The following is a 44,554-nucleotide window of genomic DNA, read 5'->3' as shown; positions in this document are numbered from 1 at the left end:
ACCTCGGCCGCCGGGGCGCCCGTCCCGCCGCCCCGGCCACCGCCGGCGGGACCAGCGCGAGGCCCACGAGCAGGCCCTCGGCCGGCACGAGGCCCGAGCCGAACCCCGAGCAGACCGTGCAGCCGCGCGCGTGCCGTGCGATGCGCTTGCGCCACAGCGGCGAGGGCGCCCCGTCCCAGCCGGTCAGGATGTCGTCCAGCAGGACGCACCGCGGCTGCGCGGCCAGCGCCCCCACCACCACGCGGGCGGTGTCCAGCTGCGCCTTCATCCGCTGCACGCGGACCGCGGTGTGCTCGGGCGAGAGGTTCATCGCGGTGGCCACCTCGGCGCGGGTCAGCTCGCCCGCCGCCTCCAGCCACCACAGCGAGAGCAGCGCCCGGTCGTCCTCGTCCACCCACCGGGTCGCCTCGGCGACCTGGCGGCGCTGCCCGGACAGCCCGAGCCGCAGGATCGTCACGTCCACGAAGTCCGCCGCCGGGTCGACCCGGTCCTGGTCGGGGGCCAGTGGCTCCACGGGGATCGCGGCGGACTGCCGGTCGCGCCAGTGCCCCCGTATCTCGTTCATCGCGATGGCCACCAGCCAGGAGCGGAAGCGCTCCGGATTCCGCAGGCCGGGCAGGGCGCGCAGCATGCGCAGGACCGTCTCCTGCACGACGTCGTCCACGTCCGCGTGGCCGTTCAGCGCGCGTCCGACGATGTTGTAGAGCAGCGGAAGACAGGACGCGACGAGTTGGTCCTTGGCGTCGGCGTCACCGGCCCGTGCCGCCTTGATCAACGCCCGTTCGCGGTCCTGGCCCATGCTGTGCTCACTCTTCCGGAGTCCTGTTCTGGCTTCACGCACACCTGGGAGATGCGGCCCGGCCGGAGACCATAACAAAAACCCGTCGATCACCTGTACGTAAAGAAGTCCGGCCCCACCACACAGGTGGCGGGGCCGGACGGAGTCACCGGGTCATCCGGTCACTGATCAGGGAGCGGTGCCCCAGGAGAGCGCACCGGCCGTGTACACGCCGACCTTCGAAGCGTCGGCGAACGAGGTGCCCGTGCCGTGGCTGTAGTCGTCCGCCTCGTTGAAGTTGGACCAGTCGCTCTTGTTCAGCCGCAGCTGCATCTCACCGGTGGAGGCGCCGGCCGCCAGGGTGCCGCTGCCGAAGGAGACCTCCAGGTAGTGGCTGGCCCCGGCCGTCGTACCGTCCGGCTTCACCGCCAGGCTCAGCTTCCCGCAGCCCAGGACCGCGTAGTCGCACGAGGTGCCGAAGGTGGAGGAGCCGGACTCGGGGGTGAACCAGTAGCGCAGCTTCACCGTGGACAGGTCCACCGCCGTGCTGCCGGTGTTGACCAGCTGGAGACCGAACCGGATCTGGTTGTCGGTCGCGGAGGAGTCGTTGTTCTTGTACTGCACCTTCAGGGAGCCCGTTCCGGTGCCACCGCCCGCCGAGGTGGTGACGGAGAGGGCCGAGGAGGCCGCCGAGACGTTACCGGCCGCGTCCTTCGCCTTGACGGTGTAGCTGTAGGCGGTCGAGGCCGACAGACCCGAGTCGGTGTACGAGGTGGTGGAGGTCGAACCCACCTTGGTGCTGCCCCGGTACACGTCGTAGCCGGTGACCGCCTTGTTGTCGCTCGACGCGGTCCAGGACAGCGAGACGCTGCTGCTGGTCTTCGCCGTGGACGTCAGACCCGTCGGCGCGGTCGGCGCCTGCGTGTCGTCATCGCCACCACCGGGGTTCTCGCCGCTGCCGTCGATCGGCGGGTAGGCGTTGCGCACCAGCTCCTGGAACTGCGCGGAGAACCAGTGACCCGCGACCGGCGCGTTCGGCAGGGCGCCGGACATGCTGTTGCCGTTGCGCCCGTTGCCCTCGTAGGTCGGGTCGCACATGCGGTCCCAGCCCTTGCCCTCGTCGTTCTCGACGGGCTCGCTGTTGCCGTCCGACTCCCCCGGGGGCTTCGCCCACACGTAGGCGTCGATCCCGGCCTCGGGGGCGGCGGTGGGCCGCTCACCGATGCCCGCACCGCTCTGGTTGCACCAGTTTCCGGCGTGGATGCGCCGGTCGACGCGGCCGCCGTTGACGTAGTCGTCCACGCTGGTCAGCGGGCCCGCGGAGGTGGGCCGGTCGTCGCCGCCCCAGCCGTTGCGCGCGGTGTCGATCAGCATGCCGATGTTGGAGTTGAAGCCCTGGCCGACCAGCTGGGTGCGCAGTGCCTGGGCGAACGTCAGCTCATCGGTGTAGTAGTTCCAGTCGATCCACTTGGACTGGCGCACCGTGGTGCCGTTCACCGTGTCGGTGATCTTGAAGTTCGGCTCCTTGAGAGCCGAGTAGTTCGCCGTGTTCACGATGAACCCGGCGACGTCGTTGACGGTGGCACCCTCGGAGGTGGCGGCCTTCTTGAACTCCAGGCCGGCCGGGGCCATGTTGCTGTCCCAGCCGAGCCAGCCGTGGTGGGCGGCGTCGATGTAGTTGTAGACGTTGGGAATGGCACCCAGGGTGTGCAGGGCGTAGCCGACACCCTTCTCGTAGTTGCCGTTCGCCTTCATCGTCGCGCAGTCCTCGGTCGAACCGGCGGTGCCGCCCGCGTTGGTGACGATGTTGGGAAGCGAGTCGGGCTCGATGATCGTGACAATGCGCAGGTTCGCGTACGCCGGGTCGGCGAGGATCTCGGCGATCGGGTCGATGTATTCGTTCTTGTAGCGGTCGAGCTCCGTGGGGCCGAGCTCGCCCTGGGAGGCCAGGGCCGCACAGTCACGACCCGGCAGGTCGTAGATGACGACCTGGAACAGGTCCGCACCCTGGGCGAGGGCGGTGCCCAGGTGGTCGCGCAGGCTCCGCTTCCCTTCCGTGCCCTCGATGGCCGCGATGCGGTCCATCCAGACGAAGGAGGGGGTGTCGGCGATGGCCGCGCCGCCCGGCTCGGCCTTGGCCAGGGCGGACCAGTCCGGGTTCACATATGCCTTGGCGCCCACGTAGGGGTTGTCGACCCGGGCCGCCGCCGCGTCGGCGGTGGTGGGGATCGCCACCGCCAGCGCCGCGCCCATGGCCAGGGCGGAGGCTGCGGCCAGCCTCCGGCGCAGACCTTGCTTGATGGTGCCTCTGGTACTCATTGCGGCTCCGTGCTCCTCTCGTACGCCCGCGGAGGCTCTCCGTGGACGGGTTCATGGGGGGTGTGCCCGATGGCGGGCTGAGCGGGGTGAGTGTGTGGCCCGCCATCGGGAGTGGTGGGGTGACCGGCGGGCCGGCCGGTCAGGGGGTGGCGCCCGAGGACAGGGCGCCGTTGACGGACACCCCGACCTTCGAGGCGTCGGGGAAGGCCGTGCCCGCGGCCAGGCTGTGGTCGTCCGTCTCGTCGAACGGCGACCAGCCGGACTTGCTGAGCCGGCACTGTTCGCTGTCCGAGTCCCACTCGTTCTGCTGGTAGAGGTATTCCCGGCCGCGCAGTTCGGTGGTGCCCCGGGGCGTGCAGTCGGTGACCGGCGACGCCGAGGCCGATGGCGTGCCGGTCAGCATCGACGCGGCGGCCAGGACCAGGGCGGCGGCCGTCCCGGCCAGCGCCGGCAGCGGGCGGACTGTCACGGCTCGACGCCCCAGGCGAGCGTGCCGGCCACGTAGGCGCCGACCTTGGAGGAGTCCGCGTAGGAGGTGTTGGTGGCGCGGCTGTAGTCGTCCGCCTCGTTGAAGTTGGACCAGTCGCTCTTGTTGAGCCGCAGCTGGATCTCACCGGTCGAGGCGCCCGCCGCCAGCGTGCCCGCGCCGCCGGTGAACCCGACCTCCAGATAGCGGTCGGCACCGGTCTTCGGGCTGGAGACGGCGACCACCGCGTGCGTGATGGTGGACGAGCCGAGCGCCGCGTAGTCGCAGTAGGTGCCGAAGGTGCTCGGTCCGCCGTCCGCGGTGAACCAGTACCGGACCTTCACCGTCGACAGGTCGACGGGCGCGCTGCCGGTGTTCACCACCTGCAGGCCCATCCGGATCTGGTTGTCCGTCGCGGAGGAGTCGGTGCTCTTGTACTGCACCTTCACCGCGCCGGTCCCGGTCGAACCACCGGTCTTCGTCTTGGCGAGGACCGCGTCCGACAGCGGCGAGGTGTTGCCGCCCGCGTCCCGTGCCGCCACCGCGTAGGTGAACTCGGTGTTCGCGGCGAGCCCGGAGTCGGTGAACGTCCGCCCGGTCGCGTTGCCCGCGAGCACCCCGTTCCGGTACACGTCGTAGCCGGTCACCGCGACGTTGTCGGTGGACGCGGACCAGGAGAGCGAGACGCTGTCACTCGTGGTCGCGGTCACCGTGAGCCCGCCCGGTGCGGTCGGCGGCTCGGTGTCGCCGCCCGGATCACCGCCGCCGCCCTCCACCAGCAGCTCCGCGTAGATCGCGAAGGCCAGGGCGAGCGCGGCCTGCGCCCAGAAGCGGTGGTACGTGAACACGGGCGCGTCCCCGCCGTCCAGGTACGCCTGCACCTTCGGCCAGTCCGGGTCGTCCTTGTACCAGCTGCGGATGCCGATGAACGTCGCACCGGACCGGATCGGGTCGCCGTTGGGCATGGTGCCCGTCCAGCCCGACGGGATGTACACCTCGTCGTCGAACCGGTTGTAGTCCAGCCGGGTCTCCGGCACCGAGATGCCCTTGTCGGTGGTGTTCAGCGCCATGGCGTCCAGCAGGGCCTTGGCGAGGGCCGCCGCGTCCTCGTCGCCCGACTTGGCGGCGTAGTAGGTGAGCGTCTTGACGTACGCGGCGCCCACGCCGACGTCGTTGGCGTAGTCCACCACGGAGACGTGCAGACCGGCGTTGTCACCGGGCGACGCGGCGTTCCAGGTGTCGGGCTGTCCCGTCCAGTTGAGGGTGGAGGGGAAGCGGTAACTGCCGTCGGCGCCGATGGTCGTCTCGCTCGACGCCCAGGCGACCCACTTCGAGAGCACGGCCTCGGCGGTCGCGTTGCCGGTCACGTAGTAATAGGCGGCGACGCGCTCCATGCCCCACGCCTGGAAGCCGAACCAGTTGTTGCTCGCCGGGTCGTGGTACACCGGCTGCCAGTCGTACGCCATCCCGTAGAAGGTGGGCGTGCCGGCCGGGGGCGCGCTGTAGCTGCCCTCCCAGCTGTTGGTGCAGCCGCCCGCGAGGGCGCCCTCGCTGGACTGGAGCCAGGTCAGGAACTCCAACTGCCGGGTCAGGCTCTTGGACCAGTCCGACTTGGCCGTCGCGGACTTCGGCGTCAGCGAGGGGACGTTGGACAGTGCCCACGCGGCGAGCGGGTTCTGGTAGCCCTGGTGCGAGGCGCTGTCACCGATGCGCCAGGCCCAGCCGCCGCCGGTGCCGGCGGACCCGCCCCACGCGTAGTACCAGGACAGCAGGTAGTGCTGGGAGTCCCTGCCGGAGGCGGCCGGGCAGGAGTTGGGGTCCGTGCAGTCGCCGATGCGCTTGAAGTACTTGTCGAACATGGCGTAGCGGAGGTAGTCGCCCATCTTGGCGGCCTTCGCCACCGAGGCCGCGACCTGGCTCTCCTTGCCCTGCTCCGAGGCCCAGCGGTACGCCCAGTAGGCCGCCTGCACCGCGCGGGCGTCGGCGTCCGGCGCGTTGGTGTACTTCCACTGCTTGGCGTAGCTGGAGTCCCCGACGAACAGGTCGAGATACCCGTTGGGGCCGCCGTACTTGAAGAGGTCGGTGGTCGGCTGCGGCACGGTCTCCCAGACCGACTCCTGCGCACCGCGCTGGTAGGTGTTGATGAAGGAGGCGCCTGCGCCCGGCCCGGACTCGCTGCCCGTCCCCGGCTTGTTGCCGTAGCCGTAGACGTTGTCGAGGTCCATCAGCCAGTGCATACCGTAGATGTCCATCGTCCCGTAGGACGAGGCGAGTTCGGCCGAGAGCGGGTCGCTGCCCACCGGCACCGAGCCGTTCATCGCGGAGGGGTAGCCGCTCGGCAGCGGGTGCTCGGCCGCGAAGGTCGCGGGTGCCGACGGCTTGTACGAGTCAGTGGTGGGCTGGTCCGCGTGCTGCGGGATGATGGTCTTCTCCGCGACCGCCCAGGCCGCGTTGAACGGCGCCCAGTCACCGGTCACCCTGCCGTACGCCGCCTCCAGCCACATCCAGAAGCTGACGGCCTCCGACGTCGTCTGGTGGCCGTGGTCCGGCGCCTCGACCATCAGGGTCTCGACCGAGTGGTACGGGAGACCGTCGGGGCTGAAGTAGCCGTTCGCGGCGTCCTTGATCTTGCCGTACTGGGTGAGGAACGCCTGCGTGTACGGGTCGTCGCCGGCGGCGGCCGAGCGGGCCCCGGTACCGGCCTGCGCCGAGGCGGGGGCGGCGATCGCGGTGCCCTGGGCGAGGCCGAGGGCCAGCACGCTGCCGCCGAGGGCGCTGCTGAACGTTCTACGTGATATCGACACAAATCCTCCAGTGGCGGGTGTCGTCGAGGGGGAGGGGAGGAGGGGAAGAGGTGGGGACGGGGTGCGGCGGATGCGCGGAAGGGTTCTACGGGTGGGGGTTGTGCGGGGAGGGCGGGGGCTGAGCGGGGCCCCGGCCCTGGATCAGGGCTCGATGCCCCAGACGAGTTCGCCGCCGACGTAGACGGTGACCTTCGAGGCGTCCGCGTACGAGGCGCCGGCGCCGTGGCTGTAGTCGTCGGACTCGTCGAAGTTCGACCAGTCCGTCTTGCTCAGGCGCAGCTGCATCTCGCCGGTCGACGCGCCGGGGGCGAGGGTGCCGCTCGCGAAGCCGACTTCGAGGTAGTGGTCGGCGCCGGCCTTCGGCGTGCTCGCGGCCACCACGCGGTGCGTGATCGAGGAGCAGCCGATCGGCGACCAGTCGCACCAACTGCCGTACGTGGAAGCGCCGTTGTCGCCGGAGAACCAGTAGCGCACGGTCACCGCGGGGAGGCTGACCGGGGCGCTGCCGGTGTTCACGAGTTGGAGGCCGGGCTTGATCTGGTTGTCGCCGGCGGAGCTGTCGTTGGCGCGGTACTGGGCCTTGAGCGTGCCGGGCGTACCGCCGTCGTCCCCGCCGCCGTCGCTCTCGTCGCCGAGTGCGGTGCGCACGGCGGCATAGGCGGGCTTGGGGGACAGGTTGTCGTCGTACAGATTGGCCGCGCCCTCGCCCGGGAAGGTGCTCGGCACCCAGGAGTACTTGTCCGTGTAGTCCCAGACCGTGATGCCGACACAGCGCTCGACGGCGAGGCAGGCGTCGACCACCTGCGCGTAGTACGAGGACTGGGTGGCGAGCTTGGTGGCGTCGGCCGGAAGCTGTATGCGCACGTCAAGCTCGGTGACGGCGACGTCCAGGCCCAGATCGGCGAACCGCTGCATGTTCGCCTGCATCTGGTACGGGAAGCCGTACTGGGTCGCCAGGTGCGCCTGCATCCCGACCCCGTCGAGCGGCACGCCCTCGGCGAGCAGATCGCTCACGAGGTCGTACATCGCGTCGCTCTTCGCGCCCTTGCCCTCGACGTTGTAGTCGTTGATGTAGAGCTTCGCGTCCGGGTCGGCGGCGTGCGCCGCGCGCAGGGCCTTGGCGATGAAGTCCTTGCCCATGGCGTTGTAGAACGGGCTGGTGCGGAAGGTCCCGTCCTCGTTGAACGGTTCGTTCACCACGTCCCAGGCGGCCACCTCGCCGCGGTAGTGGGTGGCCTCCGCGGTGATGTGGTCGGTCATGGCCGTCTCCACCTCGGCGAGGGGCAGTGAGCCCACCCAGCCGGGCAGCTGGCTGTGCCAGACCAGGGTGTGCCCGCGCACGGTCTGGCCGTGTTCCTGGGCGAAGTCGGTGATCACATCGCCCTTGGTGAAGTTGAACTGGCCGCGGGTGGGCTCGGTGGTGTCCCACTTCATCGAGTTGCCGGGGGTGATCTGCCCGAACTCGGAGCCGAGTTTCGCCGCGTAGGCCGCGTCGGGGAGCTCGGGGTTGTCGGTGGCGGAGCCGAAGTACTTGCCCTGGGCTGCGGCGAGGTCGTGCAGTGTGTCCTGCGACGCGGCCGACGCCGGCCCGCCCGCCAGGCCGGTGGCCAGGGCGAGGGCGCCGACCACGAGGGCCGGGAGCCCCGGGCGGCGGGGCCTACAGCGCTTCACCAAGCTCATGACAAACGCCTTCCTCTGCCAGGCAGCGTGGCACGTCACGGGGAGCGCGGCTGCGCCCCGTAACGCCCTTGCGGCTCAACGGCGTTGGGGGAGAGGGGGAGGGGGTGGAGTGTGCAAGTCTTGATTGTGGGAGCGCTCCCAAGGTGGCGTGGCGACAGGCACCTGTCAAGAGTTAAAGCGCAACTGGCTTACGACGGTGTGAACGCGGCCACACGTCGAACGGACGCCTCACGCGGCGGAGTTGACGGCCGGGTAACCGTGGGTCACCCCGCCCCGGGAGTCGCGCCGCCACGTCTGCGGAGACGTTCGCAATCGCATGCGCGGGCCGCGTGCGCGGCCGGGGATCGCTGCCCGATGTTCGCCTGCGTGGTCACCGAAGGTAACGCACACCGCTGTTGCGGTGACGGGTGTCACGCCGCACCCGGCGACGGCAAAGCGCCAGGGCAGCGCCGCGTCCCGTGGTCGGAGGGTGCATCCCGGAACGGCGCGTCCGGCCCCGACGGCGCGGGGCGCCCGCGCTGCGAAGCGGACGGTGAGTGACAGGAGAGGCGGCAGTGACCGGCAGACGCACACGTGTGTTTGCGGCGTTCGCAACGTCGCCACCGGAGGTGAGGTGTGGGTGCCGCGGCTCCCCCGCCGGGGCTTGCGGTTCGCCGGGTGCCCGGGCGTGGGTGCCGCGGCTCCCCCGCCGGGGCTTGCGGTTCGCCGGGTGCCCGGGCCCGTCGTGGAGCGCGGCGGCCCGGCAGGCGCGGTCACCGTATGCGCTGGTTCATCTGCGCGTAACCCCGCCTGGATCGCCGTACGCCGGGCCCGGGCAGCGCATGGGAGCGCTCCAGCACGTGCCGTCGGGGCCGGTCGCGCGCGGGCCGGGCGCGGGTACAGTCGGCGACCATGACGGACGACTGGCGGAAGGACCGGATCGGCTCCGCGCTCCGCGGCGGGAACCCCACGGTCCTCCGGAGACTGGAGGCGGGGTTCGCCGTGATCGGGGACGTTCAGTTCCTGCCGGGATACTCCGTGCTGCTGGTGGACGATCCCGCCGTACAGCGGTTGTCAGAGCTCTCCCACCCCCGGCGGCAGGCGTTCCTGGCCGGCATGGACGCCCTCGGCGAGGCCGTGGAACGCGCCTGCCGACGGCTGGACCCCGCCTTCCGGCGCGTCAACCTGGAGATCCTCGGAAACGCCGACCCGTTCCTGCACGCACACGTGTGGCCCCGGTACGACTGGGAGCCGCCGGAGCTGGTGGGCCGGCCGGTGTGGTTGTACCCGGCCGAGCGGTGGCGGGACGGGCGCCATGCGCTCGGCCCCCGGCACGCCGCCCTGCGTCGGGCCATCCGGGAAGAGCTGGACCGCGTCACGTCTCCCGCGTAGCCGCCATCCCGATCGTGATCAGGCCCAGGATCACCCAGCCGAACCAGAGCCAGCCATTGCTTCCCAGGGCCACCGTGTAGGCGGTCACCGCCACCAGGGCGCCGGCGGTCAGCATTCCCATCGTCCTCGTGGATCCGGACATGCGCGCACCCTCCTCGTCGGCCGCGCGGCCGTAAAGGCCATCGTCACCCGAAAGGCGGGTCCGCCGCTACTGTCCGCGCGCCTGCAACGAGGCGAGATACGCGTTGTACGCCTGGAGCTCCTGGTCCCCGTCGCGGTCCGCGGCCCGGTCCGAACGCTTCGCCGTGCGCTGTTCCGAGCGGTACCACTGGAACACCAGGGCCACCAGCACCACCACCGAGGGGATCTCGCTGAACGCCCACGCGATGCCGCCCGCCGCGCTCTGGTCGGACAGCGCCTCGATGCCGAGCGAGGACGGCGGGTCCTTGTACACCTCCACCATCGGCGTGGAGGCCATCATGAGGGCGATCCCGAAGAACGCGTGGAACGGCATCCCGGCGAACAGTTCCAGCATGCGCATCACATAGCCGGGGCGGTGCGGCCCCGGGTCGACGCCCATGATGGGCCAGAAGAAGAACAGGCCGACCGCCAGGAAGTGCACCATCATCACGAGGTGCCCCGTCGTGGAGCCCATCAGATAGTCGAAGAGCGGCGTGAAGTACAGGCCGTACAGGCTGGCGATGAACAGCGGGATCGTGAACGCGGGGTGCGTGACGATCTTCATGTACCGGCTGTGCAGGAGCATCAGCAGCAGCTCGCGCGGCCCCTTCGTGCCGCGCGGCGCGACCGGCAGCGCGCGCAGCGCGAGCGTCACGGGAGCACCCAGCAGGAGCAGGATCGGCGACAGCATGCTGATCACCATGTGCTGCACCATGTGCACGCTGAACATGACCATGCCGTAGTCGTTGAGCCGGGTGCACATCACCAGCGCGATCGTCAGGACACCGGTCACGAACACGACCGTGCGCCCCACCGGCCACGCGTCCCCGCGCCGCCGCAGCCGCAGCACCCCGTACCCGTACAGCAGCACCGCCAGGACGCAGCCGATCAGGAAGAACGGGTCCGCGGAGAAGTGGAGCCCGCGTCCCAGCGTGAACGGCGGCAGGTCCATGTTCATGCCGTGCCCGCTGTGATCCATCTGTTCACTCCCGATGGGAACGCCGGGACGTCCCCGTTTCGTGCTGGTTGTCCCGACCAGACTAGAACCGCCCCCGGCCGATCTTGCGGCCGGGGGCGGTCTCGTGCCGGGTGTCGCTCAGAGCACGCACTCCGCCTCGGCGTACCGGGCGGCCGGGACCGTCTTCAGGGTCTCCACCGCGTGCGCGAGCGGAACCAGGGTGATGTCGGTGCCGCGCAGCGCCGTCATCATGCCGAACTCGCCCCGGTGCGCCGCCTCCACCGCGTGCCAGCCGAACCGGGTCGCGAGGACGCGGTCGTACGCGGTCGGCGTGCCGCCGCGCTGGACGTGGCCGAGGATCACCGGGCGGGCCTCCTTGCCGAGGCGCTGCTCCAGCTCGACGGAGAGCTGGGTCGCCACGCCCGTGAAGCGCTCGTGGCCGTAGATGTCCTTGGCGCCCGACTGGAAGTCCATGGAGCCCTCGCGCGGCTTCGCGCCCTCCGCGACGACGACTATGGCGAACTTCTTGCCGGCCGAGAAGCGGCGGCCCACGACCTCGGTCAGCTCGTCGATGTCGAACGGACGCTCCGGGACGACGATGGCGTGCGCGCCGGCCGCCATGCCGGAGTGCAGGGCGATCCAGCCGGTGTGGCGGCCCATGACCTCCACGATCATCACGCGCTGGTGCGACTCGGCGGTGGTCTTCAGCCGGTCCAGCGCCTCCGTGGCGACGCCGACGGCGGTGTCGAAGCCGAAGGTGACGTCGGTCGACGCGATGTCGTTGTCGATGGTCTTCGGCACGCCGACGATCGGCAGCCCCGCCTCGGAGAGCAGGTTCGCCGCCTTGAGGGTGCCCTCGCCGCCGATCGGGATGATCGCGTCGAGCCCGAGGTCCCGCACATGGCCGCGCGCCGTCTCGACGCCCCCGCGCAGATGTGCCGGCTGCACCCGGGAGGAGCCGAGGATCGTGCCGCCACGGGCGAGGATGCCGCCCACGGCGTCCAGGTCGAGCTTGCGGTAGTCGCACTCCAGGAGGCCCCGCCACCCGTCGTGGAAGCCGATGACCTCGTCGCCGTGGTCGACCACAGCGCGGTGGACGACGGACCGGATGACGGCGTTGAGGCCGGGGCAGTCGCCGCCGGAGGTGAGCACACCAATTCGCATTGCCCGGGAAACCTTTGCAACGTGGGCCGACGACCGGACCACGTCGTCCGGTTGGATCCCCGCCACCCTACCGGCGCAGGGTGGCGGGACCGAACCGGGCGTCCGCCTGCTGGACGCCGCTCATCCGAGCCCTGCGCCACTCATCGGACAGCCAGTGAAATGCCTGGTCAGGCAGGCTGTGTGGCAGCCGCGATGCGCTCCGCGCGCAGCGCCTCGTACCACCGGTCGTCGGTCGGCGGGAGCGCGTTCACATCGAGGGCCAGCTTCAGCAGCAGGTCCGCGATCAGGGGGTTCCGCGCCATCACCGGACCGTGCATGTACGTGCCGAACACGGTGTCGTTGTACGCGCCCTCGGTGCCGTCCCCGGTGCCGTTGCCCCGCCCGAACCGCACCCGGGCGAACGGCCGCGCCGTCGGCCCGAGATGCGTCACGCCCTGGTGGTTCTCGAACCCGGTCAGCGGCGGAAGGCCCAGCTGCGGATCGATGTCCGCCAGCACGTCGCCGACGCACCGTGCGCCCTCGCCGCGCGTCGACACCACGTCCAGCAGCCCGAGACCCTGCTCGCGCTCACCGAGGTCGTTGATGAACTCGTGGCCGAGGATCTGGTAACCGGCGCAGACCGAGAAGATGATCGCGCCGTTGGACGCGGCCCGGGCGAGCCCGCCGTCCCGGCGCAGCCGCTCCGCCGCGAGCCGCTGCGGCCGGTCCTCGCCGCCGCCGATCAGATAGATGTCGCCCGACGTGGGCACCGGCTGGTCGCTGCGCACGTCGACGCGCGCCACGTCCAGGCCGCGCTGGCGGGCCCGGCGCTCCACCACCAGGGCGTTGCCCTGGTCGCCGTAGGTGCTCAGCAGGTCCGGGTACACCCACACCAGCCGCAGGCTGTTGTTGCTCATGCTTCGTCCTCTCCGGAGGGGCCCGGGGCCGGGGTCAGTTGCCGACACGGCGGCGCAGGTCCTGGAAGGCGGTGTAGTTGGCGATGACCTCGATGCGCCCGGGCGGAGCCTGCTGCACGGCCTCGTCCAGGTTCTCGCAGACCCGGAAGTCGAGCCCGGCCACCTCGAGGCGGACCGCGAGGTCCAGCTTGCGGTCGCCGAGCACGAAGATCGGGTGGCCCGCGAGCTGGGTGTAGTCGACGTCCCACAGCCACGAGGTGTCCGTGCCGTCCGCGCCGCGCGCGTTCACCGAAAGGATGACCGGGGTCGGCGGCGGGTCGATCAGCGAGAACGTCTCCAGCCAGCCCGCCGGGTTCTTCGCGAGCAGGAGCCGCAGCTCACGGCCGAGGAAGCTCACCACGTCGTAGCGGCCGGCGACGGCCTGCACCTGGTACATGCGCTCCAGGGCCACCTGCGGCGGCACCCCGAAGACGGCGGCGACGGCCGCCGAGCTCGTGGCGTTGGCCTTGTTGGCGCGGCCGGGAAGCTGGAGGTGGATCGGCCATGCCGAACCGTGCGGGTCGAGCACGTAGTCGCCGTGCAGCACCCAGCTCGGCGGCGGACGCCGGAAACCGCACTCACCGCAGAACCAGTCGTCGCCGGGGCGCTGCATGACCCCGCCGCAGGACGGGCAGGACCAGGCGTCGTCCTTCCACGCCTGGCCGGCCGCGACCCACACGACGTTGGGGGAGGAGGAGGCCGCCCAGACGATCAGCGGGTCGTCGGCGTTGGCGACGATCACGGACTTCGAGCCGGAAAGCCCCTCGCGCCACTTCTCGGCCAGCATCCGGGTCTCCGCGGCCCGGTCCAGCTGGTCGCGCGAGAGGTTGAGGAGCGCGATCACCTTGGGCGTCGTGTCGCGGGCCACCCCGGCGAGGTACTTCTCGTCGACCTCGATCACGCCGTACTGCGCGTCGGACCCGCCGGCCAGCGCCGACGTGATGCCCGCCGGCATGTTGGCGCCGAGCGCGTTCGACACGACCGGGCCCGCGGCGCGCAGCGCCTCGGCGATCAGCCGGGTGGTGGTCGTCTTGCCGTTCGTCGCCGAGACGAGGATCACGTCCAGATGCTGCGCCAGCCGCCCGAGCAGGTCGGGGTCGAGCTTGAGCGCCACCCGGCCGCCGATCACCGATCCGCTGCCCCGCCCGGCCGCCCGCGACACCGCCGCAGCGGCCTTGCCCGCCGTCACGGCCAGCTTGGCCCGCGGCGACAACGGCTCCGTGTTGCCTGCCATCGTCCTAGATCCTCCTTGCATCGGTCCGCCGCCCAGCCTATCGATGTCCGGCACTGTGACCGCACGGCGGCACCGTCCGGCACCGCACTTCCCGTGGAATGGAGGACGCGTGAGCGGGCCGTCGCGTTCTCCACGGGCCCGCCGGCGACGGAATCCGGGTGCGCGGGCGGCCGGGGGCGCGTTACCTTCGGCGTATGGACGTCAACGGCATCACCACCACCGCGACCGCGCGAGCGACCAGCTCGCCGGTTGCCGCCGTCTGACTTTCCCTTCCCCCGGCGACCGGAAACGGTCCGTCGGTGGTTTGCCGTGGTGATTGCTCCCCGGCCGGGTGACCGAACGGTCCGTTCTCCGGCGCCTCCCCGCCACCCGCGAAGGAGCCGTCCCATGGACACCGAACAGCTCGCCCGTATCTTCCTCGAATACTTCGAGGAGCGCGGCCACCGCCGCGTCACCGGCTCGACGCTGCTGCCGCCGCCCGGCGACCCGGTGCTCTTCACCACATCCGGGATGCATCCCCTCACCCCGTACCTGGAGGGCCGCCCGCATCCGCTGGGCAGCCGGCTGGTCAACCGGCAGCGCTGTCTGCGCACGACCGACCTGGACGAGGTCGGCGACGCCACCCACCTCACCGTCTTCGAGATGCTCGGCAGCTGGTCGCTGGGCGACTACGAGGGCCCGCAGAGCCTGGCATGGGGCTACGGGCTGCTCACCGAGGGCCTGGGCATCCATCCCGGCCGGCTGCACGCCACGGTGTACGCCGGAGACGAGCGCACCGAGCGCGACACCGCCTCGCTGCGGGTGTGGCAGGAGCTCGGTGTGCCCGTGGAGCCGACCGTCGAGGACAACTGGTGGTCCAACGGGCCGACCGGGCCCTGCGGCCCCGACTCGGAGATCTTCCTGTGGAGCGGCGAGGGACCGCCCGTGTCCACGCCCACCGGGGACGACCGCTGGGTGGAGGTGTGGAACCACGTCACGATGAGCCACCGCAGGCTCGACGACGGATCGCTGGTGCCGCTCCCGCAGCGCAATGTGGACACCGGACTCGGACTGGAACGGCTCGCCTCGCTGCTCCAGGGCCGCCGCTCGGTGTTCGAGTGCGATGTCTTCGAACCCTGGCGCCGGTGCGTACCGGCCCTCTGGCCGCTGGACGAGACCTCGCTGCGGCTGGTCTGCGACCACCTGCGCTCCGCCGTCGTCGTCATCGGCGACGGGGTGCGCCCGGCCGCCACCGGGCGCGGATACGTGCTGCGCCGCCTGCTCCGACGGGCCCTCACCGTGCTCCGGCAGGACGATCCCTCGCGCACGTTCGACGGTCTTCCGCCCGAGCCGGTCCGGCACACCCTGGACCACTTCCGGCAGGACACGGACCCCGGCGAGGTGCTGCGGGTGCTGGCCGACGAGGAGGGCCGGTTCGACCGGCTCCTGGCACGCGGCCGGCAGGTGCTGGCCCGGCCCCGGTTCCGGGGGACGCTGACGGAGGAGGACCTGCGCTACCTCCACGACACCCACGGGCTGCCGCGCGACCTGGTGACGAGCCTGCGGAAGGAGTGAGACGACGGCGGTGCCGGGGCCGCGGCCCCGGCACCGCCGGACGCCTACGGGGTGACCACGTTCCCGCCGAAGGACACGACCAGGCGGCCGTCGGAGGCGAACGACCAGTCCATGGCCCCGTCGTACGCGGAGCACCGGGAGCCGTTCGAGCCGGTCCAGAACTGGTTGGAGCCGTCCGCGTCGCCGACGGTCTTGTCGTTGGAGCCGTCACCGCCGCGGCAGGAGGTGTTGCCCCGGAACACCGAAGTGCCCTTGTCGAAGGAGAAGTTGCGCTCCTCGTTGTCGATGCCCACATTGTCCGACACGGCCATCGAGCCCGGGTTGCTGTTGTACGTGAAGCCGTGGTGGCCGTTGTTGTAGGCGATGTTGCGCCGCACGACGTGGTCGACCTCGATCCCGTCGCCGCCGAGCTTGAAGCCGTTGCGGTCGCCGTCCTCGTTCACGGTGCCGTCGGAGAGGGTGCCGTTGTCGTAGCTGAGCGAGTCCTCGATGGTCACCGGGCCGATGGGCCCGGTCTCCGTCTTGGTGTAGAGGTCCCAGCCGTCGTCGATGTTGTTGTGCGAGACGGTGTAGCGGAAGACGTTGCCCGGCCCCGCGGTGAGCTTGGCGGCGAAGCCGTCCGCGTCCTCGCCGTCGGAGTCCGCGTTGTCGTGGGACTCGGAGCTGAGGACGAGGTTGTTCGCCGGCCACTCGTCGTCGGGGGTGTCGGAGGAGATCCTGGAGATCTGGAGCCCCGAGTCGTGGTTGAAGCGGGTCACGACGTGCTCGATGACGTTGTCGCTGCCGCCGACGAAGATGCCGTTGTCGCCGGCGTGCTCGACCGTGAGCCCGTCGATGTGCCAGTAGTCGCCGTTCACGGCGAGACCGCGGTTGGCGGGGTCCTCGCTCATCTCCGAGAAGTTCAGCACCGGTTGCTCGCCCGGGTACGCCGCCATGGTGGTGCGGGCGGCCGAAGTGCCGTCGTTGCCCGGCGGAATGGTGACCGTCTGCCCGTAGCGGTACGTGCCGCCGCGCAGGTAGATCGTGCCGCCGGCGTTCACCCGGCTGATCGCCGAGGCGAGTGTGGTGGGGTCCGACTCGGTACCGGCGGCGTCGGCGGTGCCGTCCGGCGCCACGTACAGGGCCGCGGCCGCCAGGGAAGCGTTTTCCTGACCAGGGGCGGCCTGTGCGGTGGTGCCCAGCACGGCGAGTGACCCGGCCAGCAGGCCGGCACATGCGAGAACAGGCTTGAGCTGCATCTTCGACTCCAGGTGGGGGGAGTGGACCGGACGGATTGCCGCCCGGATTGGTGCAAGCGCTTTCCGTCGACCGTAGAGTGACGCCATGGGCACGTCAATGGTCATGCATGTGTTCACAGGTTGTGTATGTGAACGCACCTTGAGGGGGGTGGCCCGGGCCCGGGCGTTGACCGGGGCGGACGCGCGCCGCGATGCGCGCCCCGTGGAACGTACGATGACCGCCATGCGCAACCGCCCGATCCCCGGCAGCTCCGGAATCGTCCGCACCATGAGCCTGCTCGGCGACCCCGTCCTGCACGCGCCGTGCGAGCCGGTCACGGAGTTCGGCCCCTCGCTCGCCCGTCTCGTCGAGGACATGTTCGCCACGATGTACGAGGCGCGGGGCGTCGGGCTCGCCGCCAACCAGATCGGTGTGCCGTCACGGGTGTTCGTCTACGACTGCCCGGACGACGAGGACGTGCGCCACCTCGGTCACGTGGTGAACCCGGTCCTGGTGGAGGCGGACGGGGTCACGGTGCGCGGCTCCGAGGGCTGCCTCTCGCTCCCCGGTCTCGAGGCCGGCACCCCGCGCTTCGACCACGCGGTGGTCGAGGGCGTCACGGCGACCGGCGAGCCGGTCCGGATCGACGGCACCGGCTTCTTCGCGCGCTGCCTCCAGCACGAGTGCGACCACCTGGAGGGCCGGGTCTACACCGACCGGCTGACCGGGCTGCGCCGGGCCCGGGTGCTGCGCGCGGCCCGCCGGGCTCCGTGGGCGCGCAACGGCTGACCGGCCGGCGGCCCGTCAGAAGCCGGGCCCGTCCGCGCGGTCGCCCGCCGCGGCCAGCCTGCCCCAGAGGAGGTCGGCGAGGCTGCGGACCAACTGCTCGCGCGAGCAGGGGCGTTCGCCCAGCCACCAGTCACCGGCCGCGTGCATCATGCCGACGATGCCGTGGCCCCAGATCCGGGCCATCGCCTCGCTGTCCGGGCCGAGGTCCACCCGCTCCGCGATCACCGTGGCCAGCTCCTCGCCCAGGCGGCGCAGCAGCGGGGCCGAGTGCCGGCCCACGTCGAAGCCCTGCTCGGGGGAGGGGGTCGCGTCGTCGGACGGGTGCATCAGGAAGCGGTAGACCTGCGGGCGGGCCTCGATCGCCGCGAGGTAGGTGTCGAGCGTCGACTCGACCCGGGCGCGCCGCTCCGCCGGGGCGTCGAGCGCGGCGCGCAGGGCGCTCAGGAGCGCGTCGGTGTGCCGCTTGGCGAGGGCCCGGTAGAGCCCGCCCTTGTCGCCGAAATGCCGGTAGAGGATCGGCTTCGTGATGCCCGCCTCCGCCGCGATGGCGTTCATCGAGGCCCCCGGGCCGTCCCTGAGCACCACGCGGTCGGCGGCGTCGAGCAGCTCCCGGCGGCGGCGCTGGGCCGTGGTCCGCTGGCGCTCGGCCTGTCGTGTGGTCTCCATGTCGTCTCTCCCACCCCTGACCGTGCCTGTCCGTCGTGCCTGCGCAACGTAACACCCCGTCCGGCGGGGTGCGGATGGCGTCTCATGTGGTTGACACAGGCTACTTGCCAGTAACAGACTGTTGTTACCGCAAGTAACGAGCGTTTCGACGGCAGCACGTGGAGGGGAACATGGCCGAGTTCACGCTTGAGCTCAACGATGACCAGAAGCAGGTCCGTGACTGGCTCCACGGCTTCGCCGCGGACGTGATCCGTCCGGCCGCCGCGGAGTGGGACGAGCGTGAGGAGACGCCCTGGCCCGTCATCCAGGAGGCGGCCAAGGTCGGGATCTACTCCCTCGACTTCTACGCCCAGCAGTTCTTCGATCCTACGGGGCTCGGCATCCCGATGGCCATGGAGGAGCTGTTCTGGGGCGACGCCGGCATCGCCCTGTCGATCGTCGGTACGGGCCTGGCGGCCGTCGGCGTCCTCGCCAACGGCACCGAGGAGCAGATCGGCACCTGGATCCCGCAGATGTACGGGGACGCCGACGACGTGAAGGTCGCGGCCTTCTGCTCGTCCGAGCCCGACGCCGGTTCCGACGTCGCCTCGATGCGCACCCGCGCGGTCTACGACCAGGCCAAGGACGAGTGGGTGCTCAACGGCACCAAGACCTGGGCGACCAACGGCGGCATCGCCAACGTCCACGTGGTGGTCGCGGTCGTCGACCCCGAGCTCGGCTCCAAGGGGCACGCCTCGTTCATCGTGCCGCCGGACACCCCCGGGCTCTCCCAGGGCCAGAAGTTCAAGAAGCACGGCATCCGCGCCTCGCACACCGCCGAGGTCGTCCTGGAGGACGTGCGCGTCCCCGGGCACTGCCTGCTCGGCGGCAAGGAGAAGCTGGACCAGCGCCTCGCCCGCGCCCGCGAGCGCGCCGCCACCGGCGGCGAGCGCGTGAAGAACGCCGCGATGGCCACCTTCGAGGCGTCCCGTCCCGCCGTCGGCGCGATGGCGGTCGGCACCGCCAGGGCCGCGTACGAGGTGGCGCTCGACTACGCGAAGACGCGGACCCAGTTCGGCCGCCCGATCATCGACAACCAGGGCGTCGCCTTCCAGCTCGCCGACATGCGGACGCAGATCGACGCGGCCCGGCTGCTGGTCTGGCGCGCCTCCTGGATGGCCACCACCGGCAAGCCGTTCGAGTCGGCCGAGGGCTCCATGTCCAAGCTGTACGCGAGCGAGACGGCCAAGAAGGTCACCGCCCAGGCCATCCAGATCCTCGGTGGCAACGGCTTCACGCGCGAGTACCCGGTGGAGCGCATGCACCGGGACGCCGCGATCTACACCATCTTCGAGGGCACCAGCGAGATCCAGCGTCTGGTCATCGCCCGCACCCTGTCGGGCATGCCCATCCGCTGACCGCACGCGAAGCGCCCGCGGCCGCCGCGGGCGCTCACGATGGTGTGCACCTGCCATGTACCTGTAGATTCCCGGTGGAGATCGTGACCGGGTGATGGAGGGAGCACGGCATGGCGAGGTCCGGTGCGGGACGGATCGCGGTGACCGCGGCGGCGGCCTTCGGGCTCGTGGTCACCGCGCAGACGACGGCACACGCCGAGCCCCGGACGGTCGACGCGGTCTTCGGCGGCTACGGGGAGTGGAACGCGGACCCGTACGGCGCCGCCCCCGGCGACTCCATCCGCGCCTGCGACACCTCCGCCGACGGCTGGAGCATCGAGGTCAAGATGGACATCGGCAGGGACGGCACCTGGGACCGCACGGCCACCACCCGCGGCCACACCTCGCCGTACTGCACGCCCTGGAAGACCGGCAACATCAAGGAGGGCACCCCCGTCCTCATCCAGGTGGCGAACGTCGGCGGCGACGCCACCTACCCCAAGGGCTCCGTGCTGCTCAGCCGCGCCTGAGTCCGGTTCTACGCCGGCAGCTGCGCCTCGATCGCCGCCACCAGCTCGGGTGCGTCCGGCTCCGTGCGGGGACGGATGCGGGCGACCGGCTCGCCCGCAGGTGAGATCAGGAACTTCTCGAAGTTCCACTGGACGTCCCCGGCCTCGCCACCGGCGTCCGCGAGCCGGGTGAGCTCCGCGTACAGCGGGTGCCGGTTCGCACCGTTCACCTCGGTCTTCTCGAGCAGCGGGAAGCTCACCCCGTACGTGGTCGAGCAGAACGTCTCGATCTCCTCGGCGGTCCCCGGCTCCTGACCGCCGAACTGGTTGCACGGCACACCGAGCACGGTGAGGCCGCGGTCCCCGTACTCCTTCTGGAGCCGTTCCAGACCCGCGTACTGCGGGGTCAGCCCGCACTTCGATGCCACGTTCACCAGCAGCACCGCCCGGCCGCGGTAGTCGCCCAGCGACGTCGGCTCGCCGGTGAGGGTGCGCAGCGGAATGTCGTACAGCGTCATGGATCTCTCCTCGTCGGTGTCTTCCCGGCCCATTCTCACCCCGCGGGTCCGTCCGTGACGCGGCCGACCGCCTTGTAGTAGAAGGTCGTCGGCTTCAGGACCCCGTCGGGTCCGGCCGCGTAGTCCGGAACGGAACCGCACTCCGTCCACCCCGCAGCGCGGTACAGCCGCTCCGCCGGGCTGCCGGTCTCGGTGTCCAGGACCAGCAGCGTGACGCCGTCCTCGGCGGCCGCGCGCTCGGCCGCGGCCAGCAGCTCACGGCCGAGCCCGCGACCGCGCGCCGAGGGGCGGACCATCAGCTTGGCCACCTCCGCACGGTGGCGGGCGTTGGGCAGCGGCGCCCGCACCAGGGCGACGGTGCCCGCGACGCGTTCCCCGTCCCGGGCGATCCACACCCGAAGGCCGTCCGCGTCCACGGACGCGGCCCGGGCGCGCCACCACTCGGCGGCGGTGCCCCGCTCCAGGGGCGCGAGGAAGCCGACGGACGAGCCGTTCTCGACGGTCTCCACCAGCAGGGCGGCCAGCTCATCGGCGTAGGTGACCAGCTCGGGGCCGGACACCGGGACGATCTCGGTCATGGGGCAGGTCCTTCCACGGAACGCCGGGCCGCGTCCCCGCGCGGACCGGCTGCGACGCGATCCTAATCAGGTGGTGCCGGGCAGTGGATGCCCGGTCCGTCGGCCCCTGCCCGCCGTGCTGCCGGGCACGCGTTCCCGTGACACTCTGGAGACGGAACGTCTGGTTCGGCTCTGCTCCGCGCCGGGCGACCGTGCCAGCAAAGGAGGCCCGACATGGCCAACACCGGCAGCGCGCCGGCGGCACCACACGGCACCAACGGATCACACCATCCCGCCCGCACGGGCTGGACCGCGTTCGCCGCGGTCCTGATGATCTTCGGTGGTGCCATGGCGATCTTCCAGGGCATCGCCGCCATCGCCAAGGACGACGTGTTCGTCGCCACGCGCAACTATGTCTTCCAGTTCAACCTCACCGGCTGGGGCTGGATCCACCTCATCCTCGGAATCGTGATCGTCCTCGCCGGCTGCGCACTGTTCACCGGGGCCTTCTGGGCGCGTGCCGTGGGCGTCGTCCTCGCCGGGCTCGGCGCACTGGCCAACTTCGCATGGCTGCCGCACTATCCGCTGTGGTCCATCGTGCTCATCGCCATCGACATCTTCATCATCTGGGCACTCTGCGCGGGCCCGGACCGCGCGAAAGCCTGACGGGGCCTCACGGCTCCCGCAGCAGTACGAGCGCGTCGCCCGGAGCCGGCTCCGGGCGACCGCTCCGTGTGGCCGGGGCGAGCAGGCCCTCCGGCCGCACCACGAAGAGCAGGTGCTCCCCGGGCGTCAGCGGCCCGTCCGCCGCGCGCGTCACCACCCGCGCCCCGGCCTCGTACCTCCGGACGAACTCGGGCCGGGTGAGGTCCGCGCCGAACAGCGGCTCGCTCCCGGCGTACGGGGCCACCACACCCTCGCTCGCGGCGGACGGCGCGAGGCGGTGCACCGCTCCCTCGACGCTCTCGCGGAGCGTGAGCGAGGCCAGCGCGTTGAAGTCGTCCTCACCGGTGAGCAGCAGCACATCGGTGATCCCTTCGAGGACCGCGCCGAACCCCTCCGCCGACGCCATCAGCTCGCCGGGCGCCAGCTCCAGCCCGGCCGCCTCGATCCGCGCCCGCTCCTCCTCCGCGCCCGCCCACATCAGCACGTCGAGCCCGGCCGTGCTCAGGGCGCGCGCCAGGTCGACCGCCCAGGGCGCCCCGCCCACCAGCAGCGGCCGGGAGCGGGCCGGCCGCAGCACCCCGAGCCGCCGCGCCACCGGGAACGCCGACAGGCCGTAGAGCATGACCGTCGCGACGATCACCACGAAGGTCGCGGGCAGGATGCGCTCGGCACCGGCGACGTGGTGTGCGGCGAGCTCGGCCGAGAACGTGGAGGCGGTGGCCGCGGCGACGATGCCCCGGGGTGCCATCCAGCCGATGAACCACCGCTCCCGGACCGGCACATCGGTGCCGGCCGCCGCGAGGTGCGCGATGAGCGGCCGGGTCACCAGCACGAGCAGGGCGGTCAGCGCGAGCGCGGGCAGCACCACGTGCCGCAGCGACTCCGGGGTGACCGTGGCGGAGATGGAGACGAACAGCAGCCCGATGATCAGGGAGACCAGCGTCTCGAAGAACGGCCGGCGCGTGGGCAGCTCGAGCCCCGGCAGGTTGGTCATCGCCATCCCCATGACCACGGCGGAAATCAGCCCCGTGTCGTCGCGCAGCGCGTCACAGGCGGCGGCCACCCCGATCACGGCGGCCAGCTGCACCGATGCCGCCAGCTCCTCGCTGAGCCGCACCCGCCCCAGCACCAGCCACAGCACACCCGCGCCGACCGCGCCCGCCGCCACGCCCACCCCGGCGCTGGCCAGGAAGTGCCCGAGCCCGCTGCCGAACTCCGGCCGGCCGCCCGCCAGGACCCCGTGGAACACGAGCGCCCCCAGGATGCCGCCGACCGGGTCGATCAGGGCGCCCTCCCAGATGAGGATGCGCCGCAACCGCTCCGTGGGCCGCACGAAGGCGAGGAGCGGCCCCACCACCGTCGGACCCGACACGACGAGGATCGCCGCGAGCATCACCGCCGCCTGCGTCGACATGTCCAGGACCGGTACGGCGAAGAGCGCGGCGGACACCAGTGTCAGCAGTGCCCCCAGCCACAGCAGCCGGATCACCACCCGCCGGTTGTGCCCCTTCAGCCGCTTCAGGTCCAGCCCCAGGCCGGCGTCGTAGAGGATCACCGCCACCGCCAGCGAGACCAGCGGCGAGAAGGAGCTCCCGAGCAGCCGCTGCGGATCGACGTCGTCGGTGAGCGCCCCGGCGGTGAAGCCGGCCGGCAGCAGCACGAGCAGAGCGGGCACCCGCAACCGGCTCGCCAGCAACTGCGATCCGACCGCGAGGACCACGATCAGCCCGAGTCCCACGTACACCTGATCCGCCGACATCGACCCGCCTCCTCCGGCGCGGCCCCGGGCGCCGGACGCGACCCGCACAGCAGCGCGCGCGACCACCTTCCGTGCCGCCACCCGGCTCGGACGCGAGGGCTCGCGCCGAGGGGCGCACTCGGCGGCCCGGATCGCCCGGACGGGCTACGCGCGCGGGTGGACGGCGCGGAGGGCCGGTCTCAGGGCCGGACGCCTTCCTCGGCCGCGTCGAACGCGGGCGCGAGCGGGGCCAGCGCCGCGCGGAGCCGGTCCGGCAGGGAGCCGGCCGGCACGACGAGTCCGCCGGCGCCCGGAGCGGCGGTGCCGGCCGGCTGGATCCAGCCCTCCAGCGCGATGCGGACCGCGGCGGCCGTGCTCGCCGCGAGGACGCGGGCGGTCGGCGCCGAGGTGTCGTCCAGGCGCGCGGCGACGGCCGTCGTGAGCGGCGGCTCGATCCCCGCCGTGGCGTCGAGGAAGGCGGCGCGCAGCGCGGGCCGGGTGGTGACGAGCAGCAGTGCCTCCTGGCCGTGCGCGCCGGGGTCCGTGTACTGCTCGACCACCGCTTCGGTGACGGCGTCGGCCAGGCGGACGTCCGGGGGCCGGGCCGCGACGGCCGCCGCCACGCGCGCCTCCCGGTCGGCGGTGACGGCCGCGACGATCGCCTGCTCGCGGCTGGCGAAGTAGTTGTTGTACGTGCGCGGCGAGACCCCGGCCGCCTCGGCGATGTCCTCGACCCGCACCCGGTCCGGCCCGTGCTCGACGGCCAGGCGCAGCGCCGCCTCGCGCAGCGCCTCACGGGTGGCCTGCTTCTTGCGCTCCCGCAGGCCGGGTGGTGTCGTCACGCCGTCAGCGTTCCACAGAGTCTGCGTGCACGCAAACTTGCGTGCACGCACTTTTCCTGTCAGCCTCGGCCCGACTCGAACGGACCGACGGGGAGGGACGCCGCCATGCGCGCCAGAGGAATGACCTACGACACCGGATTCGTGCTGCACGGCCGCACGTCCCGCGAGCACTTCGACCTCGCGGTGGTCCGCCGCGAGCTCGCGATCATCCGCGACGACCTGCACTGCAACGCGGTCCAGATCACCGGCGGCGACCCGGACCGGCTGGAACAGGCCGCGGCCACCGCCGCCGGACTCGGGCTGGAGGTCTGGTTCTCGCCCTATCCGCTGGAGCTGGAGGCCGAACAGATCCTCACGCTCTTCCGCGACTGCGCCGCCCGGGCGGAACGGCTCCGGCGGGAGGGCGCCGCCGTCGTCTTCGTCGCGGGGGTCGAACTGAGCGTGATGAACCGGGGGTTCCTGCCCGGAGAGAGCCCCGAGGAACGGGTCGGTCGGCTGATGAGCCGTCCCGGGCTCCGGGCCGACGCGATCCGCGAACTGGGTGTCCGCGTCAACGCGTTCCTCCGCGACGCCGTGGCCACCGTCCGTGCGTGCTACCGCGGCACCCTCACGTACGCCGCCATCCAGTTCGAGCAGGTGGACTGGGAACCCTTCGACATCGTGACCTACGAGCTGATCCGCTCCGCCGAGATCGCCGACCGGTTCCGCGACGCCGTCCGCACCCTGGCCCGGGGCCCGAAGCCGCTCGCCGTCACCGGCTTCGGCACCGCGGCCTACCGGGGCGCGGGGGACCGGGGCGGCCGGGTCCTGGAGGTCGTCGAGTACGACCCGCTGACCAAGGACCCCGTAAGGCTGAACGGCGTGCACGAGCGCGACGAGGCCGGTCAGGCCGCGTACCTGAGCGAACTCCTGGAGGTCTTCGAGACCGAGGGCGTGGACAGCGCGTTCGTCTTCCTGTTCGCGCTGCCCGGCTACCCGCACCGTCCGGACGGCGATCCCAGGGACGACCTGGACCGGGCGGGACTGGGCATCGTCAAACTCCTCGAAGGGCGCCGGGGGCGGACCTACCCCGACATGGAGTGGGAGCCCAAGGCCGCCTTCGACGCGGTGGCGCAGCGGTACCGGAGGTGACCGGCCCTACTCCCGCCCGTCGTCCCAGGGCATGCCCAGCCAGCTGTCGAAGGAGGTGACCAGCGCCGTCAGCGCCGCCGCCAGCCGCTGGTCGGTCCACTGCGCGTCCACGACGACCTCGCCGTCGGCGTGGAACTCGAACGGGGTCTCACCGGCCGCCCGCCAGCGGATGCGCCGGGGCCCGCGCGGTACGTCCCCGCCGCCGTTCACCAGGCTGCCCACGCCGATCGCCAGCCACAGCGGGAACAGCAGCCACCACACGTACCACCAGAAGATCCGGCCCTTGAGGCCGACGGCCTCGGGGCAGCCGGTCTGAGTGACCGTCCAGCGCGTGCGCAGGCCCTTGCCCGAACACGCCTTCTCGCGGACGACGGTGCCCAGCACCTCGCCGTAACCGCCCAGCACCTGGTACGCCGAAACCCCGTCACCGGCCGACGCGGTGACGACCGTCGCCAGCCGGGCGCGGCGGTCCGGGTCGGCCCACAGGACGAACGAGCGGGCCCCGGTCTTCCGGGCGGCGAGGTAAGCCGGTATGCCGCCCGGCGGCAGTTCACGCTCCAGATGCGCCAGCACCCGCGTCTCACCGCCCGGCACGTCCGTGACCTTGACGACATGGCTGAAGGGCGAGACGGGAGCGGGCGCCGGCGCGCCCTTGCGCGGCTTCCTCCCCGTCGCGACGGGACTCACTTTCAGGACGGTGGCCACGTGCGCGCTCCTCCGTTGTGATGATCGGGAAGTCGAACAGTAGCCCTACCGCCTGAGGGAGTTACGCGGACGGTGCGGCACCCAGCCGCCGGAACAGGCCCTCCTGCACCACCGACACCAGCAGCCGGCCCGCCCGGTCGTAGATCCGGCCGCGCGCCAGACCCCGCCCGCCCGTAGCGACCGGCGACTCCTGGTCGTACAGGAACCACTCGTCCGCCCGGAACGGCCGGTGGAACCACATGGCGTGGTCCAGCGACGCCATGTCGAAGCCGCGCGGACCCCACAGCGGCTCCACCGGGATGCGGACCGCGTCCAGGAGCGTCATGTCGCTCGCGTAGGTCAACGCGCAGGTGTGCACCAGCGGATCGTCGCCCAGCGGGCCCACCGCGCGCATCCACACCGCGCTGCGCGGGTCCGCGTCCTTGATCTCCTCGCGCGTCCAGCGCAGCCGGTCCACATAACGGATGTCGAACGGCTGGCGCCGCGCCATCCGCTCCAGGGCCTCCGGCAGACCGCCCAGGTGCTCGCGCACCTCATCGGCGACCGTCGGCAGCTCCTCCGGGTCCGGCACCACCCGGGCCGGCGGCAGCTGGTGCTCGAAGCCCGCCTCCTCCGGGCGGTGGAACGACGCCGTCAGGTTGAAGATCGTCCGGCCCTGCTGGACGGCCGTCACCCGACGGGTGGTGAACGACCTGCCGTCCCGGACGCGCTCCACGTCGTACACGATCGGCACCCCGGGACGGCCCGGCCGCAGGAAGTAGGCGTGCAGCGAGTGCACCGGCCGGTCCCCGTCCGTGGTGCGGCCCGCCGCCACCAGCGCCTGCCCCGCGACCTGGCCGCCGAAGACCCGCTGCAGGGACTCCTCGGGGCTCCGGCCGCGGAAGATGTTGACCTCGATCCGCTCCAGGTCGAGCAGGTCGACCAGGCGCTCGGCGGGGTTCGTCATGCCGTTCTTCTCCACTCTCACAACTGGCCCACGGACGTGACCCGCACGACCGCCCGGCCCTCCTCGTCCGACGCGGCGAGGTCCACCTCCGCGCTGATGCCCCAGTCATGGTCGCCGTTCGGGTCGGCGAACGTCTGGCGGACCCGCCACACACCGTGCGCCGCGTCCTCCTCGATCCTCAGCAGCTTCGGGCCGCGCGCGTCCGGACCGGTGCCCAGCTCCTCGTACTCGTCCCAGTACGCGTCCATCGCCTCGCCCCACGCGTCCTCGTCCCAGCCCGCGTCCGCGTCCAGCTCGCCCAGGTCGCGGACCCGGTCCAGCGCGGCCAGCTCCACCCGGCGGAACATCGCGTTGCGCACCAGCACCCGGAACGCGCGGGCGTTCGCCGTGACGGGCTTGACCTCGTCCGCCCGCTCCTGCGCCTGCTCGGCGGTCTCCACCTCGGGGTTGGCCAGCTGCTCCCACTCGTCCAGCAGACTGGAGTCGACCTGCCGGACCATCTCGCCCAGCCAGGCGATCAGATCCTCCAGGTCCTCCGACTTGAGGTCGTCCGGAATGGTGTGCTCCAGCGCCTTGTACGCGCTCGCCAGATACCGCAGCACGATGCCCTCGGTGCGCGCCAGCTCGTAGTTCGACGTGAACTCCGTGAACGTCATGGCCCGTTCGTACATGTCGCGGATCACCGACTTCGGCGACACCGGATGGTCGCCCACCCACGGGTGGCTGCGCCGGTAGACGTCGTACGCGTGCCACAGCAGCTCGCTCAGCGGCTTCGGGTACGTCACCTCCTGGAGCAGCTCCATCCGCTCCTCGTACTCGACGCCGTCGGCCTTCATCTGCCCGACCGCCTCACCGCGCGCCTTGTTCTGCTGCGCGGCCAGGATCTGGCGCGGATCGTCCAGCGTCGACTCCACCACCGAGACCATGTCCAGCGCGTACGACGGCGAGTCCGGGTCCAGCAGCTCGAACGCGGCCAGCGCGAACGTCGACAACGGCTGGTTCAGCGCGAAGTCCTGCTGGAGGTCCACGGTGAGCCGCACGATGCGCCCCTCCGCGTCCGGCTCGTCCAGCTGCTCCACCACACCGCCGTCCAGCAGCGACCGGTAGATCGCGATGGCCCGGCGGATGTGCCGCAGCTGCGCCCGGCGCGGCTCGTGGTTGTCCTCCAGCAGACGCCGCATCGCCTCGAAGGCGTTGCCCGGGCGGGCGATCACGGAAAGCAGCATCGTGTGCGTGACCCGGAAACGCGAGGTCAGCGGCTCCGGATCGGACTGGATCAGCTTGTCGAAGGTGGTCTCCGACCAGGCGACGAAGCCCTCGGGGGCCTTCTTGCGGACGACCTTCCGCTTCTTCTTCGGGTCGTCCCCCGCCTTCCTGACCGCCTTCTCGTTCTCGATGACGTGCTCGGGGGCCTGGGCCACGACGAAGCCCGCCGTGTCGAAGCCCGCGCGGCCCGCCCGGCCGGCGATCTGGTGGAACTCCCGCGCCCGCAGCGTCCGCACCCGGGTGCCGTCGTACTTGGTGAGCGCGGTGAACAGCACCGTGCGGATCGGTACGTTGACGCCGACGCCCAGCGTGTCCGTACCGCAGATCACCTTCAGCAGACCCGCCTGCGCCAGCTTCTCCACGAGCCTGCGGTACTTGGGGAGCATGCCCGCGTGGTGCACCCCGATCCCGTGGCGCACGTACCGCGAGAGGTTCTGGCCGAACTTGGTGGTGAAGCGGAAGTTGCCGATGAGATCGGCGATCTTCTCCTTCTCCTCCTTGGTGCACATGTTGATGCTCATCAGCGACTGCGCCCGCTCCACCGCGGCCGCCTGCGTGAAGTGCACGATGTACACCGGCGACTGCCGCGTCTCCAGCAGCTCCGTCAGCGTCTCCGTGATCGGGGTCAGCCGGTACTCGTAGCTCAGCGGTACGGGACGGGTCGCCGAGCGGATCACCGAGGTCGGGCGGCCGGTGCGCCGCGTCAGGTCCTCCTCGAACATCCGGACGTCGCCGAGCGTCGCCGACATCAGCACGAACTGCGCCTGCGGGAGTTCGAGCAGGGGGATCTGCCACGCCCAGCCCCGGTCCGGCTCCGCGTAGAAGTGGAACTCGTCCATCACGACCTGGCCGATGTCCGCGTACTTCCCGTCACGCAGCGCGATCGAGGCCAGCACCTCGGCCGTGCAGCAGATCACCGGGGCGTCGGCGTTGACCGAGGCGTCCCCGGTGAGCATGCCGACGTTCTCCGTGCCGAACAGCTTGCACAGATCGAAGAACTTCTCCGAAACCAGCGCCTTGATCGGCGCGGTGTAGAAGGTGACCTTGTCCTGGGCCAGCGCCGTGAAGTGCGCACCCGCCGCGACCAGGCTCTTCCCGGACCCCGTGGGCGTGGAAAGGATCACGTTGGCCCCGGAGACCACCTCGATCAGCGCCTCCTCCTGAGCGGGGTAGAGGGTGATCCCCTGCGTCTCGGTCCAGGACGAGAAAGCCTCGAAGAGAGCGTCGGGATCGTCGGTCGGGGGGAGCTGATCGATAAGGGTCACGCCCCCATCTTGCCTGTCTTCCGCCCCGATGAGGGAACCGGACGACGGCCCGAAGATCACGGACGATACGCTTCCCTCTCAACTCGGCCACGCCGCAACGGCGGTGGCCGGAATCCCGCGCCCGGCCACCACGGGGCGCACTCGGCGACACCTACGGGGGCTCGGCAGTCATGATGGGACCGGCACACTCTCTGTCAGGGGCGGCGGCCTGGCTGGGGGTGGGTGCCGCGGCGGCGGCCACGGGCCACACCATGCCGTGGCCCGTCCTGGTCGTCGGGGCGCTGATCAGCGCGGGCGCCGCGCTCGCACCCGACCTCGACCACAAGTCCGCGACCATCTCGCGCGCCTTCGGGCCCCTCTCGCGCGGGGTGTGCGAGATCGTCGACAAGCTCTCGCACGCCGTCTACAAGGCCACCAAACTGCGGGGCGACTCCAACCGCAACGGCGGCCACCGCACCCTCACCCACACCTGGGTCTGGGCCGTCCTGATCGGAGCGGGCGCCTCAGCCGTCGCCTACACCGGCGGGCGCTGGGGGGTCCTCGCGATCCTCTTCGTCCACCTGGTCCTCGCCGTCGAAGGGCTGCTCTGGCGGGCCGCCCGCGTCTCCAGCGACGTCCTGGTGTGGCTGCTCGGCGCGACGAGCGCCTGGATCCTCGCCGGAATCCTCGACAAGCCGGGCAACGGCGCCGACTGGCTGTTCACCGACCCCGGTCAGGAATACCTCTGGCTCGGGCTGCCGATCGTGCTGGGCGCTCTCGTCCACGACATCGGCGACGCGCTGACCGTCTCGGGCTGCCCGATCCTCTGGCCGATCCCGGTCGGCCGCAAGCGCTGGTATCCGATCGGCCCGCCCAAGGCCATGCGCTTCCGGGCCGGCAGCTGGGTGGAGATCAAGATCCTGATGCCGGTCTTCATGATCCTGGGCGGTGTGGGCGCGGCGGCCGCCATGAACGTCATCTGAGCCGCCCGGGGGCGGCCGACCGGCCCCCGGGCGCCCCGTCAGCCGTGCCAGGAGCGCCAGAGCGCGGCGTACGCCCCGTCCGCCGCCACCAGCTCGTCGTGGCTGCCCAGCTCCGTGATCCGGCCCTGCTCGACCACGGCGATCACGTCCGCGTCGTGCGCGGTGTGCAGCCGGTGCGCGATCGCCACCACCGTGCGGCCCTCCAGCACCCGGGCGAGCGACCGCTCCAGGTTGCGGGCCGCCCGGGGATCGAGCAGCGATGTCGCCTCGTCCAGGACCAGCGTGTGCGGATCGGCCAGCACCAGCCGGGCGAGCGCGATCTGCTGCGCCTGCGCCGGGGTGATCACCAGGCCCCCCGAACCGACCTCCGTGTCGAGCCCGTCCTCCAGCGCCCGCGCCCAGCCGTCGGCGTCCACCGCCGCGAGCGACGCCCACAGCTCCGCGTCCCCGGCGTCCGTACGGGCCAGCCGGAGGTTGTCCCGCAACGAGCCGACGAACACGTGGTGCTCCTGGTTGACCAGCGCCACGTGCGACCGCACCCGCTCCGTCGCCATCCGCGACAACCGCGCGCCGCCCAGCGTGACCTCGCCGTCCCGGGGCGCGTAGATCCCCGCCAGCAGCCGGCCCAGCGTCGACTTGCCCGCCCCCGACGGGCCGACCAGCGCCAGCCGCGTACCCGGCGCGACGTCCAGCGAGACGCGGTGCAGCACGTCGACGCCGTCCACGTACCCGAAGCGCACCTCGTCGGCGCGCACATCCCGGCCGTCCGGGGACACCGAGGCGTCGCCCGCGTCCGGCTCGATCTCCCGGACGCCCACCAGCCGCGCCAGCGACACCTGGGCCACCTGCAACTCGTCGTACCAGCGCAGGATCAGACCGATCGGGTCCACCATCATCTGCGCGAGCAGCGCACCCGTGGTGAGCTGGCCGACGGTCATCCACCCCTCGATGACGAACCAGCCCCCCAGCAGCAGGACCGCGCCGAGGATCGTCGCGTACGTGATGTTGACGACCGGGAAGAGCACCGTCCTCAGGAACAGCGTGTACCGCTCCCACGCCGTCCACTGCTTGACGCGCAGATCCGACAGCGCGACCCGGCGCGCCCCCAGCCGGTGCGCCTCCACGGTCCGCCCCGCGTCCACGGTCTCCGCCAGCGCCGCGGCGACCGCCGCGTAACCGGCGGCCTCCGAGCGGTACGCCGCCGGGCCCCGGCGGAAGTACCAGCGGCAGCCGATCAGCAGCACCGGCAGCGCCACGACCACCGCGAGGGCCAGCGGGGGAGCGGTGACGGTGAGGGCGCCGACCAGCAGGCCCACCCACACCACGCCGATCGTCAGCTGCGGGACGGCCTCGCGCATCGCGTTGGCCAGCCGGTCGATGTCCGTGGTGATCCGGGACAGCAGATCACCCGTACCGGCCCGCTCCAGCACGCCCGGAGGCAGCCGCACGGAGCGGACGAGGAAGTCCTCGCGGAGGTCGGCGAGCATCTCCTCGCCCAGCATGGCGCTGCGCAGCCGCATCATCCGGGTGGCCACCGTCTGCACCACGAGCGCGCAAGCGAACACCGCCGCGGTCCGCTCCAGACGCAGGTCGCGGGCCCCGTCGGACAGGTCCTCCACGAGCCCGCCCAGCAGGTACGGGCCCACGATGGACGCGATCACCGCGCACGTGTTGAGCAGGGTCACCACGACGAACGGCTTGCGGTGGCGCCGCATCAGATCCAGGACGTAGGCCCGCACGGTCGCCGGCCGGCCGACCGGCAGGGTGGTCGCGGTCTCGGGGGCCGCCGGATCATAGGCGGGGGGTACGTGGGCCGGTGGGGCGACGCCGGTCATTGCCTGTCCTTTCATGCCCGTTCCTCGATTTCCCGGTGCGCTTCCTGGTGCGCGGCGGTTTCGTCGTCGGTCTCGCGGGTGACGACGGCCCGGTAACGCTCCTCGGTGCGCATCAGCTCGCGGTGTGTGCCGACCGCCACCACGGTGCCGCCGTGCACGAGAGCCACCCGGTCGGCGAGGTCGAGGAGCAGGGGCGAGGAGGAGAAGACGACGGTCGTGCGGTCCTGGCGCAGCGCCTTGACGCCCGCCGCGACACGGGCCTCGGTGTGCGAGTCGACCGCGGACGTGGGCTCGTCCAGGACGAGCGTGTCCGGGTCGGTGAGCAGCGACCGGGCCAGTGCGAGGCGCTGGCGCTGGCCGCCGGACAGGGACCGGCCGCGTTCGGTGATCCGGGTGTCCAGCGGCTCGCGGTCCGGCTCGGGGGACGCCTGCGCCAGCGTGGCCAGCACGTCGTCGCACTGCGCGGCGGACAGCGCGGCCGCGGCCTCCACCTTCCCGGACGACGGCACGTCCAGGAGTTCGCGCAGGGTGCCCGAGAGCAGCACCGGGTCCTTGTCCTGGACGAGTACGGCGGTGCGCGCCGCGCCGGGTTCCAGTTCGTCCAGCGGTACCCCGCCCAGCAGGACGGAGGGCGGCTCGGCGGCGTCGGTGTCCGGTGCCTCGGACCGGGCGTGTCCGCCGAGCCGTTCCGCCAGCCGCCCCGCCTCGTCGGGGTCGCCGCAGACGACCGCGGTGAACCGGCCCTGCGGCGCCAGGAGCCCGGTGACCGGGTCGTACAGGTCGCCGGAGGGGACGGTGTCGACGGTGGCCGGCCGGGTGTTCCGGCTCAGCGACAGCACGCGTACGGCGCGCTGCGCGGAGGGGCGGGAGAAGGAGTACGCCATGGCGATCTCCTCGAAGTGCCGCAGCGGGAACAGGGTCAGGGTCGCCGCGCTGTACACCGTCACCAGCTGGCCCACCTCGATCCTGCCGTCCCGGGCCAGCGAGGCTCCGTGAACGACCAGGGCGAGCAGCAGGACGCCGGGCAGCAGGACCTGGACCGCCGAGATCAGCGACCACATGCGGGCGCTGTGCACCGCCGCCTCGCGGACCTCCTGCGAGGCGCGCCGGTAGCGGTCGAGGAACAGCTCCTCGCCGCCGATGCCGCGCAGCACGCGCAGCCCGGCCACGGTGTCCGAGGCGAGTTCGGTGGCCCTGCCGCCCTTCTCGCGCTGCACATCCGCACGCCGGGTGGCACGCGGCAGCAGCGGCAGGACCGACAGGGCGAGGAACGGCATGGCGACCGCCACGAGAACGCCCAGCGAGGGGAGGTAGAGGAGAAGCCCCACGCTGATGACGACGAGGACCGTGGCGGCGGCCAGGAAGCGTGAGAGCGCCTCCACGAACCAGCCGATCTTCTCCACGTCACCGGTGGAGACCGCGACCACCTCGCCCGCCGCGACCCGGCGCGTCAGCAGCGAGCCCAGCTCGGCGGTCTTGCGGGACAGCAGCTGCTGGACGCGGGCGGCGGCGGTGATCCAGTTGGTGACGGCGGCCCGGTGGACCATCGCATCGGCCACCGCGGTCAGCACTCCGAGGAGCGCGGTCAGCCCACCGGCCAGCGCCAGCCTGCCGCCGGACCGGTCCACGACCGCCTGGACGGCGAGCCCCACGGTCAGCGGGTACCCCGCGATCGAGCACTGGTGCACCAGCCCCCAGAACAAGGACTTGAGCTGTCCGCGGATCTGGTTGCGGCCCAGCCACAGCAGGAAGCGGGGACCTGAACGGACATCGGGATCGCCGGGGTCCGCATATGGAAGATCGCGAATGCGCATGACATCCCAAAGGATCGGAAGAGAACTGGGCCCGCGAGGCGCCGCGAAAGCGCGTCGGGGCAGCACTGATTCGCCTGCGGGATGCGCAGGCGGGGAAACCGGACCGCGCAAGCCTTGCCTCTCGCCGGGATCGCGGCAAACGGTTTTACGCGGCGCGGGTAAAGATTCGGCACGCATTCCCCGGGGCCCCCGGGGGTGGACGGCGGCGTGCATCGCCAGGTGCGAGCATGGACGGATGCGTATAGCCGGTGCGGTTCGGATGGTGGCCTCGGCGGCCGCCTGTGGTGTCCTGCTCACGACCCTGACGTCCTGCGGTGACGGACAGGACACGAAGAAGGGCCCCGCCGCCGGGCGGTCGGCGGCCGGGAAGGGCAGCGCGAAGGCCCCCGTCAAGGACCTGAAGCGCATCCCCGATGTGGGTGACCGGTTCCAGTCGCAGATCCCCGCCGACTCGCGCCAGGTCGTCGCCGTCTACGGCGAGGGCAAGGACTCGGCGGACTCCACCGTCGTGCTGTACACCAAGTCTGGCTCCACCTGGGACAAGACCGCCTCCTGGAAGGGCCACAACGGCAAGAAGGGCTGGACGCCCGACCACCACGAGGACGACAAGCGCAGCCCCGTCGGCGTCTACACCCTCAGCGACGCGGCCGGTGTCCTGCCCGACCCGGGCGCCCGCCTCCCGTACACGCAGACCGCCTCGATCCAGGCCCCGCGCTACTGGGCCAAGTCGCACTGGCACGACTTCGACTACGTCATCGCCATCGACTACAACCGCGTCAAGGGCACCCCGCCCAACGACCCGACGCGTCCGCAGGGTCAGTCCAAGGGCGGCAGTATCTGGCTGCACATGGACCACGGCAGCGGCACCTCGGCCTGCGTGAGCGTGTCCAAGGCGGCCATGGAGAAGCTGCTGCGGACCCTGGACCCGAAGCAGCACCCCGTCGTCGTCATGGGAGACCGGGCCAGCCTCCGCGCCTGACCCGCGCGCGGCTCAGGCAGGGCCCGGGCGGGTCGCCCACTCCAGCTCCATCAGGGCGGAGTGGTACGAGCGGCCCGTCGCCCGGTCCATGCCGATCTCGCACATCCGGTTGGCCGAAAGATGCGCCTCGTAGTCCCGGGACCGCACCTCGGCGGCCTCCTTGGCGGTCGCGGACGCCGTCAGCTCCTGGTGCAGCATCCCGCGGTCGCCCGCGAAACCGCAGCACGCGGCGTCGTCGGGGATCACGGCCTCGTCCGAGCAGGCATCGGCGACCGCGCGCAGCCGGTCCACGTCGTCCAGGTGTTCCATGGAACACGTCGGGTGCAGCACGGCCGAACGGGACTTCCGCAGCACCGTCAGCTCCGGCAGCAGCTCGTCCGCCGCCCAGACCAGGGAATCGACCACGGTCAGCTCGCGGTGCAGCGCCCGGTTGTCCTCGGTGAGATACGGGACCACCTCGTGGGCGATCCCCAGCGTGCACGAGGAGGCGTCGACCACCAGCGGCAGCTTTCCTCCGGCCGTCCAGCCCCAGGCCGCTTCCACGATCCGGTTGGCCATCACGGCGTTTCCGGAGTCGTAGCCCTTGGAGTGCCAGATGGTGGCGCAGCAGGTGCCGTTGACGTCGTCCGGAATCCATACGGGCTTTCCCGCCCGGGCCGACACGGCCACCACGGCCTGCGGCAGCGACGGGCCGCGATGGCTGTCCGGACTGCCGAAGATGCGGTTGACGCAGGCCGGGTAGTAGACGGCGCTCGCCCCGGTCCTGGACGTGCGCGGCAACCTGCGGGATGCGGCGCCGGGGACCTCCGGAAGCCACTCGGGGACCAGATCGGGGCTCACCGCCCGGCGGGCGAGCCGGGTGACCCCCTGCAGCAGCCGGTCGTCGATCCGGCTCGCCGCGGCGACCGCGAGCCGCGCCGCCGTCTCCGCCGTACGGAAGTGCTTGGCGGCCAGCGCGGCGATCCGCTCCTCGCGCGGGGAGTGCCGCTGGTGGCGGAAGTTCTTCATCATGGCGCCCGTGTCGATGCCGACGGGGCAGGCCAGCTTGCAGGTGGAGTCTCCGGCGCAGGTGTCCACGGCGTCGTAGCCGTAGGCGTCGACCAGACCCGTCTCGACGGGCGAACCCTCGGGCTGGCGCATCATCTCGCGGCGCAGCACGATCCGCTGGCGCGGTGAGGTCGTCAGGTCGTGGCTGGGGCAGGTCGGTTCGCAGAAGCCGCACTCGATGCAGGGGTCGGCGATGGCCTCGACCTTGGGAATGGTCTTCAGCCCGCGCAGATGCGCCTTCGGGTCGCGGTCGAGGACGATCCGCGGCGCCAGGACGCCGTCGGGGTCGATGACCTGCTTCGTACGCCACATCAGTTCGGTGGCCCGCGGGCCCCATTCCAGTTCGAGGAAGGGCGCGATGTTGCGGCCGGTCGCGTGTTCCGCCTTGAGCGATCCGTCGAACCGCTCGACCGTCAGCCGGCAGAAGTCGGCCATGAAGGCGGCGTACCGGTCGACGTCGGACGGCCGTGCCGCGTCGAACGCCAGCAGGAAGTGCAGGTTGCCGTGGGCGGCGTGACCGGCGACGGCGGCGTCGAAGCCGTGCTCCGCCTGGAGCGCGAGCAGCGCCTCGCAGGCGTCGGCCAGCCGGGACGGCGGGACCGCGAAGTCCTCGGTGATCAGGGTCGTACCCGAGGGGCGGGAGCCCCCGACCGCGGTGACGAACGCCTTGCGGGCCTTCCAGTAGCCGGAGATGGTGCGGGCGTCCCGGGTGAACTCGTTCGTCACCGAGGTGACGGGCCGGACCAGCTCCAGTCCGCGCACCACATCGGCCGCCGCCCGCTCGTACGCCTCCTGGCCCGCCTCGTCGGGGGCGCGGAACTCCACCAGCAGCGCGGTGGTCTCCTTCGGCAGCCCGGCCCAGTCGGCGGGGACCCCCTGCACGCTGACCGAGGCGCGCAGGGTGTTGCCGTCCATCAGCTCGACGGCGATCGCACCCGCCTCGTTGAACAGCGGGACGGCGGCGGCCGCGGCGGTCAGCGAGGGGAAGAACAGCAGCGCCGTGGAGATCCGGCGGTCCAGCGGCAGGGTGTCGAAGACGACCTCGGAGATGAAGCCGAACGTCCCCTCGGAGCCGACCATGAGGCCGCGCAGGATCTCCACCGGGGTCGATCCGTCGAGGAACGCGTCCAGCCGGTAGCCATTGGTGTTCTTGATCTCGTACTTGGCACGGATGCGGGCCGTGAGCGCCGCGTCCGCCTCGATCTCCGCCTTCAGCGCCAGCAGCCCCTCGCACAGGCGCGGTTCGGCGCGGGCCAGGTCCTCGTCGGCCGCCGGGTCGGCGGTGTCCACGACGGTGCCGCTCGGCAGCACGAAGGTGAGCGAGGAGACGGTCCGGTACGAATTGCGGGTGGTGCCCGCGGTCATGCCCGAGGCGTTGTTGGCGACCACTCCGCCGATCGTGCACGCGATGGCGCTGGCCGGGTCCGGGCCCAGCAGCCTGCCGTGACGGGCGAGGGCCGCGTTGGCGCGCACGACCGTCGTCCCCGGGCGGATGCGGGCGCGGGCCCCGTCGTCCAGGACCTCGATGCCCGCCCAGTTCCGCCGGACGTCGACCAGGATGTCCTCGCCCTGGGCCTGGCCGTTGAGGCTGGTTCCGGCGGCGCGGAAGACCACGTTGCGGCCCTTGCCGTGCGCGTACGACAGGATCGCCGAGATGTCGTCCAGGTCCTCGGGGACGACGACCACCTGGGGCACGAAGCGGTACGGGCTGGCGTCCGAGGCGTACTTCACCAGGTCCGAGACCTTCCAGAGCACCTTCTCGGCGCCGAGCAGGGCGGTGAGCTCGGTGCGCAGCGTCTCCGGGGTGCCCTGCGCCCGCGCGTCGGAAACGCGGTCGTGGGAGGGCGGGCGCACCGCCGCGGGGCGCAGTGTGTCGGGGTCCGGCTCCAGCAGCGGCATGGTGGTTCTCCTCGGCGGTTGGTCGGTCCGGCGGCTCGGCGCCGCGTCCCGTGACCGGTCAGCAGCGACGCTCCGGCATTCCGTTGACCAGGGCGGTCAGCAGGCCGCCGAGCACCTCGCGCTGGTCGGCGGTCAATGGAGCCAGGATCTCCTCCGCGGCCGCCCGGCGCGCGTCGCGCAGCGAGCGGAGCGTGGCGATGCCCTCGTCCGTGATCTCGATCCTGACCACCCTACGACTGTCCGGATCGGGGACGCGGCGCACCCTGCCGCTCCCCTCCAGGGCGTCGACCAGCGTGGTCACGGCGCGGGGGACGACGTCGAGGCGCTGGGCGAGATCCGCCATCCGGGGCGGTCCGTCGTAATGGGCGACGGTGCGCAGCAGCCGGAACTGCGCCGGTGTGATGCCCATCGGCTCCAGCTGGCGGCCCTGGATGCGCTGGAGCCTGCGCGTCAGCCGCAGCAGCTGTTCGGCGAGCATGCCGTCGGGGTCGGGGGAGTCCATGCCCCGAACAATATCAGGACCTCGTTCATTGTGAGCGTGGGTAACAATGAGCTATGCTCTCATTCGGCTCGACTGTCACGGTCGCGATCCCCGCGCCCGGGCGGACCCGCCCCATTTCCGCACGCCGGACGAAGGAGCTCATGAAACCCGACGAACCCACGTGGACACCCCCGCCCAAGGACCCGGCCCAGCCGCCCGCCGAGCTGCGCCGCATCCTCCGTCTCTTCCGCCCGTACCGCGGCCGCCTCGCGGTGGTCGGCCTGCTCGTCGGCGCCTCGTCGCTGGTGTCGGTCGCCTCGCCGTTCCTGCTGCGCGAGATCCTGGACACCGCCCTCCCGCAGGGGCGGACCGGGCTGCTCACGCTGCTCGCCCTCGGCATGATCCTCACCGCCGTGATGAACAGCGTCTTCGGCGTCCTCCAGACCCTCATCTCCACCACCGTCGGCCAGCGCGTCATGCACGACCTGCGCACCGCCGTCTACACCCAGCTGCAGCGGATGCCGCTCGCCTTCTTCACCCGGACCCGTACGGGTGAGGTCCAGTCCCGGATCGCCAACGACATCGGGGGCATGCAGGCCACCGTCACCTCGACGGCGACCTCGCTCGTCTCCAACCTCACCGCGGTCGTCGCCACCGTCGTCGCCATGCTCGCGCTCGACTGGCGGCTCACCGTCGTCTCGCTGCTCCTGCTGCCCGTCTTCGTCTGGATCAGCCGCCGGGTCGGCCGCGAGCGCAAGAAGATCACCACCCAGCGCCAGAAGCAGATGGCCGCCATGGCCGCCACCGTCACCGAGTCGCTGTCCGTCAGCGGCATCCTGCTGGGCCGCACCATGGGACGCTCCGACTCGCTCGCCCAGGGGTTCGCCGAGGAGTCCGAGCGGCTGGTCGACCTCGAAGTGCGTGCCAGCATGGCCGGACGCTGGCGGATGTCCACGATCGGCATCGTCATGGCCGCCATGCCGGCCGTCATCTACTGGGCCGCGGGCATGGCCCTCCAGTCCGGCGGGCCCGCCGTCTCGATCGGCACCCTCGTCGCCTTCGTCTCCCTCCAGCAGGGCCTCTTCCGCCCCGCCGTGAGCCTGCTCTCCACCGGGGTGCAGATGCAGACGTCCCTCGCGCTCTTCCAGCGGATCTTCGAGTACCTCGACCTCACCGTGGACATCACGGAGCCGGAGAATCCGGTGCGCCTGGAGAAGATCCGCGGCGAGGTCCGCTTCGAGAACGTCGACTTCAGCTACGACGAGACGAGCGGCCCGACCCTCAGCGGCGTCGATGTCACCGTGCCCGCCGGAGCCGCACTGGCCGTTGTCGGCCCCACGGGGTCCGGCAAGTCCACCCTCAGCTACCTGGTGCCCCGGCTCTACGACGTGACCGGCGGCCGGGTCACCCTCGACGGGGTCGACGTGCGCGACCTCGACTTCGACACCCTCGCCCGCGCGGTCGGCGTCGTCTCGCAGGAGACGTACCTCTTCCACGCCTCGGTCGCAGAGAACCTGCGCTTCGCGAAGCCGGACGCCACCGACGAGGAGATCGAGGCGGCGGCCCGCGCCGCGCAGATCCACGAGCACATCGCCTCGCTCCCCGATGGCTACGACACCCTCGTGGGGGAACGCGGCTACCGCTTCTCCGGCGGCGAGAAGCAGCGCCTCGCCATCGCGCGGACGATCCTGCGCGACCCGCCGGTGCTGATCCTGGACGAGGCGACGAGCGCGCTCGACACCCGTACCGAATTCGCCGTGCAGGAGGCCATCGACGCACTCTCCGCCGGACGGACCACGATCACCATCGCGCACCGGCTCTCCACCGTCCGCGACGCCGATCAGATCGTCGTCCTCGACGGCGGCCGCACCGCGGAGCGCGGCACCCACGAGGAGCTGCTGCGGCTCGACGGACGGTATGCGGCACTGGTCCGCCGGGACACGGAGATGGCCCCGGTGGCGGGCTGACCGGGCGGCGTGCCGCCGGGCATGGCGTCCCCGGGGCCGGGACCGGCGCGGGTTAGCGTGCCCGCATGGCGCACGAGCCCCCGGATCCCCAGTCCTCGGTCACCCCGCCCCGCCGTCGCACGCGCCTGACCCGGCGCGGGCGCCTGACGCTGTTCATCGGTTCCCTGCTCGTCCTCGCCGTGGCCGCAGCCGTGCTCGTCCCTCTGCTCACACGGGAACCGGAGAACGAGGAGGCGGCCCGCCCGCTGGTGATCCCCGAGGGCCGCCGGGCGGCCCAGGTCTACAAGGCCGTCGACGAGGCCCTGGGCGTACCCGCGGGCACGACCGCCGCGGCCGTGCCGACGTCGGACCTGCCGCTCCCCACCGCGGCCAGGGGCAACCCCGAGGGCTACCTCTACCCGGCGACCTACCCGGTCACCTCAGCGACCACCCCGAAGAGCCTGCTGCGCTACATGACCGACACGGCGGACCGGCACTTCGGCGCCGAACACATCACGGCGGGCGCCCGGCGTAACGACGTGACCGTCTACCAGACGGTGGTCATCGCCAGCATCGTCCAGGCCGAGGCGGACACCGAGGCGGACATGGGCAAGGTCGCCCGCGTCATCCACAACCGCCTGGACCGGGGCATGCCGCTCCAGATGGACTCCACCCTCAACTACGCGCTGAACCGCAGCACCCTGGACACCACCGCGGGCGACACCGAGCTCGACAGCCCCTACAACAGCTACGCCCACAAGGGCCTCCCGCCCACTCCCATCGGCAACCCGGGCGAACAGGCGATGACCGCCGCGATCACCCCCACCCCGGGCCCCTGGCTGTACTTCGTGACGGTGGCCCCCGGCGACACCCGCTTCACGGACGACTACGCGGAACAGCAGCGGAACGTAGCGGAGTTCAACCGGAACCGGGGAGGGGGATGAGGCGGGCGCCCCACGGACCTCACGCGAGGGCGGGCGCCTCCATGGACTCCGCGGACGCCCCCGGCGACCCGTCCCGCAGCAGCGCGACGACCTCCCGCACGGCGGAGCGCCCGGCACGGTTGGCGCCGATCGTGCTGGCGGACGGGCCGTAGCCGACGAGGTGGATGCGCGGGTCGCGCGCGGCGCGGGTGCCCTCGACCTGGATGCCGCCGCCGCGCTCCCGCAGCCGCAGCGGGGCGAGATGGTCGATGGCGGCGCGGAAGCCGGTGGCCCACAGGATGACGTCGGCCTCGATGCGGCGGCCGTCGTCCCAGGCGACCCCGGTGGGCGTGATCCGGTCGAACATGGGGAGGCGGTCCAGCACCCCGGACTCGCGGGCCCGCCGGATGGCGTCGTTGACGGGCAGCCCGGTCACGCTCACCACGCTCTGCGGCGGCAGCCCGCGCCGGACCCGCTCCTCCACCATGGCGACGGCGGCCCGCCCCTGGTCCGCCCCAAAGGGCCCCTCCCGGAAGACCGGCGGCCGGCGCGTCACCCAGTGGGTTTCCGCCGCCACCTCGGCGATCTCCATCAGGTGCTGCGTACCTGAGGCGCCCCCGCCGACCACGATCACCCGCTGTCCGGCGAACCCGGCCGGGCCCGGGTAGTCCGCCGTGTGCAACTGCCGCCCCCGGAACGTCTCCTGCCCCGGGTAGCGCGGCCAGAACGGCCGGTCCCACGTCCCGGTCGCGTTGATCAGGGCGCGCGTCACGTACGTACCCTCGGAGGTCACCACCAGCAGCCGGCCGCCCCCGCCCTCGCGCACGGCGCCGACGTCCACCGGCCGGTGCACGCGCAGCCCGAAGGCGCGCTCGTAACGGTCGAAGTAGGCGCCGATGACCTCGGAGGAGGGTCGCTCCTCGTCCGCGCCCACCAGCCTCATCCCGGGCAGCGCGTGCATGCCGTGCACCTTGCCGTAGGTCAGCGACGGCCACCGGAACTGCCAGGCGCCGCCCGGTGCGGGCGCGTGGTCGAGGACCACGAAGTCGCGGTCCGGCTCCAGCCCGACGCGCCGCAGGTGGTACGCGGCGGACAGCCCCGCCTGCCCAGCGCCGATCACCACGACGTCCACCGACCGCATCGCCAAATCGTTCACGCTTCTACCAACTACGAGGGGCCCACGGAACTTCCCGCGTGCCGTCGCTAGGCGGTTCCGGCCCCGGACCACGGCAGGATGGGACCCATGCCTTCTGCCTTCACCACCACGGTCCTGCACCTGACGACGGGCTCGACGGAGACCGTCACCGACCTGACGTCGGAGTGCGAACAGTTCCTCGCCCGCGCGGCCTCCGGCCGCGACGGCCTGCTCAACCTCTTCGTCCCGCACGCCACCGCCGGAATCGCGGTCCTGGAAACCGGCGCGGGCAGCGACGACGACCTCCTCTCCGCCCTCCACACCCTGCTCCCCGCCGACGACCGCTGGCAGCACCGCCACGGCCACCCCGGCCACGGCCGCGACCACGTGGTCCCGGCCCTGGTCCCCCCGCACGCCACCCTGCCGGTGATCGGGGGCCGACTGGAACTGGGTACGTGGCAGTCGGTGTGCCTGGTCGACACGAACGTGGACAACGCGGAGCGGAAGGTGCGGTTGAGCTTCCTGGGGTGAATCGCATCCGTCACGTGATCATGAGTGCCACGACGATGGCGATGACGGTGCCGACCACGGCGACGAACGCCAGTCCGAAGAGGGTCAGCAGGAGCAGGTTCCCGGTGAACGTTCCGGCCGCCTTCCAGCCCGAGGCGGAAAGGCCCGCGAAGGGCCGGTCCGGCTCGTCCGGCGGGTCGTCCCGCGCCGGCTCGTCGTCGTGACCGGACGGCAGGAACCGTGTCAGGGGCACCGTGGGCGCCGGCATGGGGGGCGTCGGCAAAGGTGTTGCGGCCAGTTGCCGCCCCTGGCGCTCGTAGCCGTCGATCAGGGCGGCCCAGCCGGCCGGCAGCCGGTGTGAGCCGGCCGGGGCCTCGTTCGAGCCGGGCAGGGGCGCGGTCGGGTCGGGCAGGAGCGCGGCGGGGTCGGGGCGGTTCGCCGGGTCCGTGGAGAGACATGGACGTATCAGACCGACCAGTTCCGAGGGCAGTCCGGAGAGGTCGACCGTGCCGCGGGCCACCTGGGCGAGGAGCCGCAGCGGGTCCTCCGCCTCCGCGTAGGGCAGACACCCGGTCGCTGTGTGGAAGAGAGTGACTCCGAGTGAGTAGACGTCGGACGCGGGCGTGGAGGGCTCGCCCCGTGCCTGCTCCGGCGAGGTGAACGCGATCGTCCCCAGGGTGAGCTGCGTGCGCGTGAGGTCCGTGGCGTGCGAGATGCCGAAGTCGATGATCCGTACCCCGTCGGCCGGGAGCAGGATGTTCTGCGGCTTGAGGTCACGGTGCTCCACGCCCAGGGAGTGTAACGTGCACAGGGCGGCGGCCCCGCCGGCCGCGATCCACCGGACGGTGGACGCACCGGGCGGACCCGCTGCGCGTACGAGTTCGGCGAGCGATGGCGCCGGGACGTACTCGATCGCCATCCACGGGTGCTCCGCCTCGACGTCGGCGTCCAGGACCCTCACCGTATGCGGGCTGTGAACGCGCCGGGCGACCTTGACCTCGCGGGCGAAGCGCCGCCGGTCGACCGCGTCGGCCACTGTCTCGGTGAGCAGTGTCTTGACGGCCACCAGGTCCCCGGCGGCGGAACGGCCGAGGTAGATCCGGCCCATACCGCCGGTCGCGAGGCGCCCGAGCAGTGTGTACGCGCCGAGCCGGACCGGGTCCGCACGGAGCAGGGGCCGCAGGGTCACACCCTCGTGAGGCACAGAACCACCGCTCCGACGACGTACTGGACGGCTGTTTCCTCACCGCACCTCGATCCTTTCGGGATCAAGGCGGCGATCCTCAGCAGAGCCCTGTCCCCGTTGCGGGGCGCCTGCGCGTCACAGCTCCGGCGCGCGTAGACCCTTTCGGTTTCGACGCACTCGCCGACGACGAACCGCCGCTCCA

General features: G+C 71.8%; 38 protein-coding genes (1 of these 38 running past the window's edge). 12 read left to right on the top strand and 26 right to left on the bottom strand.

Annotated features, from left to right (window positions below; all coding sequences use genetic code 11):
- The 5 genes from AB0L33_RS30945 to AB0L33_RS30925 form a co-directional block, all read right to left on the bottom strand.
- Positions 1-799, bottom strand: a 799-nt coding sequence (locus tag AB0L33_RS30945; RefSeq protein ID WP_365686676.1) for a sigma-70 family RNA polymerase sigma factor, incomplete at its 3' end; no start/stop codon positions are given.
- Between the two features lie 168 nt (positions 800-967).
- On the bottom strand, positions 968-3,097 hold the full coding sequence (locus AB0L33_RS30940; RefSeq protein WP_365686675.1) for a glycoside hydrolase family 6 protein: 2,130 nt from the start codon (positions 3,095-3,097) through the stop codon (positions 968-970).
- A 139-nt stretch (positions 3,098-3,236) separates the two neighbouring features.
- Positions 3,237-3,566: a hypothetical protein gene (locus AB0L33_RS30935; protein ID WP_365686674.1), complete on the bottom strand. Its 330-nt coding sequence runs from the start codon at positions 3,564-3,566 to the stop codon at positions 3,237-3,239.
- Positions 3,563-6,322 (bottom strand): glycoside hydrolase family 48 protein, encoded by a 2,760-nt coding sequence (locus AB0L33_RS30930; RefSeq protein ID WP_365686683.1) that lies wholly within the window; start codon positions 6,320-6,322, stop codon positions 3,563-3,565. The genes AB0L33_RS30935 and AB0L33_RS30930 overlap by 4 nt, the downstream gene beginning before the upstream one ends.
- Before the next feature lie 186 nt (positions 6,323-6,508).
- Entirely contained in the window at positions 6,509-8,047 is a 1,539-nt protein-coding gene (locus tag AB0L33_RS30925; protein WP_365686673.1) for an endo-1,4-beta-xylanase, read from the bottom strand.
- Positions 8,048-8,938: 891 nt separating this feature from the next.
- On the opposite strand from AB0L33_RS30925, the gene AB0L33_RS30920 reads away from it, so the two are divergent.
- The gene (locus AB0L33_RS30920; protein WP_365686672.1) at positions 8,939-9,418 is read left to right on the top strand and encodes a diadenosine tetraphosphate hydrolase; all 480 of its coding nucleotides are present in this window, start codon (positions 8,939-8,941) and stop codon (positions 9,416-9,418) included.
- Here the strand turns inward: AB0L33_RS30920 and AB0L33_RS30915 are convergent.
- From AB0L33_RS30915 to AB0L33_RS30895, 5 genes are all read right to left on the bottom strand, one after another.
- Positions 9,402-9,560, bottom strand: a complete 159-nt coding sequence (locus tag AB0L33_RS30915) for a hypothetical protein (RefSeq protein WP_365686670.1) — start codon at positions 9,558-9,560, stop codon at positions 9,402-9,404. The two genes, AB0L33_RS30920 and AB0L33_RS30915, sit on opposite strands and share 17 nt — an antisense overlap.
- 66 nt (positions 9,561-9,626) lie before the next feature.
- Positions 9,627-10,577: a cytochrome c oxidase assembly protein gene (locus tag AB0L33_RS30910; protein ID WP_365686668.1), complete on the bottom strand. Its 951-nt coding sequence runs from the start codon at positions 10,575-10,577 to the stop codon at positions 9,627-9,629.
- Between the two features lie 117 nt (positions 10,578-10,694).
- Positions 10,695-11,720 (bottom strand): 6-phosphofructokinase, encoded by a 1,026-nt coding sequence (locus AB0L33_RS30905; RefSeq protein ID WP_073968918.1) that lies wholly within the window; start codon positions 11,718-11,720, stop codon positions 10,695-10,697.
- A 167-nt stretch (positions 11,721-11,887) separates the two neighbouring features.
- Positions 11,888-12,616 carry a glutamine amidotransferase gene (locus tag AB0L33_RS30900; protein WP_365686667.1) on the bottom strand — a complete coding sequence of 243 codons (729 nt, stop codon included), beginning with the start codon at positions 12,614-12,616 and terminating at the stop codon, positions 11,888-11,890.
- A gap of 34 nt (positions 12,617-12,650) precedes the next feature.
- On the bottom strand, positions 12,651-13,889 hold the full coding sequence (locus AB0L33_RS30895; RefSeq protein ID WP_073968916.1) for a MurT ligase domain-containing protein: 1,239 nt from the start codon (positions 13,887-13,889) through the stop codon (positions 12,651-12,653).
- Between the two features lie 387 nt (positions 13,890-14,276).
- Between AB0L33_RS30895 and AB0L33_RS30890 the strand changes: the two genes are divergently transcribed.
- Positions 14,277-15,443, top strand: a complete 1,167-nt coding sequence (locus AB0L33_RS30890) for an alanine--tRNA ligase-related protein (RefSeq protein ID WP_365686666.1) — start codon at positions 14,277-14,279, stop codon at positions 15,441-15,443.
- Positions 15,444-15,487: 44 nt separating this feature from the next.
- Here the strand turns inward: AB0L33_RS30890 and AB0L33_RS30885 are convergent, their stop codons facing one another.
- On the bottom strand, positions 15,488-16,681 hold the full coding sequence (locus tag AB0L33_RS30885) for a right-handed parallel beta-helix repeat-containing protein (RefSeq protein ID WP_365686665.1): 1,194 nt from the start codon (positions 16,679-16,681) through the stop codon (positions 15,488-15,490).
- Between the two features lie 223 nt (positions 16,682-16,904).
- Between AB0L33_RS30885 and def the strand changes: the two genes are divergently transcribed.
- Positions 16,905-17,450: a peptide deformylase gene (gene def, locus AB0L33_RS30880; RefSeq protein ID WP_365686664.1), complete on the top strand. Its 546-nt coding sequence runs from the start codon at positions 16,905-16,907 to the stop codon at positions 17,448-17,450.
- Positions 17,451-17,465: 15 nt separating this feature from the next.
- On the opposite strand, the gene AB0L33_RS30875 is transcribed toward def, so the two are convergent.
- Positions 17,466-18,116 carry a TetR family transcriptional regulator gene (locus tag AB0L33_RS30875; protein ID WP_365686663.1) on the bottom strand — a complete coding sequence of 217 codons (651 nt, stop codon included), beginning with the start codon at positions 18,114-18,116 and terminating at the stop codon, positions 17,466-17,468.
- Positions 18,117-18,286: 170 nt separating this feature from the next.
- Here AB0L33_RS30875 and AB0L33_RS30870 point away from each other — a divergent pair, with 170 nt between their 5' ends.
- Positions 18,287-19,513, top strand: coding sequence for an acyl-CoA dehydrogenase family protein (locus AB0L33_RS30870; protein WP_365686662.1), 1,227 nt, complete (start codon positions 18,287-18,289; stop codon positions 19,511-19,513).
- Positions 19,514-19,623: 110 nt separating this feature from the next.
- A complete protein-coding gene (locus AB0L33_RS30865) occupies positions 19,624-20,022 on the top strand; it encodes a hypothetical protein (protein ID WP_365686661.1) in 399 nt (132 codons plus the stop codon).
- Positions 20,023-20,030: 8 nt separating this feature from the next.
- On the opposite strand, the gene AB0L33_RS30860 is transcribed toward AB0L33_RS30865, so the two are convergent.
- Positions 20,031-20,519 (bottom strand): glutathione peroxidase, encoded by a 489-nt coding sequence (locus tag AB0L33_RS30860; RefSeq protein WP_365686660.1) that lies wholly within the window; start codon positions 20,517-20,519, stop codon positions 20,031-20,033.
- A 35-nt stretch (positions 20,520-20,554) separates the two neighbouring features.
- Entirely contained in the window at positions 20,555-21,097 is a 543-nt protein-coding gene (locus AB0L33_RS30855) for a GNAT family N-acetyltransferase (protein ID WP_365686658.1), read from the bottom strand.
- Between the two features lie 213 nt (positions 21,098-21,310).
- Here AB0L33_RS30855 and AB0L33_RS30850 point away from each other — a divergent pair, with 213 nt between their 5' ends.
- Positions 21,311-21,742 (top strand): hypothetical protein, encoded by a 432-nt coding sequence (locus AB0L33_RS30850; protein WP_365686656.1) that lies wholly within the window; start codon positions 21,311-21,313, stop codon positions 21,740-21,742.
- 7 nt (positions 21,743-21,749) lie between these two features.
- On the opposite strand, the gene AB0L33_RS30845 is transcribed toward AB0L33_RS30850, so the two are convergent.
- Positions 21,750-23,501 (bottom strand): cation:proton antiporter, encoded by a 1,752-nt coding sequence (locus tag AB0L33_RS30845; protein WP_365686654.1) that lies wholly within the window; start codon positions 23,499-23,501, stop codon positions 21,750-21,752.
- Positions 23,502-23,680: 179 nt separating this feature from the next.
- Positions 23,681-24,322 (bottom strand): helix-turn-helix domain-containing protein, encoded by a 642-nt coding sequence (locus tag AB0L33_RS30840; protein ID WP_365686652.1) that lies wholly within the window; start codon positions 24,320-24,322, stop codon positions 23,681-23,683.
- A gap of 105 nt (positions 24,323-24,427) precedes the next feature.
- On the opposite strand from AB0L33_RS30840, the gene AB0L33_RS30835 reads away from it, so the two are divergent.
- Entirely contained in the window at positions 24,428-25,453 is a 1,026-nt protein-coding gene (locus tag AB0L33_RS30835; protein ID WP_365686651.1) for a hypothetical protein, read from the top strand.
- Between the two features lie 6 nt (positions 25,454-25,459).
- Here the strand turns inward: AB0L33_RS30835 and AB0L33_RS30830 are convergent, their stop codons facing one another.
- The 3 genes from AB0L33_RS30830 to AB0L33_RS30820 all read right to left on the bottom strand — a co-directional run bounded on the left by AB0L33_RS30830 (position 25,460) and on the right by AB0L33_RS30820 (position 29,635).
- Positions 25,460-26,158, bottom strand: a complete 699-nt coding sequence (locus AB0L33_RS30830; protein ID WP_365686649.1) for a hypothetical protein — start codon at positions 26,156-26,158, stop codon at positions 25,460-25,462.
- Positions 26,159-26,219: 61 nt separating this feature from the next.
- Positions 26,220-27,104: an acyl-CoA thioesterase II gene (locus AB0L33_RS30825; protein WP_365686648.1), complete on the bottom strand. Its 885-nt coding sequence runs from the start codon at positions 27,102-27,104 to the stop codon at positions 26,220-26,222.
- Positions 27,105-27,121: 17 nt separating this feature from the next.
- Entirely contained in the window at positions 27,122-29,635 is a 2,514-nt protein-coding gene (locus AB0L33_RS30820) for a DUF3516 domain-containing protein (protein ID WP_365686647.1), read from the bottom strand.
- Between the two features lie 170 nt (positions 29,636-29,805).
- Here AB0L33_RS30820 and AB0L33_RS30815 point away from each other — a divergent pair, with 170 nt between their 5' ends.
- Positions 29,806-30,597, top strand: coding sequence for a metal-dependent hydrolase (locus tag AB0L33_RS30815; RefSeq protein ID WP_365686645.1), 792 nt, complete (start codon positions 29,806-29,808; stop codon positions 30,595-30,597).
- A 38-nt stretch (positions 30,598-30,635) separates the two neighbouring features.
- On the opposite strand, the gene AB0L33_RS30810 is transcribed toward AB0L33_RS30815, so the two are convergent.
- On the bottom strand, positions 30,636-32,432 hold the full coding sequence (locus AB0L33_RS30810; RefSeq protein ID WP_365686682.1) for an ABC transporter ATP-binding protein: 1,797 nt from the start codon (positions 32,430-32,432) through the stop codon (positions 30,636-30,638).
- An 11-nt stretch (positions 32,433-32,443) separates the two neighbouring features.
- Complete coding sequence (locus tag AB0L33_RS30805; RefSeq protein ID WP_365686644.1) at positions 32,444-34,246, bottom strand: ABC transporter ATP-binding protein; 1,803 nt, start codon at positions 34,244-34,246, stop codon at positions 32,444-32,446.
- Positions 34,247-34,505: 259 nt separating this feature from the next.
- On the opposite strand from AB0L33_RS30805, the gene AB0L33_RS30800 reads away from it, so the two are divergent.
- The gene (locus AB0L33_RS30800) at positions 34,506-35,225 is read left to right on the top strand and encodes a L,D-transpeptidase family protein (RefSeq protein WP_365686681.1); all 720 of its coding nucleotides are present in this window, start codon (positions 34,506-34,508) and stop codon (positions 35,223-35,225) included.
- 12 nt (positions 35,226-35,237) lie between these two features.
- Here AB0L33_RS30800 and AB0L33_RS30795 read toward each other — a convergent pair whose 3' ends face one another.
- Both AB0L33_RS30795 and AB0L33_RS30790 read right to left on the bottom strand, forming a co-directional pair.
- Positions 35,238-38,171, bottom strand: coding sequence for an FAD-binding and (Fe-S)-binding domain-containing protein (locus tag AB0L33_RS30795; protein ID WP_365686643.1), 2,934 nt, complete (start codon positions 38,169-38,171; stop codon positions 35,238-35,240).
- Between the two features lie 58 nt (positions 38,172-38,229).
- Complete coding sequence (locus AB0L33_RS30790) at positions 38,230-38,673, bottom strand: MarR family transcriptional regulator (protein ID WP_365686642.1); 444 nt, start codon at positions 38,671-38,673, stop codon at positions 38,230-38,232.
- Between the two features lie 140 nt (positions 38,674-38,813).
- Between AB0L33_RS30790 and AB0L33_RS30785 the strand changes: the two genes are divergently transcribed.
- Together AB0L33_RS30785 and mltG are read left to right on the top strand one after the other, a co-directional pair.
- Positions 38,814-40,619, top strand: coding sequence for an ABC transporter ATP-binding protein (locus AB0L33_RS30785; RefSeq protein ID WP_365686641.1), 1,806 nt, complete (start codon positions 38,814-38,816; stop codon positions 40,617-40,619).
- Between the two features lie 65 nt (positions 40,620-40,684).
- Positions 40,685-41,542: an endolytic transglycosylase MltG gene (gene mltG / locus AB0L33_RS30780; protein WP_365686639.1), complete on the top strand. Its 858-nt coding sequence runs from the start codon at positions 40,685-40,687 to the stop codon at positions 41,540-41,542.
- 19 nt (positions 41,543-41,561) lie between these two features.
- Here the strand turns inward: mltG and AB0L33_RS30775 are convergent, their stop codons facing one another.
- Positions 41,562-42,662, bottom strand: coding sequence for an NAD(P)-binding domain-containing protein (locus AB0L33_RS30775; RefSeq protein ID WP_365686638.1), 1,101 nt, complete (start codon positions 42,660-42,662; stop codon positions 41,562-41,564).
- A gap of 102 nt (positions 42,663-42,764) precedes the next feature.
- Between AB0L33_RS30775 and AB0L33_RS30770 the strand changes: the two genes are divergently transcribed.
- Positions 42,765-43,187 (top strand): YjbQ family protein, encoded by a 423-nt coding sequence (locus tag AB0L33_RS30770; RefSeq protein ID WP_365686637.1) that lies wholly within the window; start codon positions 42,765-42,767, stop codon positions 43,185-43,187.
- A gap of 10 nt (positions 43,188-43,197) precedes the next feature.
- Here the strand turns inward: AB0L33_RS30770 and AB0L33_RS30765 are convergent, their stop codons facing one another.
- Together AB0L33_RS30765 and AB0L33_RS30760 are read right to left on the bottom strand one after the other, a co-directional pair.
- A complete protein-coding gene (locus AB0L33_RS30765) occupies positions 43,198-44,355 on the bottom strand; it encodes a serine/threonine-protein kinase (protein WP_365686635.1) in 1,158 nt (385 codons plus the stop codon).
- Positions 44,352-44,554, bottom strand: the end of a protein-coding gene (locus AB0L33_RS30760; protein ID WP_365686634.1) for a serine/threonine-protein kinase. The gene runs 1,354 nt beyond the window's last position; only the last 203 of its 1,557 coding nucleotides appear in the window; the start codon falls outside the window, past its right edge; its stop codon occupies positions 44,352-44,354. The genes AB0L33_RS30765 and AB0L33_RS30760 overlap by 4 nt, the downstream gene beginning before the upstream one ends.

Source organism: Streptomyces sp. NPDC052299 (genome assembly GCF_040679335.1).
GTDB lineage: Bacteria > Actinomycetota > Actinomycetes > Streptomycetales > Streptomycetaceae > Streptomyces.
This window is presented reverse-complemented; position numbering and strand designations above follow the sequence as displayed.

What these genes read in the sequence shown, in the direction of transcription:
- AB0L33_RS30940 (WP_365686675.1), bottom strand. Translation starts at nt 3,097, where the DNA reads ATGAGTACCAGAGGCACCATCAAGCAAGGTCTGCGCCGGAGGCTGGCC.
- AB0L33_RS30925 (WP_365686673.1), bottom strand. Translation starts at nt 8,047, where the DNA reads ATGAGCTTGGTGAAGCGCTGTAGGCCCCGCCGCCCGGGGCTCCCGGCC.
- AB0L33_RS30920 (WP_365686672.1), top strand. Translation starts at nt 8,939, where the DNA reads ATGACGGACGACTGGCGGAAGGACCGGATCGGCTCCGCGCTCCGCGGC.
- AB0L33_RS30915 (WP_365686670.1), bottom strand. Translation starts at nt 9,560, where the DNA reads ATGTCCGGATCCACGAGGACGATGGGAATGCTGACCGCCGGCGCCCTG.
- AB0L33_RS30910 (WP_365686668.1), bottom strand. Translation starts at nt 10,577, where the DNA reads ATGGATCACAGCGGGCACGGCATGAACATGGACCTGCCGCCGTTCACG.
- AB0L33_RS30905 (WP_073968918.1), bottom strand. Translation starts at nt 11,720, where the DNA reads ATGCGAATTGGTGTGCTCACCTCCGGCGGCGACTGCCCCGGCCTCAAC.
- AB0L33_RS30900 (WP_365686667.1), bottom strand. Translation starts at nt 12,616, where the DNA reads ATGAGCAACAACAGCCTGCGGCTGGTGTGGGTGTACCCGGACCTGCTG.
- AB0L33_RS30895 (WP_073968916.1), bottom strand. Translation starts at nt 13,889, where the DNA reads ATGGCAGGCAACACGGAGCCGTTGTCGCCGCGGGCCAAGCTGGCCGTG.
- AB0L33_RS30890 (WP_365686666.1), top strand. Translation starts at nt 14,277, where the DNA reads ATGGACACCGAACAGCTCGCCCGTATCTTCCTCGAATACTTCGAGGAG.
- AB0L33_RS30885 (WP_365686665.1), bottom strand. Translation starts at nt 16,681, where the DNA reads ATGCAGCTCAAGCCTGTTCTCGCATGTGCCGGCCTGCTGGCCGGGTCA.
- def (WP_365686664.1), top strand. Translation starts at nt 16,905, where the DNA reads ATGCGCAACCGCCCGATCCCCGGCAGCTCCGGAATCGTCCGCACCATG.
- AB0L33_RS30875 (WP_365686663.1), bottom strand. Translation starts at nt 18,116, where the DNA reads ATGGAGACCACACGACAGGCCGAGCGCCAGCGGACCACGGCCCAGCGC.
- AB0L33_RS30870 (WP_365686662.1), top strand. Translation starts at nt 18,287, where the DNA reads ATGGCCGAGTTCACGCTTGAGCTCAACGATGACCAGAAGCAGGTCCGT.
- AB0L33_RS30865 (WP_365686661.1), top strand. Translation starts at nt 19,624, where the DNA reads ATGGCGAGGTCCGGTGCGGGACGGATCGCGGTGACCGCGGCGGCGGCC.
- AB0L33_RS30860 (WP_365686660.1), bottom strand. Translation starts at nt 20,519, where the DNA reads ATGACGCTGTACGACATTCCGCTGCGCACCCTCACCGGCGAGCCGACG.
- AB0L33_RS30855 (WP_365686658.1), bottom strand. Translation starts at nt 21,097, where the DNA reads ATGACCGAGATCGTCCCGGTGTCCGGCCCCGAGCTGGTCACCTACGCC.
- AB0L33_RS30850 (WP_365686656.1), top strand. Translation starts at nt 21,311, where the DNA reads ATGGCCAACACCGGCAGCGCGCCGGCGGCACCACACGGCACCAACGGA.
- AB0L33_RS30845 (WP_365686654.1), bottom strand. Translation starts at nt 23,501, where the DNA reads ATGTCGGCGGATCAGGTGTACGTGGGACTCGGGCTGATCGTGGTCCTC.
- AB0L33_RS30835 (WP_365686651.1), top strand. Translation starts at nt 24,428, where the DNA reads ATGCGCGCCAGAGGAATGACCTACGACACCGGATTCGTGCTGCACGGC.
- AB0L33_RS30825 (WP_365686648.1), bottom strand. Translation starts at nt 27,104, where the DNA reads ATGACGAACCCCGCCGAGCGCCTGGTCGACCTGCTCGACCTGGAGCGG.
- AB0L33_RS30815 (WP_365686645.1), top strand. Translation starts at nt 29,806, where the DNA reads ATGATGGGACCGGCACACTCTCTGTCAGGGGCGGCGGCCTGGCTGGGG.
- AB0L33_RS30810 (WP_365686682.1), bottom strand. Translation starts at nt 32,432, where the DNA reads ATGACCGGCGTCGCCCCACCGGCCCACGTACCCCCCGCCTATGATCCG.
- AB0L33_RS30805 (WP_365686644.1), bottom strand. Translation starts at nt 34,246, where the DNA reads ATGCGCATTCGCGATCTTCCATATGCGGACCCCGGCGATCCCGATGTC.
- AB0L33_RS30800 (WP_365686681.1), top strand. Translation starts at nt 34,506, where the DNA reads ATGGTGGCCTCGGCGGCCGCCTGTGGTGTCCTGCTCACGACCCTGACG.
- AB0L33_RS30795 (WP_365686643.1), bottom strand. Translation starts at nt 38,171, where the DNA reads ATGCCGCTGCTGGAGCCGGACCCCGACACACTGCGCCCCGCGGCGGTG.
- AB0L33_RS30790 (WP_365686642.1), bottom strand. Translation starts at nt 38,673, where the DNA reads ATGGACTCCCCCGACCCCGACGGCATGCTCGCCGAACAGCTGCTGCGG.
- AB0L33_RS30785 (WP_365686641.1), top strand. Translation starts at nt 38,814, where the DNA reads ATGAAACCCGACGAACCCACGTGGACACCCCCGCCCAAGGACCCGGCC.
- mltG (WP_365686639.1), top strand. Translation starts at nt 40,685, where the DNA reads ATGGCGCACGAGCCCCCGGATCCCCAGTCCTCGGTCACCCCGCCCCGC.
- AB0L33_RS30775 (WP_365686638.1), bottom strand. Translation starts at nt 42,662, where the DNA reads ATGCGGTCGGTGGACGTCGTGGTGATCGGCGCTGGGCAGGCGGGGCTG.
- AB0L33_RS30770 (WP_365686637.1), top strand. Translation starts at nt 42,765, where the DNA reads ATGCCTTCTGCCTTCACCACCACGGTCCTGCACCTGACGACGGGCTCG.